Genomic DNA, 57671 nt, shown 5'->3' with positions numbered 1-57671 from the left:
CCCTTCAGCAATATCTACAATTCACCCGTAGCCAGCATTTGGATGATCCGAGGCGTACCTGGGTCGAAGCCTGCCAAATCCCAAGACAACGAATCTTGAGGATCTACCAAAGTAATTTGGTAAGGTGTCAAGGTGACATACACCGCCTTGACATTAGGATTTACCTTTTTCCGGTACTCCTTCAGCGCTTGACTTGGATGCTTATACCCGGCCCAGCTTTCCGAGTCAGTCCAGAAGCAGACTACATCTGCTTTGAACTTATTCTTAATCATCCAGTCGTAAGCTACAGACGCATCTGTTCCACCGAAGTTTTGATTGCTAGCTTTGCGAACCGCAGAACTAAAACTATCTTTGGCAGTGATACCTAATTCACGGAATTCTGTAGAAAAGCCGCGAATCATATAGTTTTTCTCTGCTTTTGCTGTCACTAGTGCCATTGTGGTGGCAATTTCACAGCAAGTCAGTCCCATATCTGCAACCAAGCTACCCATAGAACCAGAAATGTCCACGGCGTGCATGAACACTTTACCAGTGGGTTGCACAACATCAAAAGATAGTTCAACTGCCTTTTCTAAAATGTCCACAATCCGAGGAACTGGATTCCAAGTTTTCTTACTGCGTCCTAATGTTCCACCAGATTTATAAGTCTTGAGTGCTTTCAAAACATCAATCGGATGGATGCGACCTTTACGCAGATGTTCTCTGCGATTAAGAACTGCTTCCACTCGTAGCAAATTAGCGTTTTCATCAGCTCGTAACACACCCAGTTCAGTTAAAGAACCCAGGTTACGTAACATTGCACTTATTGGCATTTCCTGAAATAGCAACTGCCAAGCTTGCTTATCCATTTTGCCCACAGGTGCAGCCATTTCGTGGGTTAAGCGTCCTTGAGAAATAGCTTCATGGGTTTGGGTGGGATTCCGTTTAAGCCACTCGTACCACCAAATCTGCGCTAACGCCTCTGAGGGAATGTCTGTTGGCAATTCTTCCCAGCCTCTAACTACCCACTCAAATAGTTGACGGTGATTTTCTGTAGGCGGTTTGACATGGAACAACCGCAAGGCATCTCGGTGGGAGAAGCCTTGACGCTGTTGATATTTCAACAGTTGATAAGCTAAACCTTTGACATCTTCCCTGGAGAGCCAAGTTTTACCAGCTTCCCGCACTACTTTGCCAAACCCCCGCAGAGATTTTGTGTAGTTGAGCCATTCGTAGAAGTGGCTACCAGTGCGGACAACTCGCGAGAAGATTTCACCAAATGCCTGTTTTGCTTCTGGTGTTTCACCCATCGACAGCAGCACCAAAGCTAAGATAGGCGCACTGTTATTGATGGCGCGTCCATCGCTAGCATACAAAATTTCTTCCGCTACACGACCGGGATTTTCGGCAACAGCAAGTCTTACAACTGTCACAAAATCCTCAGTTAATTCCTGTTTACCAGCGTAGTAAGTGCTTTTTGCTGTGCCAACCAAAAGACAGCGACGCAGCATTTTCCAAATGCCAGCATCAAACATCCAGCCGCCGGAGCGTCCCTGAACCATTTCTGCTTCTCGTCCGGGGATAGGCTGATTTTGGGGTGTTTTAGTCTTATTTTTAGTGAAAAAATTGTAATTCATCGCTTCATCTCCCGGCCCTCGCGGGCAAAAATGAAAGGTGGCGAAGCGGGAATCGAACCCGCGACCTCTCGAACCCTATTCGATAACCCTAATTCGTCGGCCTTTGCAGGCAAGGGGTGAAAAAGGATGTTTAGCGCTCTACCTCTGAGCTACCCGCCACATGGCAATTTTGGATTTGGGATTTTAGATTTTGAATTCAGTCCAAAATCTAAAATTAATTGGTGTAGTGGAGCGGGAATTGAACCCGCGACCTCCCGCTTGGCAGGCGATAACCCTCGATTCGTCGGCCTTTTCAGGCAAGGGGTGAATAAGGATATTTAGGCGCTCTATCCACTGAGCTACCCACCACATATAAAGTTATTAATTAAACATTTAAAATTCGTGACTCAGTAATGAATTTGGTGTAGCGAAGTAGGATTTTTACCTACACCTCCAGAAGTTTGATCGAGGGGTTTAAGTTATATACGATAACCCTTGATACTTCGGCCCTTCCGGGCAAGGTGGGCACTCTGTCATTTGAGCTATCCGCTACTGGCGCAAGTTAACTATCTGGTGAAAGTTGACTTGTATTATTAATGTAGTATGCGTATTATCTGTTGTCAAGGGACTGACGATTTAAATTTATAGAGTTATTGGTTGAGTTAGAAACCTTCTTTTTTCTCTGGGTAAAAACTTTGCGCGTAGTTTACCGCCGTAGGCATCGCAGACCAATAAGAGAAGTTCCAGTTTCAATAGGCTATAACACCTACACGGTAAAGGTTTTGCCGGCAACTTTGCCGTAACTTTGCCAAAAGATACAAAAAAGTGTCACAATTTTTGCCAATATATATAATATTATTTCCACAAATTCACTTGGCAAAAATCGGCATGAGTGAAAAACCCATAGAAGACAACGGCAAGGCTTTTCTCGTTCTACTTTTGCCCATCTCGTTTTTGATTATTTTCCTGGTTGCTACCTGGAGAATTTTGCTAGCGCTAATTGTGCTGGCAATTGGCTTCAAGATTTGGCAGGAATATCAATGGCAACAGTGGACTATACGAGTTAACCCAATTTTTCATCAGTTGGTTCGAGAAAATCAGGGCAGACTTACCCCTATGGATTTGGCAATCAAGGGCAATTTTCCCGGAACAACGGCAAAACGCTACTTGGATGGTAAAGCCTCGGAATTTGGTGCCAGTATAGTGAATTCCGAAGAAGCGGGCCAGTCTTATTACTTTATAACTGCCAGCATTCTCGGCAATATTCTTGACAGTAGTGAGCCTGTCAAAGAACTTCCGGCTCAACCAGTTACTAAAACTGCGCGATCGCTCCTAGCACCACCACCAACAACACTTGAGGAGGAAGAAACAGAAACTGAATCAATCCCACAGCCAACCCTAACCCATGAGGAAGCTAAACGATCGCTGGAAAAACAGTTAATTTTTGGCTCTCTGATCCAATCTGAACTCGCCAAACGGCTAAATGTCTATTCCAGCACGGTTTATAAACGACGAAATGATCCAGAGTTTCCTGAATGGAGTCGCAGTAAAGACCCTGATGGTATTGCCTGGTCATACTCAGAAAAAACTAAAGAGTTTTTCCCAGTAGAAGAAGAAGGCTAAAACAATTCGTAATTCCTAATTCGTAATTCGTAATTAGAATTTTTGAATTTTTGTTTGTAAACCTACAGCTTCGTTGATGGAATTGAATCCGTTTTGTTCTAGCTTGGAAAGTAAACCTTCTAGAATCCGGCGTACCATCAGTGGGCCTTCGTAAATCCAGCCGGTATAAACCTGGATTAAACTAGCACCAGCAGTAATTTTTTCCCAAGCATCCTCTGGGGAAAAAATGCCACCAACGCCAATAATTGGAATTTCTCCTTGGGTTTGCTGCCAAATAAAACGAATTACCTCAGTGGAGCGATCGCGCAATGGTTCACCGCTAATTCCGCCAGCTTCTTCTTGAGGTGATTTGCCAGTTTGGTTAATCACTTGGGTTTTCAGTCCATCACGGCGGATGGTGGTGTTAGTTGCAATAATTCCAGCCAAATTGTAGGTTTTAGCCAAAGAAATAATGTCAGCGATCGCTTCCCATTCTAAATCTGGGGCTATCTTGACAAAAATGGGTTTATGTGTATTATTTTCTTGTTGTAATAAATCTAAGATGGTACTGAGCATAGAAGCATCTTGGAGCGATCGCAACCCCGGCGTATTAGGGGAAGAGACATTAACAACAAAATAATCTCCCAAATCCTTGAGTAAGCGAAAACTATCGAGATAATCTTGTGCGGCTTCTTCTAGGGGAGTTACCTTAGATTTACCCAAATTTATCCCTATGGGTATTAAGTTGGTAGACTGCTGTTTTTCCTGTGCCAAACGGGCCGCCATTGCTGCTGCACCAAGATTATTAAAGCCCATCCGATTGAGAGCAGCTTTATCCAACGGCAAGCGAAACAAACGGGGACGCGGATTTCCTGGTTGTGCGTGAAAAGTTACAGTTCCTAGTTCTGCAAAACCAAAACCCAGATTAGACCAAATACCAGCAGCGACTCCATCCTTGTCAAACCCAGCTGCTAATCCTACGGGGTTTGGGAAGTTTAGCCCAAATAAATTTTGTTCTAGGCGTGAATCGTACAGACATAAAGATTTTTGTAAGCGTTGGTTTGCCCAACTAGTAGGAGTTTTCGATAGCCAGCTAAAACTGCGAATCGTCTGCTGGTGTAACCATTCCGGGTCTGTTTTTATCCCATTGAACAAAAGCGGACTAATTGCAAATTTATAAATATCCATTAGCTTTTATAAAGAAAAACTCAGAAGTCATAAGTCAGAACTCACTCTGTAATTCTGTACAAGTGGGTAATAAGTATTGGTCAAAACCTTACCCAGAAGTAAAATTAGGATGATTACAGTTCAGGTAGAACAGGAAGTAACTCAGCAGGATCGGATGACCGTCATCCAAATGATTCGCCAGTTCAATCAACATTTTTTTCCGTCGTCTGAGTGGCAACCTGTAGCAGTTTTTGCACGAGATGAATCAGGCTTGATTGTTGGTGGGGTTCTGGGTGAAATCGGTTGCAATTGGCTTTATATAAGAGTCCTAGTTGTTCAAGAAGACTTACGCGGCAAAGGTATTGGAAGCAATATCCTTAAAATTGCTGAAAAAGAAGGTCAAAAGCAAAACTGTGTAGGGGTTCATCTTGAGACATTAGAGTTTCAAGCTAAGGAATTTTATGAATCTCAAGGCTACACTGTATTTGCTTTTCAAGAAAACTACCCGATTGGGCATAAAAGATACTTCATGCAAAAGTTATTTAATCTGAGTTAAACATTCAGGAAGCAGGAAGCAGCTATTTTAAGTTCTATATTTCAAACTGCTAGAGAGAGGCAAAGATGCAAAGACACGGAAATGAAATTTGAATGACAATTAGCTTAACCGCCTATTAAGCAGTTCATGTTCAATATTAAACACTTATGGCGATATTACTCAGGGTGGTTTTCTGGGCATCTTATATATTACAAGTTATGTTAACCAATAAATCAGATGGGGCAGCCGCAAAAACCTATAGCCGCCGAACAGCAGATCCTCTCTTTGGGGCGCGTCCTCCAGAGCCTCAGAGAAGAAGAAGATGTTGACGTTCTGATTGAAACTACTATTTCTTATCTTAAAGAACAGTTTGACTACAAACTGATTTGGATTGCCCTTTACGATCGCCTAAATCACATATTATTCGGCAAAGGCGGTATTTCACCGGATCGTGACACGAGCTTTTTATACCAAAAGGTTGTTCTCAGTCCTGGGGATTTATTAGAGCAAGTGGTGATTGAACAGCATCCCTTGGGCATAGCTGATTTACAAACTGAAATCCGCGCCGCCGAATGGCGCAAAATCGCTGAGAAATTGCAGATTCAAGGAACGATTCTTTTACCAATTCGCTATAAAGACCGTTGCTTAGGTTTGCTGTTACTGGGTTCAGAACGCTGGGGCTATTTACTGACAGGGGAAGCAAAAGCACGTTTGATGATGGTTTTAGGTGAATTGGGGGCATTGCTTTATCAACAAGAAATACATAAGCAGCAAAAGCAAACTAAGCGAACCGATGAGCCGCTATTAGAATTGCTTGAAAATTTACGCACCCTGAATAACCTTAATCAAAGACTGGAAGCAGGGGTACAAGCAACTCATAAATTTATTTCACCTAGCCGGACAAATGTTTACTGGTTTGAGCGGGAAGGGCGCTACTTTTGGTGTCGGATGAGCAATCAGCTTGTCAAAATCGATCGCAATTCCAGTACTCAGCAAGCGGCGGGAATGACTGTACAAGACTTGAGTGACTTTTATTATGCTTTAGCAGTTAACCAAATTGTTTCAATTGGTGATGCCCGCAGTTCTTTGAAAAGCCATTTTACGGCAAAATTACTGCAAAAGCTGAAAGTGCGATCGCTACTGGCCGCTCCAATAATCTGGCAAAAGAACTTACTCGGTTTTCTGGCGGTGGAAAGTAATGAACCTCGAATCTGGACGGAGGCAGACAAAAATTTTGTTCAGGGTGTGGCTGGTTTAATCTCCCTGATTGCACCTAACGAAAGTATGGAAAGCACTATTAAACAGATTCAAGAAGATACCCAACTGACTAGTCAAGTTGCCCAAGGTATCTATAGCGAACATGACCTTCAAGAAACTTTACACAGCTGTGCTAAAAAAGTTTTAGCTCGACTAACAGCCACCCGTTTTTTGCTGTTGCAGTACGATCCTGAACAGAATAATTATCAATTTATTTACCAAAGTCAGCCTCAAAATCGCCGACCGTTGACATTTAGCCTGAATACTCTCAAAGAATTAGATGGACAGCTTTTGCAACGTTCAACTGAAGCGGTGGAGATTGAGAATTTAGATGAAGATTTACGCTTTTTTAACTGGCGGCCCTCTTTACTAGAAAGTGGAGTGCGATCGCTACTTATTTGTAAATGTACTAACGGTCATATCCCAGCAGCACTTTTGGTCATCACTCACGAAACCTATCGTTCTTGGACAACTCTCGAAAAAGAGTTACTGTGGGCTGTTAGTCAACAGATAGGTGTGATTGTTCGTCAGTGGCAATTACACAACCGCACTACCCAGCAGCAAAAAACTTCCCAGGCGTTTGAGCAATGCTTAAACATCCTGACACAAACCCAGAACAGCAAAGTTGAGGTCAATAAAAAGCATTTAGAACATACAGCACTCGAACAAATAGCATCAATTCTGGGTTGTCCTCTGGCGTTACTGCTATCCTGGTCGCCTGGTGAAAATTTGGCAGAAATTATTCCTGGAGTAATTGAAAATAGTCAATTTGGGATTTTTTCCGATGCCTCTATTCCTATCCAGTCTGAAGCCTTAATTCAGTGGGCACTGGTTACGGAGAATTACCTGACTTTGAAGGTAGATAATTTACCCTCGGAAACTCGAAAATGGTTGAATACTCCAGATAAAGGTCAAATTTTGGTGATGGCATTACGTACCAATGCTGATTATGAAATCACAGGTGTAGTGTTGTTAGCAGACTATCAAGAGCGTCGCTGGTCACAACAAAACCTGAATGCGATCGCAACTCTGATTTCTCAATTAGCTTGGTGGCGTCGTCAAAAGCAAATTAACCGACTTTTAGAATCCACAACAGAGGAATTACGACAACTCAACTGGTACAAACATCGTCGCCTAGAGGAAATCCAAAGAATAACGGCGCTATCCCTGAAACAAATACATGATTTGGGTATTCCTGCTAATGAACTGACTCAGATGCGCTACCAGCTATTGCTAAGACAATTAGACCACACAGCCACTTCCATGAGTGGAATGCTAAAACTTGAGAACTGGCAGCTACATATCAGTTGGGAAACTATGCCCATAGCCAGTTTACTCAAGCGATCGCTCGAACGCATCGACAATTTACTCAAACAACAAAAGCTGTGGATTGGTGTACATGGCTTGGGACAAACAATTGATGAGCAAGAATCAGCAAAGAATTCTCCATTAGCCAGAGGCGTTCCTACTTCCAGCCCTCAATCTGCAATGGCGATCGCTGGTGATATTGTCAAAATTGAATTAGTTATCCATGAATTATTGGTTACTGCCTGTAACCGTTCTCCAATTGGCGGCAGAATTGACATTTGGTGTCGTCGTTTAGATGCGTCAAAACCCTCAGAGGCAAAGTATTCTTCTACAAGTGGAGGGGGTGAACAGACATCGCTGGAACTGTCGATTACATACAACGGTGCGATCGAACCACAGCTACTAACAGAACTACATGAGAATACACCCAAAGATGTGCTTGCTCCCTCCAACCTCGACCAACCCCCAGCTTTACATCTGCTAATCTGCCAAAACCTCATGCAGGAGTTGGGAGGAGAGTTGAATTTTTATCAATTACCAGATAATCGGGTAGTTAGCCGTTTGCTGTTGCCTTTAGTTGGTCATGATTCTTAGTACGATTTTTCAAAATTCTCTCTTGACTTAAAAAAGTTACTTGGGAGCCAAAATAAATTTCCTACAGTAGCATATACCCAAAAAATAATTCTCAGGAGAGATTGACATAACATTTGTTCTCCTAAACTATTCTCCCTTCATAGCAAACTGGTTATAATTATCTTCCATCTCTCTCAATACAGTTCGGTTAAGATCCCCCCGCCTACGGCGACCCCCTTAAAAAGGGGGTAAATAGGAGGAAAAGCCCCCCTTTTTAAGGGGGGTTGGGGGGATCTCCGAGAGCCAAACAATACTAACCGAACCGTATTGCCATCTCTCTCAGAAATCAAATTCTCATATACACAGTATTTATATGGGGCGTGTTCGTTCTAAATCTGACCTACCTACAAAAATTTGTCCGGTATGTCAACGTCCTTTTACATGGCGTAAAAAGTGGCAAGATTGCTGGGACGATGTGAAATACTGCTCAGAACGTTGTCGTCGTCGCCGTTCTGAAGCTCAAAATGAAACTAATCGCAACACAGACGCAAATAGCGCAGGGGATTAATGGAGTTACAGGTGCAACCTAAATTAATTATTCATGGGGGAGCTGGTAGTTCTCTCCACGGTAAAGGCGGATTAGAGGCCGTGCGCCGATCGCTCCATACAGTAATAGAAGAAGTCTATTCTCTGCTATTGTCAGGAGCAACTGCTTCTGAGGCGGTGGTGCAGGGTTGCCAAATGCTCGAAGATAACCCCCGCTTTAATGCTGGTACTGGTTCAGTATTGCAATCTGATGGTCAAATCCGTATGAGTGCTTCCCTAATGGATGGGGCGTTAGGGCGGTTTAGTGGTGTAATTAATATTTCGCGGGTGAAAAATCCCATTGAGTTAGCACAATTTTTACAAAACTCGCCAGACCGAGTGCTATCAGATTTCGGATCGGCTGAGTTGGCGCGAGAAATGCAACTTCCCAGCTATAACGCTTTAACTGATTTGCGGTTACAAGAGTGGATGCAAGAGCGCCAGGATAATTTTAAAAGCACAATGGCTGGCGTGGTAGCAGAACCCGAACTGCTAGAAACCAGCAATGCTGGACGCGGAACCATCGGCGTAGTAGCTTTAGATGTCTGTGGTAAGCTAGCTGCTGGCACTTCTACTGGTGGTAAGGGATTTGAGCGGATTGGAAGAGTAAGTGATTCTGCGATGCCAGCAGGTAATTATGCTACTAGTAATGCTGGTGTTAGCTGTACTGGTATTGGGGAAGATATCATCGATGAGTGTTTAGCTCCCCGGATTGTAGTACGCGTCACTGATGGGATGTCCCTGAAGGAGGCTATGCAGCGTTCCTTTGGAGAAGCACACCAGAACAAACGAGATTTAGGAGCGATCGCTTTAGATGGCAATGGAGCGATCGCTTGGGGAAAAACTAGCGAAATCTTACTCGCCGCCTACCATGACGGCGAAAAAATTGGCGATACTTTGGAATGGAATGATAGTGAATTGATTGGCTATTGTTGAATAAATTCTAGCGCCTGAGTTAAGATTTCTTCCTGGTTAACCATTGCAGCCAATTCTTGGGCTTCGTAACGCCCCTCAAAAGCTTCTAGCGCCGCTCTTTTCAGTGCCACTTGATATCCTTGTTGCAGAATATCGATTAATTCTGCCTGATTCAAGTAATAACCACCAGATTTGCGGCGCTTGTTTATTTTGTTGATTTCCCGCACTGTATTTTCTATCGAAACATCCCAAGAGCGAGTAGAACGTTTTTCGGCCTTTTGTTTAATTAAATGGATGAGCAGAATTACTCCATAACTATCAATTTTATTGATTTTGTCACTGAGGCTCATTTCTTCTAACTCATCCACCAACAGCAACGCCTCATGGATTTTGCCTTGTTCTAGAAATTGCCTAAGTTCTAGCAGTTCTTCCATGTTATTTTTTGAGATTTTGGCTTCACTACTAATCTAGCTAGATTAGACAACTTGCAAAAATCCTGGTTTATGCTCTCAAAACAGAGATCAAGCGCGATTAACACCGATGAATTATTTATGTTGATCTTTGGTTTCATTTTCAACACTTTTCCTTTGCCAAGCTGGTTTCACCACCTGACGACTACGGGCAATCACCAGAGAATCATTAGGCACATCTTCGGTTACGGTAGAACCAGCTGCAATGTAAACATCATCTCCCAAGGTAATTGGAGCAACTAAAACGCTATTGGCTCCAGTTTTCGTGCGATCGCCTATTTTTGTACGGTGTTTCTTTACGCCGTCATAATTGGCAGTAATGGTACCGGCACCAATATTCACCTGATTGCCGACGACGGTATCACCTATATATGACAAATGTGCTGCATTCGTGCGATCGCCTAACTGCGTATTTTTCAATTCCACAAAATTCCCCACACGGCAACCAGCACCGACTTGTACGTGACCGCGCAAATGAGTATAAGGGCCAATTCGGCTTCCCGCCTGCACAGTGCTATCTATTACTACTGAATACTGCACCGTGACGTTTTCAGCCAACTGGCTATTTTCAATTGAACTTCCCGGCCCAATATGACTTCCTGTTTTAATCACCGTATTTCCCCGCAGATGAGTTTGGGGTTCAATAATTACATCGGGCTGTAATTCCACTGTTTCATCAATGGTGATGCTTGCGGGATCAATGAGGGTGACACCTGCTAGCATCCATTTTTCCTTGACTCGTTTTTGCAAAATCTCGTAGGCTGTTGCTAGTTGCAGGCGATCGTTGATGCCGAGAATTTCTTGGTTATCTTCCACATTCACCGCCATCACTTGTCCCACCTGAGTGACGGCATCAGTGAGATAGTATTCTTTTTGGGCATTGTTTGCCTGAAGGTGGGGAAGCACCTTTGCCAAATCTGGCCAACGGAAGCAGTAAACTCCAGCGTTAATCCGCTGATTTTGTCTTTGAGCAGCAGTACAATCTTTGTGTTCGACCATTTGCTGCACAATATTTTCATCGTTACAAAAAACTCGCCCGTAGCCCGTGGGGTCTGGTAAGTGCGAGGTAAGAATGGTGGCAGCATTCTGATTTTGGGCGTGAGTTTGTAACATCTGCTGGAGAGTTTCGCTGCGTATCAACGGTAAATCGCCGTTAAGTATCAGCAAATCCCCTGTGTAATCTTCCAAGTGTGGAAGTAATTGCTGGATGGCATGACCGGTTCCCAGTTGTACAGTCTGTTCAACAAACTCCAAGTTGGGAATTGAATGCATGGCGGTTTGCACTTCTTCGGACTGATACCCGACAATTACGATTCGTCGTGAGGGCAAAAGTGGTTCTACACTTTCGATAACTCTCTCGACTAGCGATCGCCCACCCAAAGAATGTAAAACCTTGGGTAAGCGTGATTTCATCCGTGTGCCGCGTCCCGCCGCTAGAATTGCTACAACTACCATAATTAGCTATCAGCTATCAGTGAAATTATGATTAATGCTGTTGGTACTTTAAGATGTAGGCTCAAATCATACCAAGCTAATCATAGAAGACTGAAATATACAATGAGTCAGGATTATACCAATTTTTGCTCATTAGGGTAGCTACAAATACCCCTATTCCTGACAGCATCGAATAAACTGTGCAAATTGCTGCATTAGTTTGGGATTACGCCAACCAGAATTAGCTTCTTCTAGCATCACTGAAAGTGCTTCTTCTGTGGTATAAGCTATTTTGTAAGGTCGTTCACTACTTAAAGCATCATAAATATCAATTAATTGAAATACTTGTGCCAGATAGGGAATATCATCCCCCTTGAGTGCATCAGGGTAGCCTGAACCATCCCAGCGTTCGTGGTGATGACGAATAATAGGAATTACACCCCGCATACTGCGTAGTGGCTGGCAGATTTTTTCCCCAATCAAAACGTGCTGCTTCATGATCTCCCAATCTTTGGCGGTGAGTTGTTCTTTTTTCAGCAGCACAGCATCGGGAATACCCACCTTACCGATATCGTGGAGATAACCACCCCACATCAAATCTCGAATTTGGTAGCGTGAGAGGTTGAGGTATTCACCAAAAAGTTGTCCTAGTTTTACCAGGCGTTCACAATGGTTGCCTGTATTAGGATCGCGGCTTTCAATCGACATGGCAATGGAAAATAGTACTTGTTCGGCATGGTCTAAATCTTCGTTCAGTCGCTTCTGCCGTACCAATGACTTCACACGTGCCGCCAACTCTACACGATCAAAAGGTTTGGTGAGAAAATCATCTGCCCCAACTTCAATTCCCCGAATGCGCGATCGCCTGTCATTTAACGCTGTAATAAAAATCACTGGGATTAGCCTAGTCTGCTCATCCTGTTTCAGCAATTGGCAAACTTCAAATCCATCCATTCCTGGCATCATCACATCCAGCAAAATCAAATCTGGTTGTTTTTGAGTTACCAATCCTACAACAGTAGAACCTCTGTCTGCCTCAATGACTTCGTATCCTTCCATTCCCAAGAGGGCAACAGCAGTCATCCGACTGGCAGCATGATCGTCAACTACTAAAACCTTCGGCGGATCTAAATCAAACCCATTCACTTTAGAACCTTTGACTTGTAGTGTTCTAGAGACCAATGAATCATCACCACAATTAATATCAGATTTTATCCAAGAAGATACTGCTTGGCTATTTTCAAGCATAAGGTCTTCCTGAGATAAGCCTAAAGAATAAGCCTCCACATTATTCTGCGATCCTACAACATGATTTGAACCAATACTCTTTACTGTGCTAATGGGGTTTGACTCACTAACAATTTGCTCTGTAAAGCCTGTATGGTTGGATTTCCATTGAATCACAAAGGCACTCCAAGTTTTTGCACAAGTTAACAGTGTCAGATTTGAAAAATAAATTTAATATCTGAATGTATCTGAGCTAGAGTTTTCATAGGGATTATGCATTATTTCAAGCTGCCTATCTGACTTTTTCGCAGCATGTATATTTTATCTTATGAACAATGAATGTCTTATTGTCAAATTTTTTGCTTCTAATTCCAGTATGATAAATTTTCACAATTGTTAAATCAGGCTTTTCACGGATATTTTTTAAATAAAAATAGCGCCAAAAAGTACTGTGTTTGGTTACTTTATATCAAATTTGAGGGTTTTTAGTTAGAAGTCTTATAGTAATGATTAAGTATACATATTTTTACTTACTCAGTTATTGCAATACCCAAAGACTGCTGAAAAAAGTGTAAAATTATATACTATCATAAATTAAATTTATTTGGCTCTAAGCTCGACTTTATCCATTTTTTTCGCAATGCGATACTTCTGCGGAGTAGTTGCACGAACGCTATCGTTGAAACCTCTGTCAGACTGTCGTTTTACTTTTTTAAGTTAATCGATAATTTGTGATGCGGAAAAAGTATTTGCCAAAAAGCCAAGGTTTTTGTTGGATAAAGAAAACCGAATTCTTAATTTTGGATAAAGTCGAGCTTAGAGGATGTTTTAAAAATTAAGGGTTGAAGAAATAGTTGGTAATTGCGTAGGCGTAACTATCGTAAATATCGCAACTACAAATTACTTCCCATAAAATCCCTGCCTTGTGTTCCCAATAGCCACCTTTTTTGCCAACGGGAGGTAGGTTCGAGTGAAGAGGCTTGTTGCTCTTGTTGTCGCCGCATCATTATGACTTCGGTTGAATCGCTCAATCCAGGATCGCGATAGGGAATAGCAGCACGGGTTAGTAAGTGTTCTTTTTCGACTTGCGAGAGGGGAGTAAATATTGAGCGGTTTTGAGACTCACCACTTGCAGAATGGGCTGCTACAGTACCAGGCGATCGCCTGCCCACTGGTGGGGTAGAAGCGATCGCTAAACCAGCAGACAAAAGTGCTGTGCGTACAGCAGCAGAACAAGAATAGGTGGCCAATAAACCATCTTGATGTAGACACAATGAGAGTTGTTTTATAAACTCAACAGTCCATAATTGGGGACACTGTGGTGGTGAAAAGGGATCGAGGAAAATTGCATCTGCCGAGAAATCCGACTGATGTACTAGCGCAATCGTAGTTCTAGCATCACCAATTAGTAGTTTTGCTTTCAGGCGATCTGTTTGCACTTGATGCTCAAAAGCTAGCTGGGACAAGATTTCAATATAGCTACAGTTCCAATTGTCGAACAGGTGATGAGCGATCGCAGCTTGTGGCACTGCCGGATTCAGTTCTAAACCGATTACTTCAACATAACAACTGGGATTCACTGCCCAAATTGTCTGCAAAGCAGCAGCTGTGTTGTATCCTAGACCATAACAAATATCTAATAGTCGCAAAACTGGTTTTTGAGCAACTGTAGCCAGTTGAGTAGGTTCCACAAACTTGAAAAAACTCTCCTGCTTCGCTCCATAATGGCTATGAAAGGATTCACCAAAATCGTCAGAGACAAAGGTGAAAGAACCATCTGCTGTGAGCTTAGGTGTAAAATTTTCTAAGTCTGACATCTTACAAAAAAACTGAATACTGACCAATGCCCAATAACCAATTTGTTATTTCACCAGCTTGGCTATTTGAACATCTAGAAGATCCGCAAGTTGTTATTGTCGATTGTCGCTTTTCTTTAGCCGATCCACAACTAGGACAACAACAGTACCAAACAAGCCATATTGAAGGGTCATATTACCTAGATTTAAATCAGGATCTTTCCAGTCCAGTGGGTAAGCATGGCGGAAGACATCCTTTACCTGAACCCAATGATATCGCTAACAAATTTGCAGCAATTGGGGTAAATTACCAAAAAACTCTGGTGGTAGCTTATGATGATTCGCGTTTTGCTTTTGCATCTCGTTTATGGTGGCTGTTGCGCTATCTCGGACATGAGCAAGTTGCGGTACTAGATGGAGGCTTTACCGGATGGCAAAAAGCTGGTTATCCAGTTACGGATGTCGTTCCTCAACCTCAGATCGGTAAGTTTGTAGCTCAAGTGCAATCAGAAAAAGTGGTGGATATTAATGTGGTGAAAACCCGGAAAGATAGCCACGAGGTAGTATTGGTAGATTCTAGAGAAAGCGATCGCTATCGAGGTGAACGAGAGCCAATTGATAAAATTGCCGGACATATTCCTGGTGCAGTCAACTATCCTTGGCAAGAAGTTACAGACTCTTCCGGCTACCTACTCCCTCAAGAGGAACAACGCCGTCGGTGGCAACAGCTAGAAAAAGCCGAAGAAATCTTGGTTTATTGCGGTTCTGGTGTTACTGCTTGCGTAAATTTACTTTCTTTAGAATTAGCTGGCATTAACAAAGGTAAACTTTATGCTGGTAGCTGGAGTGATTGGATTTCTTATTTATAGTCATTGGTCATTTGTCATTTGTCATTGGTCATTTGTCATTGTTTTTTGACAAAGGACAAAGGACAAAGGACAAATGACAAATTTCAAAACTGACCTAATTGCAAATTGTAATTAATGGTGAAGAACCAGCCATCAAAATCAATGTTTTCGGCGGTTGAACTACCTAAACTCATTCCAGCCTGTACATTCATATAAGTGGTATCGGATATTCGGTAATTTAAGTGCCCAAATATCCGATGGAATTGGTCTTCTCGATCGCGCTGTGTAAAGTCTGAGAAGTTCACCTGGTAGTCAATACCAACCTGGAGAGGTTGTTGCAAGTAGTAGTTCAGAGACACCCAAAAGGAATTGATTATCCGATCGCGACTTTGGGGGTCGGCAAAATTTACACTTAATTCGTACAAGGTGTCTAGCGTTAATTTTGGAGTTAATGGATCTCGCCGTCCCAAAGATAGTTGTAGAGAATTCTCATTTAAAAAGCGATCGCCTGCTTTGAAGCTATCCAGGCGATCGCTGCTATTAGCATAAAATAGCTGTTGATTGCTCCAACTGAGTTCTCCATACATTCGCTGGGATAGCTGCTGGTAAAGACTGAGATTGAATCTCAGCTGGTTGTAATGGTATTGTGACTGATTTATATAACGAATGAGATTGCCATCTATTGAGCCGTTTAAAAAAGTCTTAGATCCCAAAGGTAAATATGCAGAGGTTAGTGTCAGTCCAGAAATAATTAACCCATCTTCTATGGGACTATCATCTGAGGAGAAAATATTAGTCGTCTGGAAGTAACCGACACGGCCCTGTAGATAACCTATGGGTTTAAACTTAGGTACAGGTTGTTCTATCGGTGGAAGAGGAGGCAATTCTAGGGGTCGTAATCGTATCCGTAACCCCAATTCGCGATCGCTATCAGACTCAGGAGATGATTTTGGCGATCGTAAAAGCTCTATTAGCCTCTCTAGCCTTTGGGAATAATTTATATCAGGTGTATTTAATAGTTCCTCTTTTGAATCTGAAGGAGATGTAGGCAAAACACTTGGCTGCGATTCTAGCGGTGGCGGGTCATTTTGCTTTTGAGTATCCCCAAATTCTTCGGTTGGGTCTTGATCTGTTTGTGTAGTTTCGGGTGTTTGCTGTACCACATTTAACGGTATCTGGGAGTCTAAAGTTTGTGACTCACTCGACTGCTGGCACAAAGAGTTAATTACTCCCTGCTGCAACTTCTGACATAGCTGATCAGTTACCTGTGTACTTGCTAAATTTTTAGAACGCCAAATCTCTGTATTTGTAGATTCTGCTGCATCTACTCTAATGCAATACCAGCTTCCACCACTGGACGCTAACAAGATACAAAAAAACAAATTCTTCCAGTTTTTGAGTCGCATCTGTTAGATTGCGCTGATCGCATTTGGCCAATGTAGACCCACAAGCTGTATCAGAAGTTCCGACTCAGAAGATACAATTGAGTGCATTTATCTTAACCTTGTAAGTATATACTGAAACTACAAACTGATATTGCTGATTTTCGGATCATCTCAGATTTGCAAAAAAAATTAACATTATCCGGTACAATTAATTCTGCTCAACTTTAGTGAAATATCGTCTTAGAGTTACTTCACAACACATCCCTAACAACTTCTTGTCCCTGTAATTGATCTGATTAGAATCAATAATATGTAAAGTATTTTTCATTTAACTATTGATATCAAGTACTAACTTTGAAATTTGCAGCAGGCTTTATTGTATATAATGTCGACTTAAGGATAAAAACTTAAATAAACTAAACAAATGGTTCATTTTTGTCTATTAAATTTAAACTTAGACTAAAAATAAAGATAATTTTAATAAATAAATCGTTACAACAATTATCAGCAGTTTTAATTTTTAAGTTTTTTGGTATTAGTTGAAGTTCACACATTATCAAACTATGTTTTATAAATCATTTCCACTATTGGTGATTGGTTTATGGGGAGTTATAGTACTGCCTTTGCCAAATAGGGTAAGTGCCATAACTCCTCTAACGCGAGCAGAAATTCAGGATCTCCGCAACATAGTACAACTGATACCCAAGGATAAACAAAAGAAACGTCCTGCACGTAAATTAGATGCAATGACTCCTGGGGACGGGGTGGCAACTGGTCGAGCTTCACTAGCAGATTTGCGTTTCAATGATGGCTCCTTGGCACGAGTTGGAGAACAGGCGTTATTTCAATTTTTGCCGAAGACACGTGACTTTAAACTTTCAAATGGGACTGTGTTGTTACTCATCCCACCAGGACAAGGGCAAACACGTATACAAACACCAAATGCAGCAGCAGCAATTCGTGGTTCAGCATTATTTGTACGCTACAACCAACAAACAGACACCACGATTGTGGGTGCGCTAACAAATAGTGGCATTGAAGTTTCTAACAAAGAAGCTTCTGAAACTAAGGTGTTAGAAGCAGGGCAAATGGTGATTATAGTTAAAGGGAAATTTGAAAGATTGTATGATTTTGATCTGAGAAATTTTTATGAAACGAGCCAACTAGTTCGGGAACTTGATTTGAACAGGCAAAGCCCTGTACCTACACCTGATCCTGCAATCACTAGTGTTCAAGCCGAAACTGCTGCGGCTTTAAAAGCACAGCCACCGATAACAGGTGAGGGAGTAATTGAAAATCCCTCTTTTGTACAGCTAACTCCTACACCCGTAACCTCAACTACAACAAAACCTGACACCTCAACTACAACAAAACCTGACACCTCAACTACAACAAAACCTGACACCTCAACTACAACAAAACCTGACACCTCAACTACAACAAAACCTGACACCTCAACTACAACAAAACCCGACACCTCAACTACAACAAAACCTGACACCTCAACTACAACAAAACCTGACACCTCAACTACAACAAAACCTGACACCTCAACTACAACAAAACCTGTAACCCCAACGGAGATAACACCTGTAACCCCAACGGAGATAACACCTGTAACCCCAACAGAGATAACACCTGTAACACCAATAGAGACAACGCCTGATACCCCAACTCCAACAGAGACAACACCTGATACCTCAACTCCAACAGAGACAACACCTGATACCTCAACTCCAACAGAGACAACACCTGATACTTCAACTCCAACAGAGACAACACCTGATACCTCAACTCCAACAGAGACAACACCTGATACTTCAACTCCAACAGAGACAACACCTGATACCTCAACTCCAACAGAGACAACACCTGATACCTCAACTCCAACAGAGACAACACCTGATACTTCAACTCCAACAGAGACAACGCCTGATACCCCAACTGGCTCTCCAAGCACATAAAACAAAACTACTAATGGGTGTACAAGACTCTCTGCAAACGCTGTTCTTTTTATCATAATTTTGTGTAAGTCCTGTACGACTTAGCACGACTTAGCTGCTCCAATGCAGTAGCACAGACTTATGACTGATACCTGAGAAAGAACTATGACAAACAATTTTAGTAACAGACTCTACAGCAACCAAAGCAAAAAGTGATATTCCCTACGACCAGAGAACATCTGCTAACGCTAGATTAAATCTAGGACAGGAATGACATAGGGTTCACCGGATATCCTTATATAGTCCAATAACATTCTGTTGCGTGAGTTCCCAAGAACTAACTTTTTGCTAGAGAGAACATAAATTTATGACTTTTGATTACGACCTATTTGTAATTGGTGCGGGTTCTGGAGGTTTAGCAGCTTCCAAACGGGCAGCTAGCTATGGGGCAAAAGTGGCGATCGCTGAATATGATTTAGTTGGTGGCACTTGTGTGATTCGCGGTTGCGTTCCCAAAAAACTTATGGTCTATGCCTCTCACTTTCCTGCACTATTCAGTGAAGCTTCAGGCTATGGCTGGAAAGTCGGTAATGCTGAGTTGGACTGGGAATATTTCATTACATCTATAGATAAGGAAGTTCGGCGACTATCGCAACTACACATAAACTTCTTAGAAAAAGCTGGTGTAGAACTATTTTCCGGTCGCGCCACATTGCTAGATTCCCACACCGTAGAAGTTGATGGACGCAAAGTTACAGCAGACAAAATTTTAATTGCTGTTGGCGGTCGTCCTATCAAACCAGATTTACCAGGGATGGAATATGGCATTACCTCTAACGAAATCTTTCATCTAAAAGAACAACCAAAACACATCGTCATTCTTGGCGCTGGTTATATCGGCACAGAATTTGCCTGTATTATGCGCGGTTTGGGTTCTGAGGTGACACAAATTACCAGAGGTGACAAGATTTTGAATGGGTTTGATGAAGATGTCCGCACAGAAATTGAAGAGGGGATGACAAATCACGGAATTCGGCTGATTAAAAACAATGTCGTGAAAGCAGTTGAACATGTGACGGAAGGGTTTAAACTTACTTTATCAGGGGAAGACCAAGAACCAATAATCGCAGACGTATTTTTAGTGGCGACTGGTCGAACTCCCAATGTAGATGGACTGGGTTTAGAAAACGCTGGAGTTGATGTTGTTGCTACTTCTATGGAAGGGCCAGGTTACAACACCACAAATGCGATCGCAGTCAATGAATATAGTCAAACTAATCAACCGAATATCTTTGCCGTTGGCGATGTCACTGACCGAATCAATTTAACTCCTGTCGCCATTGGCGAAGGAAGAGCTTTTGCTGATAGTGAATTCGGCAATAATCGCCGCGAATTCAGTCACGAAACTGTTCCCACAGCCATATTTTCTACCCCAGAAGCCGCAACAGTAGGCTTGACAGAAGCTGAAGCACGGGAAAAACTCGGTGATGCGGTAACAATTTTTCGCACTCGCTTTCGTCCGATGTACTATAGTTTGACTGGGAAGCAAGAGAAGACAATGATGAAGTTGGTAGTTGATAGCAACACTGACAAAGTGCTAGGCGCTCACATGGTAGGTGAAAATGCCGCCGAGATCATCCAAGGTGTAGCGATCGCTGTGAAGATGGGCGCAACTAAAAAAGACTTTGATGCCACTGTTGGTATTCATCCCTCCTCAGCCGAAGAATTTGTCACAATGCGGTAATAAGAAAGAGTTAGGAGTTAAGAGTTATGAGTTATAAGTTGAATAAAAAAACTCATAACTTAAAATTCTTAACTTATTAGCCCTAACTCCTAACTATTTACAGCTTTGCAATATATATATCTTCACGGTTTCGCTTCCAGTCCTAATTCTGCCAAAGCGCGGGATATAGGCGATCGCTTTGCCAAAATTCAAACAAAGCTCAAAATCCCCGATCTCAATGCTGGCGATTTTTCGCAGTTGACAATCACTCGTCAGATCGCTCAAGTTGCCGCAGAATTTAGTAATGATTCTACACCAATAACCCTGATTGGCTCAAGTTTAGGTGGTTTGACCGCTGCACACTTGGGACAGCAATATTTACAAGTAGAACGCCTTGTGCTGTTAGCACCAGCTTTTGGATTTTTATCCCATTGGTTGCCCAAGCTAGGCGATGAAGAAGTACAGCGTTGGCAGCAAGAAAAATATATCATGGTCTACCACTATGGAGAGGAGCGATCAATTCCTTTAAGTTACGATTTCGTTATAGATGCTGCCCAATACCAAGAAAAATTTTTGCAACGTTCTATACCCACCCTAATTTTGCATGGAAAAAAGGATGAAGTTATTCCCATCGAAGCTAGTCGTGACTTTTCCCGTTGCCGTTCTGGGGTCGAGTTAGTCGAACTCGACAGTGACCATGCCTTGGGTGATGTTATGGAAAATATTTGGCAGGCAATTCGCCTCTTTTGCCAATTACCTTGAAGTTGTAAAATATTAAACTCTCACATAACTAATGTCCTTAGTCATTTCTCCTTTGTTTAGTTACTAATGACTAATGACTAAGTGACCAATGATTAATGACTAAAATTATGCTTCCCTTCATCCGGTCAGATTTAGCCCAATTTACCGCGTATAAACCCCATCCCAGCAGTGATACAGCCGATTCTGTCCCCACACAGTTTGATCGCCTGGATACAAATGAAAGCCCCTACGATTTACCACCTGAGTTAAAAGAGAAGCTAGCCTGGACATATCAGCAAGTAATTGAAACAAATCGTTATCCTGATGGTGGACATGAAACCCTCAAGGATGCAATCGCAGAATACGTCAATGAATCAGCCGCCCTCCCGCTATCCAATACTGCTGCCAATATTTCTGTTGGAAATGGTTCTGATGAACTAATCCGTTCTTTATTAATCGCCACTTGTTTAGGAAAAGAAGGTTCAATTCTCGTTGCCAATCCTACTTTCTCTATGTACGGAATTTTGGCACAAACTTTGGGAATTCCTGTCGTAACGGTGGGTAGAAATGAAACAAATTTTGAAATTGACTTAAAAGCCGCACAGTCTGCGATCGAACAAACTCAAAATCCCCCCATTCGCGTAGTTTTCGTAGTACATCCCAATTCGCCGACTGCCAATAGCTTAACGACGGCAGAGTTGGCATGGTTAAGAAGTCTGAACGAACATATTTTGGTAGTAATTGATGAAGCTTACTTTGAATTCAGTCAAACTACCCTAGTAGGTGAATTAGCGCAGCGCCCCAACTGGATAGTATTACGTACTTTTTCTAAAGCTTTCCGATTGGCATCTCTCCGTGTTGGTTATTGCGTCGCTCATCCCGAAGCGATCGCCATTTTAGAAAAAGTTCGCTTACCTTACAATCTTCCCAGCTTTTCCATAGCAGCAGCATTCGTTGCTTTACAAAACCGTACCCTCTTGCTGGAGTCAATTCCCCAAACCTTGAGTGAACGCTCCAAACTCATCGAAATTTTATCCCAGCAACCAGAACTACAAATTACCGCAAGCGCTGCTAATTTTGTTTACCTACGCTTTAAACCCAATGGCTTAAATTCACAAGATGCTGTGCTAAAAACTTTCCACCAGAAACTTAGAAAACTCGGCACTCTTGTACGACACATTAGCGGAGGATTGCGAATTACTGTTGGGACAATAGAGGAAAACGCACGCACGGTTACTAGAGTCCAAGCTGCTTTAGGAGATTTGGAATTTTAGCAATTCACTCAATAATTAAATCGGCTATCCATCTCACTGCCCAAACGACGTACTAATCCTACCGTTTGTGGCAGCACACCTACCAAAAGAGCAAAAGCAACATCCGGCAAAAGAGCTACTATTTCTGGTGGAAAGTATTGTTCAAATTGATCGAGAATTTTCTGAACTCGCTGCCCAGGTATTGGGTTTTCTGTAATTTGTTTGATCAATCGAATCCACTGTCGCCTAATCAAGTAAGCCTTCTGGCGTTCTTCATTAGAATCGGGAGTTAATAAAGACAGATTACCTATGGGCAGCGCCCTTTGGCAATCACAGTCGTAATCTCCACCCACAGCAGCCCCAGGCCCAGCAAACTCTGCATGGTAGCGTTTAAAAAGGATTAATCCATTCCGTCTACGACTATTGACGATGAAAACTTCTCCACTGTGTAAACGTGTAAGGATATCCGAGCCTTGCGATTGCTCAGTTCCATCTGGCATGACAACAGAGTCAAGGAAACTAGTTTTAGGGTAATAAGTTGATACCATAGAGATTTGATAGCGTCGATGCTGTTCGCTATCCATGTTTTTTAAACTTTCAACGAATTTAGTAGTAGTATGCACTTCAAAAAAGAATTAGCTTTTATGTCAAATCAGATCATTGAATTCTTTTATTATCAAGAGTCTTTTGGTCAATTTCACTAAGATAGTAATAAAGACGCATTGTTTAGTAATTGAGTGATCATATTTTATGGGATATAACCAGATTTGTCGCCAAATTCAGAGAATGTTTTATTAAAGTTTTTATAAAGATGAATATCTTAATTACAAAGTTATTATGAGGGATCGCTAGTTTAACAAAGTAATTGTATTGTAATTCATTTATTATATCTATGTAAAATACTTATTGTTTAATGACAAGTTAAAAAAGATCAAATGTAACACCTTAATTATTTTGGTGAAGTTTTTTATTGATGTTTTTTTTAATAATAAAAATCTCAATGAAATCTACTTAAAAAATTATCTAAAGCTTTATATGTCAAGCTATTTAGCTAACATTAGCTAGTTTTTTAATTATGTTAATTTCTGCTTTGGTTGCCGATATTGATGATAGATTTTCTCCAAACTAATTACAAAATAAAAATTTACCAAAATGTCAGATACTAAAATTAGCATTCAAATGCTTATGCAATAACATCTGGCTTGAGCGTCCTAATAAAAATGTATTCCAATTTGATTCGACTTTATGTACCCGATATCCCACCTTGAAATAAAGTTGCCTTGCCTGATGATTATTTTCCAAAACGTGAAGATATAAGTCTTGAAATCCCCATTCGCGGGAAACTTTTTCACAGCTAGTCAGTAACCCTGAAGCCACTCCATGTCTACGGTATTTTGGGTGAACCGCTAAATTAGATAAGTAAGGAAAACCTATGCCAGCCTGGCCCCAGGAATCACTGTAACGTACACCCAGTTCCACACTTCCTACTAAGTTATTAGCCTCACCATTGTTAGCTTCCAAGGCGACTAAACAAACATGACGGGGTGGAGGTAATGTCATCCGATGCCTTAAGTCTTCGTAAATACCCAGACGTAACAATGGAAAAGCCCATCCCCACATACCTTTTTGGGAGTGAAAGCTTTCAGCAATAATTTGGGAAACACCGATCAAATCAGTAGGTGTAGCTGTACGAATTTGAAATTCGCAGCAAGCTGGATCGATTGGCTGTTGCTGGTATGGATGAAAAGACCGATATTTCAAGGCTAGTTTAGTATTGATTTTATTCAACGAAAATTTTCTCAAATATCCTCAAACACCCTTTTAACCGCATAAAAACTTTATATATTCCCAGTAGATTGAACTGACCTAAGACTGCTCATTTGCTTTTGCTTATAAGCATACAAAGTTTTACACTTTAGTTTGGGGCTTTATAGTCCGTCTTTTTGAAAGAGTCTTAGAAGTTACAGCTTCATAAAGCTACAATCTTAAGTTCAGTAAGAATTAGATGCATCCCTTGCTTGAGATAGGGAGTATACCAGTCTGTTTACCACAAAAACATCTGTAAATCGTACAGGTTTAGGTTAATGGGTAGACATATAGCATAACTTACCTGTAGGCATTACCTATAAAATTGTTAAGTAAGTACACTAACAACAAACTTTGGTTGTAAACCATCTTTAGGTGTAATACTGAACTTATTTATGCAATTGACGCTACACTAACAAGACTTTGCTGCTAAGTAATAGAAACAGGCTGTAGAGATGCTAGGCAGGAATATTGCAGATTCCTATCCCTAACTTCTTTACCAATACCACTTGTCTTAATGATAGTTCTGATTGCTAAATTAGAAAGAGGTATTTGTCTAATAGTATACTTTGCTTTTAAATCTTATTGTTTTAATTTTGCTGACTCTACCATGACTACCATAAATAAAATTTACGTGCAAGTGTTAGTACAACTGCTGCGGAGGGAAAACTTAATATGCAGCTTCATCTGGATTTTTCAGCTAGCTATGAGTGCTGTATGTAGTATTAGACATTGCTCGCAGGAGGTGAAAGAAGATTTGACTAGCAAGGATCGACTCTATAACCCTATAACTGACTATGAAAGCAATTACACTGCACTAAAGCAAACGGTAATAGGTATAAGCAATTGAAACGAATTACCGTGAGTAAACGCTCCTACACTCAGCAGTCATGTAGCCAAAGAGCCTTATTGGTGGAAATGCTCTGCTCTTACCTGACTCAGAAAAATCCTTCCCTGATCAGATTATTCTTTATCCGACTGCCGTTGCAGCAGGAAAGCGGTGCATGAAATCCCAAGCAAACAGTAAGCCTAAAATTTTGGTTGTCGATGATGAGCCAGACAACCTTGACTTGCTTTACCGCACCTTTTATCGCGACTATAAGGTGCTAAGGGCAACCTCTGGCCCTGCGGCCCTCGATCTGCTGGCTCAAGAGGGAGAGGTCGCGGTGATCATCTCCGATCAGCGAATGCCAATGATGAGCGGTACAGAATTTTTGAGCCTGACAGCAACTCAATATCCAGATATTATCCGAATTATTTTAACTGGCTACACCGATGTCGAAGACTTGGTGGAAGCAATCAACGCTGGTAAGGTCTTTAAATATGTCACCAAACCGTGGGAAGCTGAGGAACTTAAAGCTGTGGTACGCCAAGCTTTGGATACTCACAATGTCCTCAAAGCCCGCACCCGCGAACTTACACGCACACTCCGACAAGAGTCGCTGCTGAATACTGTCACAAATACGATTCGTAGTGCTTTAGACTACAGACAAATTTTGCAGGCAATTGTAGATACAGTGGGTCACATGTTGGAGGTGGATGTCTGTCTGTTACGTCCTTTCCAAGATGAGCAGTTGACGGATAAAGGATTTATTTATCAGAAAGCTCTTTCAGAAGAAGCAGGGGAACATACACCAGCAGGGGTGCAGGCAAATAATTCTTCTGCTGTGTCCCTCTCCCCCTCTACTCCTCTGACTGTTTTGGCTCAGACAGTGTGGGAAACCCGTGAAGTCCAGGTGATTCACGATGTAATCGATGATGAACGCATTCACGGTAATACTCCCGAACTGCGCGAACGTGGGGAAGCTTTTGCTGTCGCTAATATTTGTTCTAGTTTAGTTGTGCCATTGATCTGCCAACAAGAACTGATGGCAGTGCTGGCGCTGCACCAGTGTTCTGTGCCCCGCTTTTGGGGAGAGGATGAGGTGCAGCTAGTGTTGATGGTAGCAGATCAGGCAGCCTTAGCTTTGTCTCAAGCTTATGCTTACGAACAAGTACGTGCCCTTGCCAAGCGAGAGAGTTTAATTAATACGATTACTAGCGCGATTCGCTCTAGTCTAGACCCCCAAGATATCTTTGCAGCTATTACTCAACAACTTGGACAAGCCTTACAAGTCGATGGTTGCGTCTTGTCTTTGTGGACAGAAGAAGATGAGTTTGTCGAGTGTGTTGCCTTGTATGACAGTTTTCAACATTTGGAAAGTTTACGTAGGCACAGCTCGCCACAGGCATCGCCAGCCCCAGACAATAACCATCTATCAGCCCAGAGATTACCCTATTCTCAATCATCTATACAAGAGAATCCCATCCTCCAACAAATGCTACAGACACATGAACCTGTGGTAATTGGGAATGTGAGCCATTCTCCCTCAGATATACAGGGTTTTAATTTGCCGTTAAAAATGCCAGCGCGATCGCTAATGTTTGTACCATTATTGGCTGATGGTAAATGTATCGGTAGTATTACCTTGCATGAAGGTAAAAAAGTACGTCAATGGCTGCCATCTGATATCGATTTGGCGAAAGCAGTAGCAGCTCAAGCAGCGATCGCTGTGCAGCAGTCACACTTGTATCAAAAAACTCGCCAACAAGCTGAACGTTTACTGGAGCTAGATAAACAAAAAACCGAATTTTTCCAAAATATCTCCCATGAGTTTCGCACACCGATCACCTTGATTCAAGGGCCTTTAGAGTCGGCCGTGGCGGCTGGTGAAGGATTATCTTACTCCCAAAGTGCGATCGCCCTGCGTAACTCCCGCCGTTTGCTACGCCTGGTAAATCAACTTCTGGATTTACAACGCCTAGATGCGGGGAGAATGCAGCCTAGTTTCCATCCCTGCGATTTAGTCGAATTTGTCAGCCAAATTGTGGAATCTTTTCGTCCCTACTGTGAGAAAAAGCGACTGCATCTCGCCACCCAGTTAGATGAATGTTCTCCGGTGTACTTGGACATGGAAAAATTCGACAAGGTGGTTTATAACCTTCTGTCAAATGCCATGAAGTTTACCCCCGAAGGTGGCACGATCAGCGTCAGACTAAAATCTGAACAAGATCGTTGCATATTACAAGTACAAGACACGGGAATTGGCATTGTTAAAGAACAAATTCCCCACCTATTTGAGCGCTTCCGTCAAGCTGAAGGTTCAGCAAACCGTTCCTATGAAGGCAGTGGTTTGGGTTTAGCCTTAGTTAAAGAATTGGTAGAATTGCATGGTGGCCATGTCACTGTGGAATCAGTTTATGGCCAAGGTACTACCTTTAGTTTATGGCTTGTGACTGGAAATGGTCATTTACCTGTACAGCAAGTACTAGAAACCCCTGCCGAAGTGAACACAAGCCGCGCTAACGTAGAATTGGCTGATTTAGAACTGGTAGAGTCAACAACAGACAATATTGAAGATATTACAATAAATTTCTCTCCTAAGATTGATACGCAAGACTCAGCACTTAAGACTCAGCACTCAATTTTAGTTGTAGATGACAACCCAGATTTGCGAACCTATGTATCTGAAATTTTCCGCCGTAACGGTTATCATGTACGCACAGCTCGTAACGGTTATGAAGGGCACAGTTTAGCGAAGGAAATTATACCCAGCTTGATTGTGACTGACTTAATGATGCCCTTGGTAAGCGGACTTGAGATGATTCAGATGATCCGCAATGAGGAAAAGCTGAAAGGAACGCCCATCATTCTACTGACAGCGAAAGTTGACGAAGAAACCCGCATCGAAGGTACAGAACATGGGGCGGATGCTTATTTAGCAAAACCATTCAACGATAGGGAACTTTTGGCGGAAGTTCGGAATCTTTTAGCATTAAAAGAAAATGAACGACGAATTGTGGAGTTAAATACTTATCTTACAGAATCAGTATTAAAGCGCTTTTTACCGGCTGTATTGGTGCAAAAAGCCGCAACCGGAGATTTAACATTAGATTTACGCCCAGAACCACGCTTAATTACAGTTTTGTTTAGTGACATCGTGGGTTTTACACAGCTATCAAATACTCTCAGATCCCGGCGAGTCGCAGAATTGCTCAATGAATATTTAGAAGCTATGACCAAGGTTGTATTTGGTAATGGCGGTACTGTAGATAAATTTATGGGAGATGCTATTTTAGCTTTATATGGAGCGCCGGAAGAACTAACCCCCAATGAACAGGTACGTCGTGCCATCAATACAGCAAGAGCAATGCACCGCTCACTGGCTGACTTGAACCAGCGCTGGCGAGAGCAAGGTGTATTCGATGGTGACAGACTTACTAGCGTACAGTTTCGGTGCGGTATTCATCAAGGTACGGCTGTTGTAGGGATGTTTGGTAGTGCTGAACGTGCCGACTATACTGCTATTGGTCCAAGTGTGAATATTGCTGCCAGGTTGCAAGCTGCCGCTCTTCCCGGTACTATTTTGGTTTCTGCTGCCGTGGCAGATTATTTGCAGGAAGAAGAAATTACTAAAGGTAGTCCACTAGAACTTAAAGGAGTAGATGAAACAGTTTTGACCTTTGCTGTTACACCAGAGGTAATGGTTAATCGCTAAAATTTAGACTGGTATTTTAAAGCATTAGCAATGAGTAAAAGTGCCTAATCATATCCAGTTTATATAATATGACACCATCGGTTGCAGACAAAACCCCAATTCCAACCAAAGTCTGGAGGCGACACACCGATCCACCAGCTTTGTGGATTTCTGTCGTTATAGGTTCAGTCTCTCTGCACTTGCTGGCGTTCTGGCTGATGCGCTCATCTAATGCTTTCAGTCTGTGGTTTCCTCAGCAAAGTCAATCTGCTGTTCCCATTGAATTGATAGATATTGCTCCTCAATCAAAATCAACAGCCAAAAGAGTTTCGCCAAAGCCAGCATCCATAACTCAAAAGTCTGTACCAGCGCGTTCAGCAAAAACAGCAAGAAATACGCCCAGAAATCAAGATTTTGTTGGCGCAATAAATTCTGCTGATAATCTCCAGCAAAAGAGTCGAATTTACCCCTCTCAACCTAATAGACAACAGAGAGTTCCTACATCTACACTGAAACCGACAGCCACTCCAAAACCGACAGTTACACCGAAAGCGATAGCTACGCCAAAACCAACATTTACACCGAAAGCGATAGCCACGCCAAAACCGACAGCCACACCGACACCTACAGTTCCAATCGGTAATATACCTTGGAACCGCCGTCAAGAAATCAAACTGGGAAAGGGAACGGCACTACCAACAGGTATTCCATCAACTCCACCAGTTTCGGAAGCTGAAAACATAAAAACTCCAACCACTCCTATTAGGGAAACTCCAACCACTCCTACTAGGGAAACTCCAACCACTCCTACTAGAGAAACTCCACCAAATCCTACTGGGGAAACTCCAACCACTCCTACTAGGGAAACTCCAACCACTCCTACTGGGGAAACTCCACCAACTCCTACTGGGGGAGCATCGGTAGCAATAGTAGCCCCTTTGCTTAGGGATGAAATGATTAAGTTCATACAAACAAAAGGATTTCGACAAGATGCTCTACCCGAGGTTATCGCTTCATACACGGGAAGCAACACAAAACAACTAGACTCAAGTTTTCTACCTGGCGATTCCGAAGTTAAGCCAGCACAGATGCTTGTTAGTTTAATAATTGATCGCAATGGCAACTTTCAACAGGCTGTAGTTCTCGAAATAGAACCTGCAACACTACAAAGTGAAAAAAGCACATACGAACGAGTTCTCAATGATGTTTTCAAGACAGAAAACTTTCTTGCCGCTCACAACAACGACGGCACAAAACCAGATTTGAGCAATTTGTTTGTACGAATCAAAATCCAGCCTGCTAATTCCAATTAGATGCTTGAATTTTTCCAAAAACGTGTGTTATATTTATAAAGTTGGAAATTTGCGGGCGTAGTTTAGTGGTAAAACTATAGCCTTCCAAGCTATTAATGCGGGTTCGATTCCCGCCGCCCGCTTAGAAAAAACTCAAAAATCGACTAGTGCAGCACGGTGTAAACACACCTACTATTTTCAATAAAAATTTTTGGAGTGGGTGTCGTACCCAACCCAATTAATGCAAATCTTGTATAAACAGGTTAATTGTTGCTTTTCTTGATCGAGAAACAGCCACAATATATCAAGCGATGCCTGCGGCGGGCTGTGCCTACGCTAACCTTGGCAAATAAATAAAAAAAAACTAGAGGAATCTCGCACAGCTCTGATTTCCGAGTATCCCTCATTGCTCTAATATCAACAATGTGCAGTCATTTATCCAAATCTACCGCTAACGTAATCTCTGGTATCTTGCTGTTGAGGATTGTTGAAAATTAGTTCTGTTGCGTCGTACTCTACCATGTAGCCATTACGACTTCCAGACTCCGTAGTTTTGACATTAAAAAAGGCTGTCTTATCAGAAACCCGCGCTGCTTGCTGCATATTATGGGTGACAATAACGATGGTATATTGTTCTTTCAGCTGGTGAATTAATTCTTCAACCCGCAAGGTGGAAATAGGGTCGAGAGCCGAGCAAGGTTCATCCATTAATATAATTTCAGGCTGGACTGCGATCGCACGAGCAATACATAACCTTTGTTGTTGTCCACCCGATAAAGACGAGCCGCTTTGCCGCAGTTTATCTTTAACTTCGTCCCACAAAGCCGCTTGTCGCAAACTCCGTTCTACTAATTCATCCATGTTACCTTTGTAGCCGTTAATTTTGGCTCCAAAAGCAATATTCTCATAAATTGATTTGGGAAATGGGTTTGGTCTTTGAAACACCATCCCAATTCTCCGACGTACTTCTACAGGATCAATGTCGGATGCATACAAGTTTTTATCGTAAAAAAGTATTTTACCTTCTGCCCGAAATGACTCAATCAAATCATTGAGGCGGTTATAGCATCGCAACAATGTGCTTTTACCACAACCAGAAGGGCCGATAAAAGCTGTAACCTGATTTTTTGGTATATCTAGCCAAATATTCTGCAAGGCTAAAAACTTGCCGTAGTAAACGTTGAGGTTTTCGGTGCGTAAAACAGTTTCAGTACCGTTGACTGTGCTAATATTAGTAGCCATAAATTAAGTGCAGTATTAGTTTTAGCGATACAAATCCGCTATGTGTAAGCCGTTTCCCTAAGCTTTTTTGCGAGTAGCCCAGCGAGCAATGATACTTGTGATTAGAACCATCAATACCAAAATCAAAGATGCCGCCCAAGCTAGTGATTGCCAATTTTTAAACGGAGAAATAGCGTATTTGTAAACCAAAACAGCAAGGGAAGCTGTTGGTTGGAATAAGCCATCGGGCCAAAAATTGGAAAATAGCGCAGTAAATAGTAAAGGTGCGGTTTCTCCAGATGCTCTGGCGATCGCTAGCGTTGCCCCAGTTACAATCGCAGGTAGAGCTGCTGGCAAAACTACTTGTGTTACTGTTTGAAAGTTAGTTGCCCCTAACCCTACAGATGCTTGTCGCAAATCTTGCGATACTAACTGCAAGGCTTCATCAGTGGTTCGGACAATAATTGGCAACATCAAAATTGCCAGTGCAAACCCTCCACCTAAAGCAGAGTATGATCCTAAGTTTAACTTTACTAGTGTCAAAACTACAATCCCGTATGCAAATACCCCAGCAATAATTGACGGTACTCCACTCAAGACGTTAGCTGCAAAACGTACCCATCTCGCTACTTGCGCTGAACTAAATTCTGTGATATATATTGCTGCTAAAACACCAAATGGGATACTAATCAGGGCAGCAATTCCTACCATTAATAGTGTTCCCAAGATGGCATTACCAAAGCCTCCTCCCTGTTGTAAAGCTTTGGGTGGCAGTTCAAAAAAGAGGCTGGGACTCAAACTGCTAAAGCCTTGAATAATGACGTAAGAAAGTACTGCTAACAAAGGCACAAGTGCCAATATCCCACAGATAAATGCAACTACAGTCATTACTGTATTAAACAGTGTCCTTTGAGACATAGGAGCGCGAGTTAGACTGCGCTCTGGAAAACTAGAAGTCATAATTCAACCCAAAACTAAGCTACAGTCGCTTGACTCTCAGAACGATAAACTCGGCCATAATATTAACTACCAAGGTCAAGAAGAATAGAACTAAAGCAGCGTACATTAAAGCCGAAACTTGTAAACCACTAGCTTCGGAAAATTGATTCGCCAGTAGAGAAGAAATTGTATTACCTGGTGCTAACAGGGAGATACTAATGTTGTTGGAATTACCAATTAACATTGTTACAGCCATTGTTTCACCCATTGCCCGACCGAGTGCCAACATCACAGCGCTAACTATCCCCGAAAAGGCTGCTGGAATAAGTATTTGTAATATAGTTTCCCATCGGGTTGCTCCTAGTCCTACGGCGGCTTGGCGCAAACTGGGTGGTATAGAAATTAAGGCATCACGCGATAAGGCTGTGATAATGGGCAAAGTCATAATTGCTAATATGACTCCTGCCGGTAACATTCCTGGTCCTGTAGGGGGGGTGCTAAAAAATGGTATCCAGCCAAAGTAACTATTGAGCCATTTTCCCAAGTTAGTTAAAATAGGCACTAAAACAAAAATACCCCAAACGCCGTAAACAACGCTGGGAATAGCTGCGAGCAGTTCTACTGCAAAAACTAGTACCAACTTCACTTTTGCGGGTAAAAAATCCTCGCTTAGTACAATAGCAGTACCAACTCCAATCGGTACAGCTATCAGTAAACCAATAAAAGAACTCAAGAGAGTTCCATAAATTTGAGGTAGCACCCCGTAGCTATCATTAACTGGGTTCCAAGTGGTATTAGCTAAAAAGCTAGCACCAAACTTTTGGATGGCAGGCCCAGAAGCAATTGCAACTTGGAAGCCGATCCATAATAAAGTGGCAGCAACCCCAAAGGCGAAAATTTTAGTAAGCCAGATAAAACCGCGATCTAGAGATTTTTCTACATCAGAGCGATTTTTTGTCGCTGATGAAAGATTTTGAGAATTTGTAGTCATGACTACCGACTTTCACAATTAAATCAGAGGAAGATATGGGAGGCAACCATCTAAGCAAAATTGTTGCCTCATCGTCTTTTCAAACTAGTTTAATAACCAGCTTAAAAATTATTGTCTAGCAATGCCTCATGTCTATGACTGTAGCTACTTGCTAGCGCTAGTACCACTACCAACAGCGATTTTATAGTCTGGACTAATTTGATCCGCAGCCGCAGCAACCTTTGCGATGACATTTTGGGGTAGAGGAACATATCCTAATGTCGTAGCCTGTTTTTGTCCCTCAGTTAAAGCGTATTCGATCGCAGCTTCAACTGCCTTAGCTTTTGCCGCGTTGGGATATTTCTTGTAAGCCAAAATCCAGGTGTAAGTGACGATGGGATAGGAATCGGCCCCTTCTGGATCGGAAATGAAGACGCGGAGATCGGGCGGTAGAGTTACTGATGCCAAAGTTTTAGAGGCTGACTTCTCACTAGGCACAACAAACTTACTACTTTTGTTTTCCAAAGCAGCAGACTTAAGACTATTTTGTTTGGCATAGCCGTACTCGACATAACCAATAGAACCTTGTGTTTGTTGGATTTGGGCGGTAACACCCTCATTCCCCTTAGCACCAACTCCGCTAGGCCAGTTGACAGTTTTGCCTTCACCAACTTTAGTCTTCCACTCCGGGCTAATAGCGCTGAGGTGTTTTGTAAACACACCTGTTGTTCCGCTACCATCTGAACGATAAACTACTGTGATTTTCTCTTTAGGAAGCTTTGCACCTGGGTTAGCTTTGGCAATTTGGGGATCATCCCAAGAAGTTATTTTGCCCAGTAGAATATCAGCGTAAACTGCTCGTGGTAGTTTAAGTTCTGCAACATCTGGCAAGTTGTAAGCTAGCACGATGCTACCAGCAGTGACAGGCAGTAAAATAACGCCCCTATCCGCTGGTACCTTCTGGATTTCTTCATCCTTCATAGCAACATCGCTGGCACCAAAGTCTACAGTCCCTTTGATAAATTGCTCAACTCCGGCACCGCTACCAACTGAGGCATAGTCAACTTGTAGATTTGGATACTTTTTGTTTAGATCAGTAAACCATGTATCATATAGTGGTGCTGGAAAAGACGCACCAGCTCCGCTTAACTTGAGATTTCCACCTAAATCTAATTTGGTTGTACTGGAGGCAGTCGTATCTGTAGCAGTGCCAGAAGGAGTATCCTTTGTGGCTGTATTATCTGGATTTTGCTGTCCGCCACATGCAGCTAGGCTGATTGTCAGTGCTAACACTGAAACTGAAGCTGTGAGGCGATGAATTTTTGTTACACGAAAAGGTGATGGCATCGCTATCAATGTTTGGGTAACTTTTCAGGTGAGCGCCTCTAAGAATACCCCTAAAGGATTAAGGTAAAGGTAAAGGATAGGTTAACAAAGCAAAAAAAGCTCGTTTTTTGATGAAGAACAAACACTCGTTTTTACTTTTGCTTGATAAAATTTATACTGCCGCTTTAGTTACAGATTACAAATAGTACCACAGTGATTTGGTTACATAAATATTGGCAAAATTTGATTGATAAGGTCACTTTTTTGGTCAAATGATAAAAAATAACAAATTGTGTTATTATTGAAAACTTAATAAATTTTGAAATTTTATGAAAGTTATTGCTGCTTATAGGTCTAAGCAGACTTAAAGACTTAAAGTCATAACTAAACAATCTAAGTTTAGACAGTGAACTAATTTAGATAAAGCAGAAGGAAAACTATAAATTGCCTATTTTATGGAGAGTATGCGGGGCGATCGCTAAAAAAAGTGAATTAAAGAACTATCTTTAACAATTTGTAGCATAAATTGGCACTGAATCTAAAAACTTAGTTTAAATACTAAATTTTGCTAGCTTTACCACGTATTAGGTCAAATACCAGAATCAGACTACGCTTCAGTCAATCAACTTACAGCTATAGACACCTAAGTAATAATTCGTAGAACTGAAAAGTTACACACCAAAAAGGCAAAAAAAAATATGCTAATTCTTAGAGGTGTAAGCACAAATTTCATTTCAATACTAATGAACATCCTAGTTGCTGTTGGTTTTCCCTTTTGCCTTTTCCTGGTTGCCTGATAAATGTTTGCTGCTTCCAATCAATTACTATGGTCTATGATTGGCTTACTCCTGACAATGGGTGGTACCTTCTTAGAAGCTTATGGCATCACCTTTCCTTGGAATTGGAGTAAGCACGGAATTCAGACTTTTTCTTTAGGTGTCACTTTTCAAATTGGCGCAGTACTGTTAGTGGGCTGTTTAGGGGGCAAAAATGCCGGTGCGCTCTCGCAAATTGCCTATTTAGTGATGGGGTTAACCTTATTACCTGTATTTGCCGATGGAGGTGGTATTGGTTATGTTAAGCTGTCTCAATTTGGCTATCTACTAGGCTTTATTCCTGGAGCTTGGATTTGTGGCTTAGTTGCCTTTAAAGCTAGACCTCGACTAGAAACTCTCGCCTTTAGTTGCATCTGTGGCTTGTTAACTCTGCATCTATGCGGTATTAGTTATTTGATTATTAGCTATATTTTTCAGTGGAAAGGCACAGAAAATCTACCTTTGATGCAAGCAATCCTCAGATACTCTTGGTTTGCACTACCAGGGCAATTAAGTGTGGTCTGTGCCGTTACTGTAATAGCATATATATTGCGTCACTTAATGTTTTATTAGTCATCAAGGGGCTAGAGGCTAGGGGCAAGAAATTTACAATTTTCTCATCCCCTAGTCCTTAGTCCTTAGTCCTTAGTCTCTAGCCCCTAGTTTCATGCGTTTAAAAAACCGCCTTTTCTGGATTGCTGCCTTTATAGCTTTTTTCCTAGACCAAATAACAAAATACTGGGTGGTACAAACCTTCAGTTTGGGGCAAACACTACCACTCTTAACTGGAATATTTCACTTTACCTATGTTACTAACACTGGTGCCGCCTTTAGTCTGTTAAGTGGGAAAGTAGAGTGGTTGCGCTGGCTATCTTTAGGAGTGAGTTTGGTATTGATAGCGTTGGCCTTGTTTGGCCCAACATTAAATTTATGGGATCAGTTGGGCTATGGCTTAATTTTAGGTGGAGCTATGGGCAACGGTATTGATCGCTTTGTTTTAGGACATGTCGTTGATTTTCTTGATTTTCGCCTGATTAGCTTTCCTGTATTTAATGTGGCAGATTCTTTTATTAGTATTGGTATTGTTTTTTTGTTAATTGCTTCCTTCCAAAAAACACCAACTTCAACCGGTAGGCTGGATTAAACTATTAAGCCTGGGATGATTAATCCCAGGCTATTAATTACTGAAACCATTTCTCAGTCCTATATGCGAAGACTTGATTTATGGGTTCCAGAGATTTGAATTTATATCCTACACCAGTCATCATAACTGGTGCAGAAAGTCAAGATGCACAGGCGATCGCTGATGGTAAATTAGTATGTCAAACGTATCCAGCTTTTAATTTATTTACCTGTGGCAGGAGCAGTAGATGGAGTACTGGGAGAGTTGGCACCTGGTTCTGTAGGAGCGCCAGGTTCAGATGGAGTAACACTTCCTGGTGCTGGAGTTAAGTTGCTAGGAGTGCCAGGCTCAGTTGGAGTAACACTTCCTGGTGCTGGAGTTAAGTTGCTAGGAGCGCCAGGTTCAGGTGGGGTAACGGTTCCTGGTGCTGGAGTTAAGTTACTAGGAGCGCCAGGTTCAGGTGGGGTAACACTTCCTGGTGCTGGAGTGCTTTCAGGAGTTCCACTGTCAGGTGGGGTAACACTTCCTGGTGCCGGAGTGCTTTCGGGAGGAGTGATGTTACTCGGTGTGGTTTCTGCTGGTACTGTAGTGCTACCAGGAGCAGTGCTAGGTGTGGTTTCTGCTGGTGCTGTAGTGCTACCAGGAGCCGCACCAGGGGTAAGGGCTGTGCCGCCGGGACAGCGAGAGTTGAGCGGAAAATACTCGCACAGAATTTTCATACCTTCTGGCGACATCTTGATTTCCGTTGGTGCGCTAGTAGATTCGCTACTGGATTGAGCTATGGGGGATTTACTGGATTCGGCTACGGCAATATTAGTGGTGAGAGCCAAAGATAGAGCTGTACCAATCAGGGTCAGAGATTTTCCCATCATTCTGAAATTTACCTCAACGGAACACTCGGCCCATTAAAACAGATAATAAGATTTAGAAAATCTTCCTAAATGAATATATTTAAGTTTGTTGCAGAATATGTGGATATGTAAAATTGGTAAAAATTAAATCTGTTGTTTGTTAATAACTAGTGTTTATAAATACAAGCTTCAAATCTATGCTTGTAGTCATTGAAGTAAAATTAGTATATAGAATAAGACTTTAGGAAGGAGACAAAATTTTATTTCTCTGTAACAAAGTGATAAAAATAACGATTTAACTCGGATGAAAAAGTAATATTCAGTATAAATTAGAGCAAAAAGTTCCGTATAGCTAATTTATGCTTTGGCTTATGAGTAAAATGATGAAAGACTAACATCTAAAATTGTAATTCGCCCCATTCTTCACTAAAAAGTGTGATGTGAATAGCCGATGAGTTCTCCCCAACCCCCTCACAAGCCACAAACGTTAATTGGTCAACTGACTCAAGCAGTCCATACTATCCAAGCTAGGGTTGATTTTTCCAAACTGGCGCTCAAGCCTAATGCCAAAGTACCGGAACTCTGGGTACAGGATGCGGGGGCGGATAAAGCAGAGGTATATCCACTGTTGGGCGATCGCTATATTCTCGGTCGTAGCTCCAAATCCAGCGATATCGTCGTCCGTAACCCTGTTGTCAGCCAAATTCACCTATCGCTATCGCGGAATTCTACTCAGCGCACACCAGTTTTCGTCATCAAAGATGAAAACTCCACCAATGGCATTTATCGTGGCAAGCGTCGTGTTAATTCCTTAGAACTACGTCACGGCGATATTCTGACTCTGGGGCCCCCAGAACTAGCCGCTTCTGTGCGCCTGCAATACGTCGATCCACCAGCCTGGTATGTCAAAGCTGCAAGTTGGACAGCTTATGGTGTTGGTGGTGTCAGCGCCTTGTTCGCCTTAGTAATTGGCGTAGAATGGCTGAAATTTTCAGTTAGACCCCTACCTACAGCTACACGCGCTCCAGTAGTTGTTTACGCTCGTGATGGAGCCACCCCATTGAGAGAGCCTCGAACGATCTCTCATGTAGATATGAAGCGTTTAGAGGAATTTGGCCCTTATTTGTCATCTGCCGTAGTAGCTTCAGAAGATAGTCGTTATTACTGGCACTTTGGGGTTGACCCTCTGGGGATTTTACGAGCCGTGTTGATCAATAGCCGTAGCGGAGATGTGCAGCAAGGAGCCAGCACTGTTACGCAGCAAGTTGCTCGCAGCTTGTTCCGTGAGTATGTAGGTAGACAGGATACCCTTGGACGCAAATTACGGGAAGCAGTTGTCGCCTTAAAGTTAGAAACCTTTTACAGCAAAGACGAAATTTTGCTGATGTACTTAAATCGGGTTTTCTTAGGGGGAGATACCTCTGGCTTTGAGGATGCAGCCCGGTATTACTTTGAGAAGTCGGCTAAAGAATTAACTTTGGCAGAAGCAGCTACTTTGGTAGGAATTTTACCTGCTCCCAACGCATTCGATTTTTGTGGGGATGGGCCAAATAAGCTAGAAGCAGCTGAATACCGGAATCGTGTGATTAAGCGGTTGCTGGAAATGGGCAAAATTAAGCTTGAAGATGCGAACCGAGCTAGACGTTCCACTGTTCAAGTTAGTCCTAAAGTTTGTGAACAGCAGGCTAAGACGATCGCTCCTTATTTTTACAGTTACGTCTTCTCTGAACTTGAATCAATCTTGGGCGAGGGAGCTGCAAACGAAGGGAATTATATCATTGAAACCCAGCTTGATCCTGCTATCCAGAGCCAAGCTGAATCGGCGTTGCGGAATTCAGTCAATAATAGTGGTGGAAGTTTTAACTTTTCTCAAGGGGCTGTGGTAACTCTTGACTCCAGTACAGGTGGCATTCTGGCAATGGTAGGCGGAACTGATTACAAAAAAAGTCAGTTCAATCGCGCTGTTCAAGCCAAAAGACAACCAGGTTCCACCTTTAAAATCTTTGCTTACACCGCCGCTATTCAACAGGGAATTTCACCATCTAAGAATTATTCCTGCGCTCCTTTAACTTGGCAAGGCTTCACTTACAAACCCTGTCGTTCAGGTGCTGGCAGTTTAGATATTGCCACCGGGCTGGCTCTTTCAGAAAATCCCATCGCCTTGGGAGTTGCTAGAGAAATCGGGCTGAATAAAGTAGTGGCGATGGCTCAGAATTTGGGAATTAAGTCAAACCTCGATCCGGTTCCTGGCTTAGTACTGGGTCAAAGTGTGGTCAATGTTTTGGAAATGACTGGTGCTTTTGGCTCTATTGGTAATCGTGGAGTGTGGAATCCTCCTCATGCGATTAACCGAATTTTAGACAGTGGTGATTGCAGCGATCGCAATGATATCAAAACCTGTCGGGTAATCTACTCCTTCGACCAAGATCCAGATGCGAACAAACGAGTTCTGCCAAGTGGTGTAGCCGACGAGATGACTAGCTTAATGCGTGGTGTCATCACCAGAGGCACTGGTCGTAGTGCTGCCATTGGACTGGGAGAAGCCGGTAAAACAGGCACGACTGATAAAAACGTTGACTTATGGTTTATAGGTTTTATCCCAAGTCGGCGGCTTGTAACTGGTGTTTGGCTGGGAAACGACAACAATTCCCCAACATCTGGTAGCAGCGCTCAAGCCGCTCAGTTGTGGGGAAATTATATGCGGCGCATTACAAGGTAAATGGGAATTGGGAATTGGGAATTGGGAATTGGGAATTGGGAATTGGGAATTGGGAACTATTGATCAATAAATGATCAATGGACTTTTGTGGGAAGACCTGATTTTGAGGACTTAGAAGTTTATCAACTTGCTGAAAAGCTGGCTAATGAAATTTGGCACATTGTTAAAGAATGGGACAATTTCACTAAAGATACACTGGGTAAGCAAATTGTTCGGTCTGCTGATAGTGTTTGTGCGAACATCGCAGAAGGTAAAGGTAGGTACAACTATCAAGACAATCGACGTTTTGTCAAGATTGCCAGAGGGTCTTTGTATGAAACTATCAGTTGGCTGAGGTTAGCCTATGCTAGACAATTATTGACAAACGGACAGGTAAGTAAATTTAAACCAATTCTTGATGAACTCTTACCCAAGCTTAATGCTTATCTAAAATCCATAGGAAATAGAGAATAGAAATTAATTCTTTTCCCCATTCCCCATTCCCCATTCCCCATTCCCCATTCCCCATTCCCCATTCCCAATTACTGATATCCCTTCCAAGGCGTAACTTCCAGCGTGCCACTAGGTTTAAATATCACTTGGAAATGGGCGAGAGGTTGTTTATCGTTGGGAGCTGCTACATTGGAACCGTAGATAGCATTGAACATCTTTGGAAGAGGTGTTTCCCGAAAATAGTCAAATGCAACTTGGTTGAGTGGTTCATAGTCAGCAATTACACCATCTTTGTTGACTGCTACCCGATATTTCAAATCTCGCGTAAAGGTGGGTTTGCCACTCCAAGTTTGCCGAACTGTAGTATAAAGCTTTTGGTTTAAATTTTTGACTATATTAGAGTCAGCAATTTTTGCACCCACTACCTCTGGTGTTCTAGCATATCCCCGCCAAGGGCTAACTTGCAGCACCCCTTGGGTAGTAAATACTACTCGAAATTGAGCGATCGGTTCATTGGAAATGGGAGGGCGGGTAGCTGGATTGTAAAGTACGTTCGGCAGAGGAGTTTGACCTACTCCTAAATTTGCCTCTTTATTTACTGCTTTATAACCGACGATCGCTCCATCCGCAGCTACACCCAGACGATAGATCAAATCTTGTTGCAATCCTGAGCGATTAGTCCAAGCTGGATGAACTTGGTTGTAAACTTGACGATTCAATGCACGTAACTGTGATGGATCAGTAATTTCTGGAACTGTATTTAAAAGTACTTCTAAATCTTTAACTGCCGGCTTTCCATTAGCTGTAGGCGTTACTCTGGGCGTTGCAGGCGCGATGGGTGTTGCAGCTGCTGATGCTGGAGGAGTGATATTGTTTATTGTAGAGCTACTTTGCTCATCTGTTGTTGGCTGTGGTGGACGCAGTTGGGGAGGTGGAATCAAGTTAAAGGCGATCGCAGCTACTGCTAAACTTGACACACCCACGGCAGCAGGTACAGCCTGCCTAACCAAAGCTTGACTAGCACCGCCATAGCGTCTGGTAACTGGTTGTAGTTCTAGAGAAAGTTCAGGTAAAGTTTGGGTATCAGCAAAAAACTGATCCACTGCTTCTACTAAATCGAACAACTGCACCGTATTCAAATCTATTTCAATTGGCGGACGTTTGGAATTGTTAGAGTGATCGAATCCCTCTGGAGTTCCTTCGGAATGTATGATTAATCTATGTCGGTTGCTGTCAACTTTCCGAAACTCTACTAGCTCCGATTCCTGATTGTGTGCTTGGGGATTAGGTACACTACTTAAAAATTCTTGGGCATACCCACTAACAGCCCTCACCAAACTTTCAAAAAATTCCCGCCCTCCCGTTAGGGGCTGATTATAACCAGATAAATAGCATTCTGCATTTACCAATATTGATAATTCCGGGCGCATTTCCTGGAAGTGTGCAGCCCTAGTGACATCACTTAACCCTTCTAAAAGCAGTGTACAATTAGGTAGACTGTACTTACGTTGAATATTCATTCCACTTCACCGTCAAAAAGACTAATCCAGAATCGCTGCATTCCAGCTGTACCAGTACAAAATAGTAATTGTCCTAACAAATTTATAGCTAGCTCATCTAATTTTTCATCAGAAGTTAATGCTAGTACACCAGAACGTCGGGCATTCATCCGGCTTTTAAAATGCGCTCTAAACCGCTCTAGGTAATTAGATAGACGCAAATTCTGTTCCAATGGAATCTGCTTTTCTTCCATTTGTTGACATATCATTAATAACTGGCGAATGACAACAGTTAAACGCCGCGCTATGTAGCAAGCAATGACTACCAGAGCTTTTGCTTCCATGATACTTAAGGGACGGCGGATATGCGCTCTCCGTAGCGGGTTAGAGCTACGCATCCGCCATAAATTCACCCTGTCTTTAACAATTCCTTTGAGATCCAACTCTTGAGCAAAACTCAAGATTGCTTCCGAACCACCAAGCTCTAAAGCTTCAATTGCCAATAAAATCAGGTCAATTTGCAACCGCGTTCTCCGAGGACAAGTCTTGGAAGCGATCGCAGGATCTGGCAAAGTGTCCAGAATCGTCGGCAATGAATCTTGAGTTGGACTGTTGAACGGCGTTAAACTTGCTGAGACATTCATTCTATAAATACCTTGTGCGGTTCCAACAGACTAGATAAAACAAATTTAAGATCAGTAGCCAAGACTTGAGCATTAGACTTATAGCAGTAGCATGACTACCTGATATATACATTACTTAACTCTTTCTACTCAAAGTTTTCCCTATATTGAAATCAAAGTTTTAAAACATAAGTTAATTCACCTCATTTCTGAATGTAATACCTTTTCTAGCTTGGTTTAGATTCTAATTATCGTCAACAAAGGACGAAGCTTCAGCCTTGATTCCCACTTGACCCCCAGCGTATGACATTATAGTGTACGATTTTTCAGGTATCTGAAAATTGGACATTAGGAATTAGGGAATTGGGAATTGGGCATTGGGAATTGATCAATAATCAATACTTCTTTTTTCAATAACTTACCCCGCTTCTCTTCTCACCCATTCCCCATTCCCCATTCCCCATTCCCCATTCCCCATTCCCCATTCCCCATTCCCCTTTTTATGGATTTGAAGTCTCTCGTTCGTGACATTCCAGATTTTCCCAAACCCGGAATTTTATTTCGGGATATTACTACATTACTGCGCGATCCAGAGGGATTACGCTATACTATTGACTTTTTAACACAAAAATGCAACGAAGCTGAAATAAAACCAGATTATGTAATTGGTATAGAGTCAAGAGGATTTATTTTTGGCTCACCTCTGGCTTATCAATTAGGGGCTGGTTTTATTCCCATCCGCAAAAGAGGTAAGTTACCAGCCGCAGTTCACTCAATTGAATATGACCTAGAGTATGGTACTGACTGTCTGGAACTGCATCAAGATGCTTTACATGAAAGTAGTCGAGTTTTGATTGTGGACGATTTGATTGCCACGGGTGGAACTGCGAGTGCAACAGCAAAGTTAGTGCAGAAGATTGGCTGCGAATTAGTAGGATTTGGGTTTATTATCGAGCTACGGGATTTAGAAGGGCGTAAATATTTGCCGGACGTGCCGATTATCTCTCTAATTGAATATTAGTTATTTGTCATTGGTCATTAGTCATTGGTCATTAGCAAAGGGCAAATAACAAATAACAAAGGACAAAGGACAAATGACATCTACGAGAATTTCCTTGGAGACAGGTAGGGATTGGCTAGTCAGGCTAATCACGAGCGAAACTTTTATTTATGTAGCAAAGCGGGTATTGCAGGCACTACTAACTCTGTTTTTGGCATCAGCATTGTCGTTTTTCATTATTCAACTCGCTCCAGGGGATTATGTAGATACGCTGCGGCAAAACCCGAAGATATCTCCAGAAAGAATTGAGGAAATTAAGCGGCAGTTTGGTCTTGATAAGTCTTGGCCAGAGCAATTTTGGCTATGGCTATGGCGAATCTTGACAAAAGGAGATTTTGGCACGAGTTTTATTTATCAACGTTCAGTGGCATCGCTGTTGTGGGAAAGAGTACCAGCTACTTTGCTATTAGCGATCGCATCTCTAATTGTCACATGGGCGATCGCCATCCCTCTAGGGATTTTTGCTGCTGTTAACCAAAATAAGCTATCAGATAGACTTTTACAGGTGATTAGCTATGCCGGACAAGGCTTTCCCAGTTTCATCACGGCCTTGGCACTGCTGGTTTTAGCCCAAATCACCTCGCCCTTATTCCCAGTGGGTAGTATGACTAGCATCAATCACTCAGAATTAACGTGGTTTGGCAAAATCTTAGATGTCGGTTGGCACATGATTTTACCTACGATTGCCCTCTCAATTACTAGTTTTGCTGGTTTACAACGCATCACTCGCGGCGAATTATTGGATGTGCTGCGTCAAGATTATATCCAAACGGCTCGTGCCAAAGGTCTGCCAGAAAACCGCGTTATCTACGTTCATGCACTTCGTAACGCTGTAAATCCTTTGATTACCTTATTGGGTTTTGAATTAGCTGGTTTATTAAATGGTGCTTTCATTGCCGAATTTTTCTTCAACTGGCCCGGTTTAGGGAGGTTGACTTTACAGGCTTTACAAGCTCAAGATTTATATTTATTAATGGCAAGCTTGGTAATGGGCGCAGTCTTGCTGATTGCTGGTAATTTAATCGCCGATTTGATGTTAAAAGCTGCCGATCCACGCATTCGCCTAGAAAATCTTAATTAGTCATTTGTCATTTGTCATTTTTCATTGGTCATTGGTTATTAATTCTTCTCCCCCTGCTCCCCCTGCCTCCCCTGCCCCCACCTCCCCTGCTATCCCACTCTCCCCATCCCCATCTCCATGCTGTCCGAAGTCTATTACTTGGTGCGCTCAAAAACTGACGGTAATTATCTCATAGCTCGTCCTGACACCGAAACATCAGGTTATTTGTTGCTGTTTCAGGAAAATTTTGATGCTCTTAGCTATCTCAACACCCATGCAGCAGAACTAGCCAATCGCTTCTCTGTGGAATCTATTCCGCGTACACAGTTGGGAAACTTGCTCAAACGCTGGGGTTTTAGCGGTGTGGGTATTGTGACTGACCCGTTATTGCCCAAAATTGAGTTTTTACAGCATATTTAAGCTCCACTACTGGATAAGGCAAAACTCAAGAGGGGATGTAAAAATATTACCTACCCAAACATCTTCTATTCTCATACTCTCAAGTGTTAAGTAGTGGTTTCTTGGATGCTTCCGCATTGGCATGAAAGAGATAATTCCATCTCCCCAACTAGCTTGCTCCCAGGCAGGATAAGGATTTTCATATATGACATTAATCGAGTATGTACCAGATTCAAAATTGCCATACCACCAATAGGTAGCATCTTTTCTCATAAATACAAACTTCAGTTCATTTTTAAACCATTCAAAATATCCTTCCACTAAGAAAGTCACGCTTTCTCCAGGCATCAGTAATTTAAAATCGGATAATTCTGGAGAGCCGGCTGTGTTAGCAATAGGGCCAAACTGTGGCACCTTTTGCTTGTTTGCTTGGAAAAATTCTGGTCGCGCTGTGAAAAGTAGGAAATTACGAGGATTTGCTGTATTGTTAGTAATCTTAATCCCAAACTGAACTTGAGTTTTAGCACTAGGCTGCTTTGGTGGAATTTGGATTACACGCTCAGGCATTACCGTTGCAAATTGAATTCCATCTACTTCAACGGTGTTGTTGCTGTTTGATTCAAAAGATGACATGTAGGCTATCTTCTTAGCTTCTACTTTTTATTGAAAATCATGAATAGTAAGAAATTACAATAATTATGCGAACTTATATTAAATAGATAAGGATGAGTAGGCGTAGCCCGTCGTAGACATCACTCTGCAATTAAAAGTAGTTTTGCCATATTGAAAAAAGTAACCTACTCAACGAGTAGTAAGAAATTACAGCAATTATGCAAACTTGTATTAGGTAAATAAGGATGCGATCGCACAACTAAAAGCAGGCAATATGGGTGAGTTCAACTCATCATCACTGAACAACGTAGCAACTAACTTTAAACTCGCTTGCTCACGTCGATAAACTTCCACCTGTTGATTGCGCCAATCCACAATCCAATATTCCCTAACACCTCTTGCTGAGTAAAGCTTTAGTTTAAATTCCCTATCTCGCTTTTCATTCTCAATACCAGCAGACAGCACCTATACTACTAGTTCTGGCGCACCTGTCAAATGCCCAGCCTCATCTAAAAGTAAGGGCAATCTCTCATTGCTAGCCCAGACAACATCAGGAATCACATTATCATTGTCGCCAAAGATTATGCCTGGAGCAGGTACGACTTGTCCCAAAGAAGTAGCTTGTGACCAGTTATCCAATGGAGCAATCATTCTGGCACAGACTTTTTGATGATTCCAGTGAGGCGCTCTGGTAACAAACAATTCTCCGTCAATAATTTCATAGCGGTTTCCGTTATCTGGAAACAACTCTAAATCGGCGGTAGTCCAGCGCACTCTTTCAGATATTGGCTGGTTCATAAACCATATTTGTTAGGGGATTTACCTATTTTATCTTGAGCGGGCATTGGGATTAGGGCAGAGGCGACAGGTGACAGGTGATAGGGAATAACCTGTACCCTGTAACCTGTACCCTATTCCCTTCTTCTATTCCTACACCACTACCTTTTCTAAACTCAACTTAGAACGCTTCACTTGCTCAGGAATCGCCACGGGATAATCTCCAGTAAAGCAGGCAGAGCAGAAACTATTGGTGTCTTCTCGTGTCGCTTCTAGCATTCCTTCCCAACTGAGATAGGCGAGGCTGTCTACTTCCAGTTGCTTGGCAATTTCCGCTACTGACTTGGTAGCAGCAATCAGTTGATCCTGAGAATCGGTATCAATGCCATAGAAGCAGGGGTGAGTTACTGGTGGGGAAGAGATTCGCATGTGTACTTCCACTGCACCCGCTTCACGCAAGGTTTTAACCAATTTACGGCTGGTAGTACCCCGCACAATCGAGTCATCAACAATAATTACTCGTTTACCCGCCAGCACATCTTTAAGCGGGTTAAGTTTCATCCGAATACCTGACTCCCGCATGGTTTGGGTTGGCTGAATAAAGGTTCGTCCAACATAGCGGTTTTTAATCAGTCCTTCGGCGTAGGCTACACCAGAAGCTTGAGAAAATCCGATCGCAGCAGGGATACCAGAATCAGGAACACCAAAGACAATATCGGCATCGACACAAGATTCTTTAGCTAGTTGATGTCCTAGGCGCATCCGATAGCTGTACAAACTCTCGTTGTGCATAATGCTATCAGGACGGGCAAAGTAAATCATCTCGAAGATACACAATTTCCTTTGGGGCTGTTGACTCCAATGATAGGAAGCCAAACCTTCTTCAGTAATCCAAACTAATTCGCCTGGTTCTACATCTCGCAGGTATTCGGCTCCAATAATGTCTAAACCACAAGTCTCCGAAGCCAAAACGTAACGAACTGGATTACCAGCTAAAGTCCCAATTACTAGGGGACGAATGCCATTGGTATCCCGGACACCCATAACACCGTTAGGAGTGCCAATAACTAAACTAAAGGCTCCTTCACAACGGTGAAATGCTTGAATTGAACCCTCTAGCCAATCTGCACCAGCATTGATCGCTTCTGCGATCGCAAAAGCAATCATTTCTGAGTCTGTTGTGGTGACTAAGTTGTATTTTTTCTCAAGCAACTCTTGACGTAGTTGCACTGTATTGACTAAATTACCATTGTGTGCGAGGGCTAATGAACCTAAGCGAGTTTCCAGGACTGCGGGTTGGGCATTAACTTTGCGGCTAGAACCTGTGGTGGAATAGCGAGTGTGACCAACAGCAAGGCTACCAGGCAATTGATCCAAGATGGTTTCATTAAAAACTTGAGATACCAAGCCCATATCTTTGTGGAGATGGACTTTTGTACCTTCAAAGGTGGCAATCCCAGCTGATTCTTGACCCCGATGCTGGAGGGCGTACAATCCAAAGTAGGTCAGTTTAGCAACGTTTTCTCCTGGTGCGTAGATGCCAAAAACACCACAAGCTTCTTCTGGCTTGTCAGGCTGATTTTCATGACTATTGATTGGGTTGTTGGTAGGGTCGGGGTATTCATCCGAAGTGACAGAATGAATAGAGATCATGCTAGCTTTGCTCCTGGTGGGGGGGTCAAGTCACTGGGATTATGTCTATAGATAGTTGTTGATTTCTTAATAAATCTTTAACCATCTATTAAAACAGTACCGTAATTATGCTCAGAGACGCTAATAGTTCTGAGTGATTAGTGCTGATTTCTGAGTGAAGTCTAAATACTCAGGACTCAGAAATAGTGGTTTGGTTGGCGATACGCCTAGCGATCGCATGGAAATAGCGATCATTCATATCTTCGATCGTAACTTTGATTAAGGTTTGGTTATCAGTGGTGAAAACCCCCAAACCTGTGTGGGAATTATCGACTATACCGAGTTTTTGCCATTCTTGACCCAGATGTTCCTGTAAGTATGATTCCCAAATTTCTTGTTGTTCTGATGCTACAGAAACTAAAATCCTGGCACCACCTTCGGCAAACAGTACTTCATCGACACGGTTTAACTGCGTTGTTGCTATTTCTAAATTGATTTGGGCACCAAGGTTTCCAGCAATACAACATTCGGCAAGTGCGATCGCCACTCCCCCTTCAGCAGAATCATGGGCTGAACGTATCCAACCATTACGAATTCCTTCCCGACAAACTTTTTGGACGCGGCGTTCCAAGTCAAAATCTACCTGTGGCGGTTTTCCGGCAACAGTATTGTGGATAGTAGCTAAATACTCGGATGCTCCCAAACTGATTTTGGATGCCAGAGGCAATCCGAGAAGATAAATCACATCACCTGATGCTTGCCAACCTTGTCCACAAATTTTGGTGATATCGGGAATCAACCCTACCATCCCCACTACAGGAGTGGGATAAATAGGTTGTGGGATGCCTTGAGAATCTAGGGTTTCATTGTATAAAGAGACATTTCCGCCTGTGACTGGTGTCGCCAATTCTCGACAACCTTCTGCCAAACCGCGACAAGCTTCTGCTAATTGCCAATAACCAATCGGTTTTTCTGGAGAGCCAAAATTTAGGTTATCCGTCACCGCCAGAGGTTCTGCACCCACACAGCTAAGATTGCGTGAAGCTTCTGCCACCACTGCCTTAGCTCCCTCGTAGGGGTCAAGATAAACATAACGAGGATTGCAATCTACTGTTGCAGCCACCCCTAATTTTAGATTTGGGATTTTAGATTTAAGATTGGGAATTTCTTCAAGAGGACGCAACCGGATAACAGCCGCATCAGCACCACCTGGGAGTATGACTGTATTATTCTGTACTTGATGGTCATATTGGCGGTATACCCAGTTTTTAGATGCGATCGTGGGTGTATCGAGCAAAGTTAACAGAATATCATTCCAACTTTGCACACCTCCTTGGAGTTCTATGCCAGCAGTTGTGCAAGCAGGTAAAGAATCAGGAGTCCATTTCCAAGCCTGACGAGCATATTCTGGCGGTTCTGCCAGCAATTCACGGTTATATAGTGGGGTATTTTCCGCCAAAGCCTCGGCGGGAATTTCTGCTGCTACTCCACCCTGAAAGAGAATCCGCACAATGGGTTCAGCGATGACAGTACCAGCGACAACGGCTTGAAGTCCCCAACGATGGAAAATGTCGATTAATTCTTGCTCACGCCCTTTATGGGCAACAAATAGCATTCTTTCTTGAGATTCCGAAAGCAAATATTCATAAGGAACCATCCCCGTTTCTCTTGCAGGAATTTTATCTAAATCTAGTTCAATTCCTACTCCACCTTTTGCCGCCATCTCCGAGGTAGAACAGGTGATTCCAGCTGCTCCCATATCTTGGGCGGCGACAACTGCACCCGTTTTAAACGCTTCTAGACAAGCTTCAATTAACGACTTTTCCAAAAATGGATCGCCTACTTGCACAGCAGGGCGATCGTCTATTGACTGATCGCTCAATTCTGCACTGGCAAAACTTGCGCCTCCCATACCATCGCGCCCAGTGGTAGAACCAACATACAGCACGGGGTTTCCTAAGCCAGATGCCCCAGATTTAACGATTTCCTGGGTTTCCATTAATCCTAGTGCCATAACATTCACTAGGGGATTACCAGAATAAGCTGGGTCAAAGTAAACTTCGCCGCCAACGGTGGGTACTCCTACACAATTACCATAGTGTGAAATCCCAGCCACTACACCTTGAAACAACCTTTGAGTTTTGGTATCTTCTAGAGAACCGAAACGCAGGGAATTTAATAGAGCAATAGGACGCGCACCCATTGTAAAAATATCTCTAAGAATACCGCCTACTCCCGTTGCTGCACCTTGAAATGGTTCTACAGCTGATGGGTGGTTGTGAGATTCAATCTTAAAAGCTAGTTGGAGTCCGTCACCCAAATCTACAACACCAGCATTTTCACCAGGCCCTACGAGGATGCGGGGCCCCTCAGTAGGAAATTGTTTGAGTAGAGGCCGAGAATTTTTGTAACAGCAATGCTCTGACCACATTACCCCGAACATTCCCAGTTCAGCTTTGTTGGGATGACGGCCTAACCGACGGACAATTTCTGCGTATTCTTCTGGTTTAAGACCTTCAGCAGCGATTTCTTGAGGGGAAAAAAAAGCAGGAGATGTGGCGGTCATGGAAATTATGCACCAATTGTACAGAGCATTATTCTATCGATTTACTTGCCCTGTAGGTGCATTTATTAGCATAGTTTATAACTATATGACGCTCAAGATAAAAAAAAATAAATAAATTTACTTAAAGATCCATATTTTTGTACACCTAAAGATAGATTGTATTTAACGCTAAATTACTGGTAAATATACTGATAAGAGTGAAGTAATAAAATTTATCCCCTTGTAATATACATAGGTCATTGCCAGGTTATAGAAATGGCTATCAGCCTGTTAGATGCGCCACTAGTTGAATGCAGAAAAAATAGGATGCGATGCGATCGCAAGTTTTAATGCCCTGTAATCTCAATTATCTCGTTGGCTGGCATTTCATTCGCTTGAAGTGACTCATACAACAGCGAACTCAATAACTGAACTAAGTGGCTTTTGAAGAAAGGATTCTGGGAATTTATTTTTTGAGAAACTACTCATTCCAATTAGTAAATTGACCGCACTAAAATTTAATAGCGAGGATTTTGATCATGCCTAGACTTACCGTTCCACCCAATTTCATCGGCACCCCCGGTTCTGACACTCTGATGGGAGAACAGTTAAATGCATCTCCAGCAATAGGTATTGATATTTTAACTGGAGGTTTCATTTGTACGCGCTCAGGGAATGACACCGTTCGGGGCACAGGTACTGGTCGCATCGGCGACATCGGCGGCTCCATTGAGGGTGGGAATGCCAATGGCATCGCTAACCGTGGCAGTCTGAATACAGGAAATGGAAAAGACGCGATCGCAGGCATCGGTAACGGTGGCAACGGCGGCAACGGCAACACCGATGGTAACGGTAACGGCAACGGCGGAACTGGGACTGGCATCAGCAATAGTAGCAAGATTAATGCAGGGAAAGGAAATGACACGATCAGCGGCACTGGAACTGGCGGCAACGGTGGTTTCGGCGGCTTCTCCGGTGGCAATGGCGGAACTGGGACTGGTATCAGCAACAGTAGCAATATTAATGCAGGAGATGGAAATGACACGATTATCGGCACTGGTACTGGCGGTAACGGCGCGAATGGAGTAGGTCGACCTGGGAGCGGTGGTCAAGGCGGATCGGGGATAGGTATCGCTAACAGTGGCAGTATTAATACAGGAAACGGAAAAGATACGATCGTCGGCACTGGTATTGGCAGCAATGGCGGCAGTGGCCGCAGCGCCGGCAGTAGCGGGGATGGAACTGGCATTAGCAACAGGGGCGAACTGCACACCGGGGACGGAGAAGACATGATCCTCGGTACAGGTACTGGCAGCAAGGGCAGCAATGGCTTAGGCGGCGCTAATGGCGGTACTGGTACCGGTATTGCTAACAGTGGCAGTCTAAATACAGGGAACGGAAACGACATGATCGTTGGTACAGGTGCTGGTGATATCGGCGGCACAGGCGGTCCCTCCTCTGGCGACGGCGGTATTGGAATCGGTATTGCTAACAGTGGTAGTCTGAATAGCGGAGACGGAGAAGACACGATCACTGGCACAGGTACTGGCGGCATCGGTGCCGAGGGCTTTCCTAATACTGGCGACGGCGGTGCTGGAACAGGAATCGTTAACAGTGGTAGTCTGAATGGAGGGAACGGAAAAGACAAGATCGCTGGTATCGGTACTGGCGGTAAGGGCGGCGACAAGTTTTTCTTCGGTGAGGGCGGTACTGGAACAGGCATCGCTAATAGTGGTAGTCTGAATGCAGGTAACGAAAACGACACCATCACTGGCACTGGTACTGGTGGTAATGGCGGGGCTAGCATAGATGGTCTTACTGAGAGCGTCGGTGGCAAAGGCGGTACTGGAATTGGGATCGCCAATACTGGCAAACTGGATACCGCAAACGGAGAAGACACAATTATAGGTACTGGCATTGGCGGCAAAGGCGGTATCGCTCCTGGTGGGATCGGCGATGTGGGTACTGGAACTGGCATTCAAAACACTAAATACGGCACCATCACTACAGAGTGGGGCAATGACAAGATTACTGGTGATGGTAAAAGTTCTGGAACAAACTCCACTGCATTTGGCATCGTCAACGATGGAATAATTGATACTGGCAATGGTTCTGATAAGCTTACTGGACAGGCGACAGCATCAATTGGTGGTACAGCTTATGGTATTTATGGAGAAGGAATCATCAAGACTGGCAACGGCAATGACCAAATTATCGCCACCAGCACCCTAGATGGAGTTCAACAGAAAGTCACCATCGGTGGCGGAATCAACATTGCTCTAGGCGCTGGGAATGACTACTTGAAAGGATTTGGTGCTGCAACTGTTAATGGCGGAGATGGTTTTGACACCCTCGATCTCAGCGCTTTCAATCGCTCTGAACTCTTTGTATCTGGGGTTATTTCGGGCAATACCCTTAATGCCACTATCACTTTCAACAGCAATGGAAACTCCATTATCTTGTCTACGACGGGCTTTGAGAAATTTATCTTTGCAGATAGCTCTTTCTGCTACAGCAGTTTAGCAAACGGGGCATAGGTTTGGGAATTCCTCCGTCTGGTGTTTTACCTTGTAAGTGTCTAATCGGTGTTATTTGCTTTTAAGCTGACAAATTATCTACTAGCGTATATATTCTTAGTTCCAAATTTGCATAGATTTACTAAGACTCAGAGATTATTCGGGTGTATGCAGTTTAGCTGTAACAATCAAGTGACGAGAATCACACATATCTATGATTATGATCGTCTCTCTGCGATCGCTAACTAGGCATAATTAATGACAACTGAACTCTAGCCGAGTCATTAATAGGGAACACACTTAATTGCCGACAGCCTTAACCAAGGACTGTCGGTTTTTTATGTCTGTATATCCTTCATCCTTTGAGAAATGCCCCATAACTATTACTTAAATAAATTTCCCCACAACTGGTTGGTAACTTGACAGATATTTTGCCACAGCCACTACCAATTGTGGGGAGGGTATGATCAAATTCGGTATCTTATCCCTATCGAGTGCTAATGTCTTGCACTCACTCTACTAGACCGGAAGTATACTCCTAGAACCAACACACACTTTGTATTAAGACATCGCTTGAATGATGTAATCAAAGTAGGGTGCTGCTTCAGCAGCGTCTTCCGCACTCAATAAGCCAAGAGAAGCTGTTTTGAGGGAATTGATCGCTTCTACCATTCCAGGCACGGGAACGCCCAATGAATTGTACATTTCCCGCACACCAATCAAACCGATTTTTTCAATCGGCTCTTTGTCGCCAGCAAGCACACCATAAGTAATTAGACGTAAGTACCAGCCAAAGTCACGGATACATAGAGAGCGTTGGCGTTCTCCGTAAGCATTACCTCCGGGGGAGATAAAGTCAGGACGCTTCTGCCAAAGTTGTTTGGTTGCTTCTTGAACTATCTTTTTTTCGTTTTCGGCTAAGGTAGCCGCAATCCGCGTCCGTTGTACGCCGGTTTGCAAAAAGTCTTTGATATTTTTAAGTTCGCCACTGCTGGGATAACGCAGTTCGTCGTCGGCTTTGAGAATAACTTGGCTAATTACAGTCATGATGATTGAAATCACCTGAAATATTATCTGTTAGTTTAGCGAGTCGGAGGTACACAAGTGAAGAGATAGGAGCTACTTATGTATTGAATTGAAACTTTTGGGGAATGGGGAGTGGGATGTGGGGAGTGAGGAAGCAGGGGAAGCAGGGGGAGAATTCGTAACTCCTAACTCTTCACGGGCTAAACGCCCCGCTACCGCTAACGGAACTGTTTGGCCCAATGCCCCATGCCCCATGCCCAATAACAAATGACAAATGACAAATGACTAATGACTAAAATAATTTGGCAACAGGGTGAATTAATTGAAGTAACGATCGCTAACCTGAGTGATACAGGTGATGGGGTGGGACGCGCTGATGAGCGTGTAGTGTTTGTCCCAGCTACTGTACCGGGCGATCGCGCCATTATCCGCTTGGTTCATGTTAAACCAAAATACGCCCACGGGAAGCTCCACGAGCTATTAGAGCCATCCTCCCACCGTATAAGACCCAATTGTATTGTGGCGGACAAATGCGGTGGTTGCCAGTGGCAGCATATTAATTATGACTACCAGCTAGTAGCCAAGCAAAATCAAGTTATCCAAGCAATAGAGCGCATTGGCGGTTTTGTCCAACCACCGGTAAATCCGGTACTCGCCGCCCCTTCTGCTTTGGGCTACCGTAATAAATCTACATATCCTTTGGGTACATCGGCAACAGGACAGGTACAAGCTGGTTACTACCAAAAAGGTAGTCACCAATTAATTAACTTAAATCAATGTCCAGTCCAAGATGCGCGATTAAATCCCTTACTTGCCGAAGTTAAGCAAGATATTCAACGACAAGGTTGGCAAATTTATGACGAACAGCGCCATCAGGGAAAAATTCGCCATCTGGGTTTACGCATTGGCCGACACACTGGAGAAATGTTGTTGACTTTGGTGGTGAAAGACTGGAATTTATCAGGAATTGAAACCCAAGCCCAGGAATGGTTAAAGCGTTATCCCCATTTAGTGGGAGTGTCACTTAATCGCAATGGCGATCGCACAAATGCTATATTTGGATTAGAAACTCGTTGCATCGCTGGAGTCCCCCACCTGCGTGAAAACTTTGCTGGACTGGAATTTCAAGTACGCCCAGATACATTTTTCCAAGTGTATACAGAAACAGCAGAGGCACTATTGCAGATAATTCAATCAGAACTCAATCTTCAAGGGCATGAGTTGCTAGTTGATGCCTACTGTGGTATTGGGACTTTAACTTTACCCCTCGCCAAAAAAGTACGGATTGCTACAGGATTAGAAGTGCAACCAGCAGCAGTAGAACAAGCTATTTTGAATGCCCACCGTAACGGAATTGATAATGTGACCTTCCAAGTTGGGGCAGTAGAGAAATTGCTTCCTAAAATGGGCACAATACCAGAAGTAGTAATACTCGATCCGCCACGTAAGGGGTGCGATCGCGCTGTCATCGACACTTTACGGCAACTGAAACCATCTCGCATAGTTTACGTCAGCTGTAAGGTATCTACCCTCGCCCGTGACCTGAAATTGCTTTGTGAAGATGGGCAATATACCCTCACACGGGTACAACCTGCTGATTTTTTTCCTCAAACTGCTCATGTTGAAGCTGCCGCATTTCTTGTGCTATCACATTTGCACAAGGATAGTAATTCCTTTACAAAAACTGAAATTTGAAAATTTTAGTCTAGTGCATACTAAAGATGCTAAAATTGAATTAAGCTGAAAATAAAAATTACTTTTCGTTTAAATAAATTCAAGTTGCATAGGTTCTTATAAATATGAATTGGATTGTGTAAATGACAAATCGGCAATTAACTAGAGTATCCCAATACTCGGTCAAATTACTAGCATCTTTTTAAGTTGCTAACATCATTATCAAAACTATTGCAGCCGTTATATATCCAAACAATCTCAACTCATACTATAGGGCTAATGCTCCCTAGCATTTTCAAAATTTAGTTTTAAAGACGCAAGTTTGAAGGCAGCATGACCACCTCAAGTTTTATCAGGGTGCCTGTAATAGCAAACTGATGTCTAGCTAACTGAAAGCTATGGGGTTTCTCTTGTGATTACAATTTCACTCCGTCCAGTTGCACGTTATTGGGGCACTATTAGTTTTGCCTCAACCCTCTACCTTTGTCCAATCTTAGATTTACTGTTGGCAGAAATTCCAGCAAAATTACAAGCAGAACTGCGGCTAGGACTTCAAGAAGCTCTAGTAAATGCAGCTAAACATGGCAATAATCTTGACCCAAGTAAAACAGTTGTAGTCCGTTTTTCCTTAATTGATAATCAATATTGGTGGATAATATCAGACCAGGGTAGTGGCTTTACTCCTTCATCTGTTATTGAAGAAGAGCCAACAGACTATTTACCACCAGATGAATCAGAAAGTGGTCGTGGTTTATGTCTTCTCCATCAAATTTTTGATCAGGTAGAGTGGAACCGCAAAGGCACAGAATTAAGGCTTTGTAAACAAATGGAAACTCGCCGGGGACTATCTCTGCGACTATAAAAGGGGAGTGGGGAAAGTTATTAATTGATTGTTTTTTACTAACTATTCCCTATTCTTTACTTCCCATGAGGGAGTAGGGAATGGGGAAAGTTATTAGTTGATTGATTTTTATTTCCCATTCCCTACTCCCTACTTGCCGTGAGTTGGACAGGGAGGGGCGGAGATGGAGCGATCTAACCAACCAATTGCCTGTTCTAATCTAGCTTGAGCTTCTTGTGGCTGATTCTTTAAAAGATACACAATTGCTGCTGCCACTTGTTCATTAGCGCGGGAATTGCGGTTAGACTTGAGGCGATGCCAATCGTTAGGGGAAATACTCAGTCTTTCCATGAGAGCTTGAGCTAGTTCCAGAGTACTAAGTTCATTCAGTTGACTGGTTTTCGGCAGCTGGGTAGATTGGGACATAACTATTGGCACATTTGCATTTACTTCTACTTTACTACTTGTAAATGAAGCCGCCAAAACAATCACAGTCGTCAGCAGAAAATCAAGAACCAGATTTTGAACAAGAACTAGAGGAAGTAGAGCGATCGCTCCTATCCTTAAAAGAGCGTTACGATCAAGTGCAACGCGATCGCCAACAACAGGCACAATGGCAACAGCGCCGCGATCAACTAAAGCACAATAAATCTCAGACACCAGAAATCAAAGCAGAGTTACGGCACATTCAACAGCAGTTGGAAAGGCTAGAAGTGAACTTAGAAAGCCAGTTATTTTCTTGGCGTAGCCTGAAAAAACCTTTCTGGCAAGTCGTCCGCTTTGGTGGAATGGGCGTTATCATAGGCTGGATATTAAAGTCTTATGCTGGGTAAATATGGTAAATCGACGGATTGCAGAAATATTGCGAAGTGGCCAACCTGATGAGTCCCTCCAAGTGCAAGGCTGGGTGCGGACGAAGCGCGAGTCCAAAGGGTTTGCTTTTATTGAAGTCAATGACGGCTCATCACTAGCTAATTTGCAAGTCGTCATTAATCAGGATTTGCTGGATTACGAAGCTATATTGAAAAAATTGAATACG

The 57671-nt window shown here is 42.7% G+C and carries 46 protein-coding genes, 3 tRNA genes and 1 pseudogene (1 of these 50 cut by a window edge); 26 read left to right on the top strand and 24 right to left on the bottom strand.

Annotated elements, in window-relative coordinates:
- Nucleotides 1-14: 14 nt before the first annotated feature.
- From IQ274_RS10140 to IQ274_RS10130, 3 genes are all read right to left on the bottom strand, one after another.
- On the bottom strand, nucleotides 15-1616 hold the full coding sequence (locus tag IQ274_RS10140; RefSeq protein WP_194142154.1) for a TROVE domain-containing protein: 1602 nt from the start codon (nucleotides 1614-1616) through the stop codon (nucleotides 15-17).
- 37 nt (nucleotides 1617-1653) lie between these two features.
- Nucleotides 1654-1775, bottom strand: a tRNA-OTHER gene (locus IQ274_RS10135).
- A gap of 60 nt (nucleotides 1776-1835) precedes the next feature.
- Nucleotides 1836-1965, bottom strand: a tRNA-OTHER gene (locus tag IQ274_RS10130).
- A 518-nt stretch (nucleotides 1966-2483) separates the two neighbouring features.
- Here IQ274_RS10130 and IQ274_RS10125 point away from each other — a divergent pair.
- Nucleotides 2484-3218, top strand: a complete 735-nt coding sequence (locus IQ274_RS10125) for a hypothetical protein (protein WP_194142153.1) — start codon at nucleotides 2484-2486, stop codon at nucleotides 3216-3218.
- A 33-nt stretch (nucleotides 3219-3251) separates the two neighbouring features.
- On the opposite strand, the gene IQ274_RS10120 is transcribed toward IQ274_RS10125, so the two are convergent.
- A complete protein-coding gene (locus tag IQ274_RS10120; RefSeq protein WP_194142152.1) occupies nucleotides 3252-4385 on the bottom strand; it encodes a quinone-dependent dihydroorotate dehydrogenase in 1134 nt (377 codons plus the stop codon).
- Between the two features lie 109 nt (nucleotides 4386-4494).
- On the opposite strand from IQ274_RS10120, the gene IQ274_RS10115 reads away from it, so the two are divergent.
- The 4 genes from IQ274_RS10115 (at nucleotide 4495) to IQ274_RS10100 (ending at nucleotide 9558) form a co-directional block, all read left to right on the top strand.
- Nucleotides 4495-4920: a GNAT family N-acetyltransferase gene (locus tag IQ274_RS10115; protein WP_163933471.1), complete on the top strand. Its 426-nt coding sequence runs from the start codon at nucleotides 4495-4497 to the stop codon at nucleotides 4918-4920.
- A gap of 216 nt (nucleotides 4921-5136) precedes the next feature.
- On the top strand, nucleotides 5137-8058 hold the full coding sequence (locus IQ274_RS10110) for a GAF domain-containing protein (protein WP_163933475.1): 2922 nt from the start codon (nucleotides 5137-5139) through the stop codon (nucleotides 8056-8058).
- Nucleotides 8059-8410: 352 nt separating this feature from the next.
- Entirely contained in the window at nucleotides 8411-8605 is a 195-nt protein-coding gene (locus tag IQ274_RS10105) for a DUF2256 domain-containing protein (protein WP_012407669.1), read from the top strand.
- Nucleotides 8605-9558 carry an isoaspartyl peptidase/L-asparaginase gene (locus IQ274_RS10100; protein ID WP_194142151.1) on the top strand — a complete coding sequence of 318 codons (954 nt, stop codon included), beginning with the start codon at nucleotides 8605-8607 and terminating at the stop codon, nucleotides 9556-9558. Before IQ274_RS10105 ends, IQ274_RS10100 begins: the two co-directional genes overlap by 1 nt.
- On the opposite strand, the gene IQ274_RS10095 is transcribed toward IQ274_RS10100, so the two are convergent.
- The 4 genes from IQ274_RS10095 to IQ274_RS10080 form a co-directional block, all read right to left on the bottom strand.
- On the bottom strand, nucleotides 9549-9971 hold the full coding sequence (locus tag IQ274_RS10095) for a DUF29 family protein (RefSeq protein WP_163933483.1): 423 nt from the start codon (nucleotides 9969-9971) through the stop codon (nucleotides 9549-9551). The genes IQ274_RS10100 and IQ274_RS10095 overlap by 10 nt on opposite strands.
- Before the next feature lie 111 nt (nucleotides 9972-10082).
- A complete protein-coding gene (glmU, locus tag IQ274_RS10090) occupies nucleotides 10083-11462 on the bottom strand; it encodes a bifunctional UDP-N-acetylglucosamine diphosphorylase/glucosamine-1-phosphate N-acetyltransferase GlmU (RefSeq protein ID WP_163933486.1) in 1380 nt (459 codons plus the stop codon).
- Between the two features lie 153 nt (nucleotides 11463-11615).
- On the bottom strand, nucleotides 11616-12845 hold the full coding sequence (locus IQ274_RS10085; protein WP_163933490.1) for an HD domain-containing phosphohydrolase: 1230 nt from the start codon (nucleotides 12843-12845) through the stop codon (nucleotides 11616-11618).
- 716 nt (nucleotides 12846-13561) lie between these two features.
- The gene (locus IQ274_RS10080; protein ID WP_163933494.1) at nucleotides 13562-14485 is read right to left on the bottom strand and encodes a tRNA (5-methylaminomethyl-2-thiouridine)(34)-methyltransferase MnmD; all 924 of its coding nucleotides are present in this window, start codon (nucleotides 14483-14485) and stop codon (nucleotides 13562-13564) included.
- A 26-nt stretch (nucleotides 14486-14511) separates the two neighbouring features.
- Between IQ274_RS10080 and IQ274_RS10075 the strand changes: the two genes are divergently transcribed.
- Nucleotides 14512-15333 carry a sulfurtransferase gene (locus IQ274_RS10075; protein ID WP_194142150.1) on the top strand — a complete coding sequence of 274 codons (822 nt, stop codon included), beginning with the start codon at nucleotides 14512-14514 and terminating at the stop codon, nucleotides 15331-15333.
- Between the two features lie 83 nt (nucleotides 15334-15416).
- Here IQ274_RS10075 and IQ274_RS10070 read toward each other — a convergent pair whose 3' ends face one another.
- Entirely contained in the window at nucleotides 15417-16718 is a 1302-nt protein-coding gene (locus IQ274_RS10070) for a hypothetical protein (RefSeq protein WP_194142149.1), read from the bottom strand.
- A 542-nt stretch (nucleotides 16719-17260) separates the two neighbouring features.
- On the opposite strand from IQ274_RS10070, the gene IQ274_RS10065 reads away from it, so the two are divergent.
- The 4 genes from IQ274_RS10065 to IQ274_RS10050 all read left to right on the top strand — a co-directional run bounded on the left by IQ274_RS10065 (nucleotide 17261) and on the right by IQ274_RS10050 (nucleotide 22378).
- On the top strand, nucleotides 17261-18661 hold the full coding sequence (locus IQ274_RS10065; RefSeq protein WP_194142148.1) for a FecR family protein: 1401 nt from the start codon (nucleotides 17261-17263) through the stop codon (nucleotides 18659-18661).
- 346 nt (nucleotides 18662-19007) lie between these two features.
- Nucleotides 19008-20384, top strand: coding sequence for a glutathione-disulfide reductase (gene gor, locus IQ274_RS10060; protein WP_163933506.1), 1377 nt, complete (start codon nucleotides 19008-19010; stop codon nucleotides 20382-20384).
- 105 nt (nucleotides 20385-20489) lie between these two features.
- The gene (locus IQ274_RS10055) at nucleotides 20490-21125 is read left to right on the top strand and encodes a YqiA/YcfP family alpha/beta fold hydrolase (RefSeq protein ID WP_194142147.1); all 636 of its coding nucleotides are present in this window, start codon (nucleotides 20490-20492) and stop codon (nucleotides 21123-21125) included.
- Nucleotides 21126-21232: 107 nt separating this feature from the next.
- Nucleotides 21233-22378, top strand: coding sequence for a histidinol-phosphate transaminase (locus IQ274_RS10050; protein ID WP_194142198.1), 1146 nt, complete (start codon nucleotides 21233-21235; stop codon nucleotides 22376-22378).
- A gap of 8 nt (nucleotides 22379-22386) precedes the next feature.
- Here the strand turns inward: IQ274_RS10050 and IQ274_RS10045 are convergent, their stop codons facing one another.
- Nucleotides 22387-22941: a hypothetical protein gene (locus tag IQ274_RS10045; protein WP_114084552.1), complete on the bottom strand. Its 555-nt coding sequence runs from the start codon at nucleotides 22939-22941 to the stop codon at nucleotides 22387-22389.
- A 571-nt stretch (nucleotides 22942-23512) separates the two neighbouring features.
- Entirely contained in the window at nucleotides 23513-24145 is a 633-nt protein-coding gene (locus tag IQ274_RS10040) for a GNAT family N-acetyltransferase (protein WP_228058127.1), read from the bottom strand.
- A gap of 879 nt (nucleotides 24146-25024) precedes the next feature.
- On the opposite strand from IQ274_RS10040, the gene IQ274_RS36440 reads away from it, so the two are divergent.
- From IQ274_RS36440 to IQ274_RS10025, 4 genes are all read left to right on the top strand, one after another.
- Nucleotides 25025-25171, top strand: coding sequence for a hypothetical protein (locus tag IQ274_RS36440; protein ID WP_167315574.1), 147 nt, complete (start codon nucleotides 25025-25027; stop codon nucleotides 25169-25171).
- Complete coding sequence (locus tag IQ274_RS10035) at nucleotides 25168-28701, top strand: response regulator (protein ID WP_194142145.1); 3534 nt, start codon at nucleotides 25168-25170, stop codon at nucleotides 28699-28701. Before IQ274_RS36440 ends, IQ274_RS10035 begins: the two co-directional genes overlap by 4 nt.
- 68 nt (nucleotides 28702-28769) lie before the next feature.
- Entirely contained in the window at nucleotides 28770-29993 is a 1224-nt protein-coding gene (locus tag IQ274_RS10030; protein WP_194142144.1) for a hypothetical protein, read from the top strand.
- 51 nt (nucleotides 29994-30044) lie between these two features.
- Nucleotides 30045-30115: transfer RNA gene (locus IQ274_RS10025), tRNA-Gly, on the top strand.
- Nucleotides 30116-30407: 292 nt separating this feature from the next.
- On the opposite strand, the gene pstB is transcribed toward IQ274_RS10025, so the two are convergent.
- The 4 genes from pstB to pstS form a co-directional block, all read right to left on the bottom strand.
- Nucleotides 30408-31214 carry a phosphate ABC transporter ATP-binding protein PstB gene (gene pstB, locus IQ274_RS10020; protein WP_163935580.1) on the bottom strand — a complete coding sequence of 269 codons (807 nt, stop codon included), beginning with the start codon at nucleotides 31212-31214 and terminating at the stop codon, nucleotides 30408-30410.
- Between the two features lie 57 nt (nucleotides 31215-31271).
- Nucleotides 31272-32153, bottom strand: coding sequence for a phosphate ABC transporter permease PstA (pstA, locus tag IQ274_RS10015; RefSeq protein WP_114084557.1), 882 nt, complete (start codon nucleotides 32151-32153; stop codon nucleotides 31272-31274).
- A 19-nt stretch (nucleotides 32154-32172) separates the two neighbouring features.
- A complete protein-coding gene (gene pstC, locus IQ274_RS10010; RefSeq protein WP_163935577.1) occupies nucleotides 32173-33123 on the bottom strand; it encodes a phosphate ABC transporter permease subunit PstC in 951 nt (316 codons plus the stop codon).
- A 144-nt stretch (nucleotides 33124-33267) separates the two neighbouring features.
- Complete coding sequence (gene pstS / locus IQ274_RS10005) at nucleotides 33268-34449, bottom strand: phosphate ABC transporter substrate-binding protein PstS (RefSeq protein WP_194142143.1); 1182 nt, start codon at nucleotides 34447-34449, stop codon at nucleotides 33268-33270.
- A gap of 779 nt (nucleotides 34450-35228) precedes the next feature.
- On the opposite strand from pstS, the gene IQ274_RS10000 reads away from it, so the two are divergent.
- Together IQ274_RS10000 and lspA are read left to right on the top strand one after the other, a co-directional pair.
- Nucleotides 35229-35816: a biotin transporter BioY gene (locus IQ274_RS10000; protein WP_012407649.1), complete on the top strand. Its 588-nt coding sequence runs from the start codon at nucleotides 35229-35231 to the stop codon at nucleotides 35814-35816.
- 94 nt (nucleotides 35817-35910) lie between these two features.
- A complete protein-coding gene (lspA, locus tag IQ274_RS09995) occupies nucleotides 35911-36387 on the top strand; it encodes a signal peptidase II (protein WP_012407648.1) in 477 nt (158 codons plus the stop codon).
- Between the two features lie 200 nt (nucleotides 36388-36587).
- On the opposite strand, the gene IQ274_RS09990 is transcribed toward lspA, so the two are convergent.
- Nucleotides 36588-37238 (bottom strand): hypothetical protein, encoded by a 651-nt coding sequence (locus IQ274_RS09990; RefSeq protein WP_194142142.1) that lies wholly within the window; start codon nucleotides 37236-37238, stop codon nucleotides 36588-36590.
- Nucleotides 37239-37668: 430 nt separating this feature from the next.
- On the opposite strand from IQ274_RS09990, the gene IQ274_RS09985 reads away from it, so the two are divergent.
- The gene (locus tag IQ274_RS09985) at nucleotides 37669-39936 is read left to right on the top strand and encodes a transglycosylase domain-containing protein (protein ID WP_194142141.1); all 2268 of its coding nucleotides are present in this window, start codon (nucleotides 37669-37671) and stop codon (nucleotides 39934-39936) included.
- Between the two features lie 87 nt (nucleotides 39937-40023).
- Nucleotides 40024-40389 (top strand): four helix bundle protein, encoded by a 366-nt coding sequence (locus IQ274_RS09980; protein WP_163939479.1) that lies wholly within the window; start codon nucleotides 40024-40026, stop codon nucleotides 40387-40389.
- 68 nt (nucleotides 40390-40457) lie between these two features.
- Here IQ274_RS09980 and IQ274_RS09975 read toward each other — a convergent pair whose 3' ends face one another.
- Both IQ274_RS09975 and IQ274_RS09970 read right to left on the bottom strand, forming a co-directional pair.
- Nucleotides 40458-41888 carry a DUF4335 domain-containing protein gene (locus IQ274_RS09975; RefSeq protein ID WP_194142140.1) on the bottom strand — a complete coding sequence of 477 codons (1431 nt, stop codon included), beginning with the start codon at nucleotides 41886-41888 and terminating at the stop codon, nucleotides 40458-40460.
- Nucleotides 41885-42511, bottom strand: a complete 627-nt coding sequence (locus tag IQ274_RS09970) for a DUF3038 domain-containing protein (RefSeq protein ID WP_163939475.1) — start codon at nucleotides 42509-42511, stop codon at nucleotides 41885-41887. Before IQ274_RS09970 ends, IQ274_RS09975 begins: the two co-directional genes overlap by 4 nt.
- A 481-nt stretch (nucleotides 42512-42992) precedes the next feature.
- Here IQ274_RS09970 and IQ274_RS09965 point away from each other — a divergent pair, with 481 nt between their 5' ends.
- The 3 genes from IQ274_RS09965 (at nucleotide 42993) to IQ274_RS09955 (ending at nucleotide 45030) form a co-directional block, all read left to right on the top strand.
- Nucleotides 42993-43511: an adenine phosphoribosyltransferase gene (locus tag IQ274_RS09965; RefSeq protein WP_179071558.1), complete on the top strand. Its 519-nt coding sequence runs from the start codon at nucleotides 42993-42995 to the stop codon at nucleotides 43509-43511.
- A gap of 73 nt (nucleotides 43512-43584) precedes the next feature.
- Nucleotides 43585-44631, top strand: a complete 1047-nt coding sequence (locus IQ274_RS09960; protein ID WP_163927716.1) for an ABC transporter permease — start codon at nucleotides 43585-43587, stop codon at nucleotides 44629-44631.
- Nucleotides 44632-44748: 117 nt separating this feature from the next.
- Complete coding sequence (locus tag IQ274_RS09955; RefSeq protein ID WP_194142139.1) at nucleotides 44749-45030, top strand: hypothetical protein; 282 nt, start codon at nucleotides 44749-44751, stop codon at nucleotides 45028-45030.
- Between the two features lie 6 nt (nucleotides 45031-45036).
- Here IQ274_RS09955 and IQ274_RS09950 read toward each other — a convergent pair whose 3' ends face one another.
- From IQ274_RS09950 to purL, 4 genes and pseudogenes are all read right to left on the bottom strand, one after another.
- Complete coding sequence (locus IQ274_RS09950) at nucleotides 45037-45642, bottom strand: hypothetical protein (protein WP_194142138.1); 606 nt, start codon at nucleotides 45640-45642, stop codon at nucleotides 45037-45039.
- Nucleotides 45643-45852: 210 nt separating this feature from the next.
- A pseudogene (locus tag IQ274_RS09945) lies at nucleotides 45853-46419 on the bottom strand (Uma2 family endonuclease).
- Nucleotides 46420-46551: 132 nt separating this feature from the next.
- Complete coding sequence (purF, locus tag IQ274_RS09940; RefSeq protein ID WP_163927719.1) at nucleotides 46552-48051, bottom strand: amidophosphoribosyltransferase; 1500 nt, start codon at nucleotides 48049-48051, stop codon at nucleotides 46552-46554.
- Between the two features lie 169 nt (nucleotides 48052-48220).
- Nucleotides 48221-50596, bottom strand: coding sequence for a phosphoribosylformylglycinamidine synthase subunit PurL (purL, locus tag IQ274_RS09935; protein ID WP_194142137.1), 2376 nt, complete (start codon nucleotides 50594-50596; stop codon nucleotides 48221-48223).
- 518 nt (nucleotides 50597-51114) lie between these two features.
- On the opposite strand from purL, the gene IQ274_RS09930 reads away from it, so the two are divergent.
- Nucleotides 51115-53112, top strand: a complete 1998-nt coding sequence (locus IQ274_RS09930; RefSeq protein ID WP_194142136.1) for a hypothetical protein — start codon at nucleotides 51115-51117, stop codon at nucleotides 53110-53112.
- A 540-nt stretch (nucleotides 53113-53652) separates the two neighbouring features.
- Here the strand turns inward: IQ274_RS09930 and IQ274_RS09925 are convergent.
- A complete protein-coding gene (locus IQ274_RS09925) occupies nucleotides 53653-54138 on the bottom strand; it encodes an allophycocyanin subunit alpha-B (RefSeq protein ID WP_012407637.1) in 486 nt (161 codons plus the stop codon).
- Nucleotides 54139-54405: 267 nt separating this feature from the next.
- Here IQ274_RS09925 and rlmD point away from each other — a divergent pair, with 267 nt between their 5' ends.
- Nucleotides 54406-55812 (top strand): 23S rRNA (uracil(1939)-C(5))-methyltransferase RlmD, encoded by a 1407-nt coding sequence (rlmD, locus tag IQ274_RS09920; protein WP_194142135.1) that lies wholly within the window; start codon nucleotides 54406-54408, stop codon nucleotides 55810-55812.
- Nucleotides 55813-56203: 391 nt separating this feature from the next.
- A complete protein-coding gene (locus IQ274_RS09915; RefSeq protein WP_194142134.1) occupies nucleotides 56204-56653 on the top strand; it encodes an ATP-binding protein in 450 nt (149 codons plus the stop codon).
- A gap of 129 nt (nucleotides 56654-56782) precedes the next feature.
- Here the strand turns inward: IQ274_RS09915 and IQ274_RS09910 are convergent, their stop codons facing one another.
- Nucleotides 56783-57058: a DUF6439 family protein gene (locus tag IQ274_RS09910; protein ID WP_041565907.1), complete on the bottom strand. Its 276-nt coding sequence runs from the start codon at nucleotides 57056-57058 to the stop codon at nucleotides 56783-56785.
- Between the two features lie 44 nt (nucleotides 57059-57102).
- Between IQ274_RS09910 and IQ274_RS09905 the strand changes: the two genes are divergently transcribed.
- On the top strand, nucleotides 57103-57465 hold the full coding sequence (locus tag IQ274_RS09905; protein ID WP_163927723.1) for a hypothetical protein: 363 nt from the start codon (nucleotides 57103-57105) through the stop codon (nucleotides 57463-57465).
- A 2-nt stretch (nucleotides 57466-57467) separates the two neighbouring features.
- Nucleotides 57468-57671, top strand: partial view of an asparagine--tRNA ligase gene (asnS, locus tag IQ274_RS09900; RefSeq protein WP_194142133.1) — the start only. Its footprint extends 1188 nt past the window's final position; the window shows 204 of its 1392 coding nt (coding positions 1-204); the start codon lies at nucleotides 57468-57470; the stop codon falls past the right edge of the window.

The sequence above is a fragment of the Nostoc sp. LEGE 12447 genome, assembly GCF_015206985.1.
GTDB lineage: Bacteria > Cyanobacteriota > Cyanobacteriia > Cyanobacteriales > Nostocaceae > Nostoc.
The sequence above is the reverse complement of the archived record's forward strand: the minus strand, read 5'-3'. Positions and strand labels throughout refer to the sequence as shown.

Coding starts and splice junctions, on each gene's coding strand:
- IQ274_RS10125 (WP_194142153.1), top strand. CDS start 2,484: ATGAGTGAAAAACCCATAGAAGACAACGGCAAGGCTTTTCTCGTTCTA.
- IQ274_RS09905 (WP_163927723.1), top strand. CDS start 57,103: ATGAAGCCGCCAAAACAATCACAGTCGTCAGCAGAAAATCAAGAACCA.
- IQ274_RS09965 (WP_179071558.1), top strand. CDS start 42,993: ATGGATTTGAAGTCTCTCGTTCGTGACATTCCAGATTTTCCCAAACCC.
- IQ274_RS10000 (WP_012407649.1), top strand. CDS start 35,229: ATGTTTGCTGCTTCCAATCAATTACTATGGTCTATGATTGGCTTACTC.
- IQ274_RS10070 (WP_194142149.1), bottom strand. CDS start 16,718: ATGCGACTCAAAAACTGGAAGAATTTGTTTTTTTGTATCTTGTTAGCG.
- IQ274_RS09990 (WP_194142142.1), bottom strand. CDS start 37,238: ATGATGGGAAAATCTCTGACCCTGATTGGTACAGCTCTATCTTTGGCT.
- rlmD (WP_194142135.1), top strand. CDS start 54,406: ATGACTAAAATAATTTGGCAACAGGGTGAATTAATTGAAGTAACGATC.
- IQ274_RS10120 (WP_194142152.1), bottom strand. CDS start 4,385: ATGGATATTTATAAATTTGCAATTAGTCCGCTTTTGTTCAATGGGATA.
- IQ274_RS09985 (WP_194142141.1), top strand. CDS start 37,669: ATGAGTTCTCCCCAACCCCCTCACAAGCCACAAACGTTAATTGGTCAA.
- IQ274_RS09970 (WP_163939475.1), bottom strand. CDS start 42,511: ATGAATGTCTCAGCAAGTTTAACGCCGTTCAACAGTCCAACTCAAGAT.
- pstC (WP_163935577.1), bottom strand. CDS start 33,123: ATGACTACAAATTCTCAAAATCTTTCATCAGCGACAAAAAATCGCTCT.
- IQ274_RS10030 (WP_194142144.1), top strand. CDS start 28,770: ATGACACCATCGGTTGCAGACAAAACCCCAATTCCAACCAAAGTCTGG.
- IQ274_RS09975 (WP_194142140.1), bottom strand. CDS start 41,888: ATGAATATTCAACGTAAGTACAGTCTACCTAATTGTACACTGCTTTTA.
- IQ274_RS10080 (WP_163933494.1), bottom strand. CDS start 14,485: ATGTCAGACTTAGAAAATTTTACACCTAAGCTCACAGCAGATGGTTCT.
- IQ274_RS09910 (WP_041565907.1), bottom strand. CDS start 57,058: ATGTCCCAATCTACCCAGCTGCCGAAAACCAGTCAACTGAATGAACTT.
- IQ274_RS10100 (WP_194142151.1), top strand. CDS start 8,605: ATGGAGTTACAGGTGCAACCTAAATTAATTATTCATGGGGGAGCTGGT.
- IQ274_RS10095 (WP_163933483.1), bottom strand. CDS start 9,971: ATGGAAGAACTGCTAGAACTTAGGCAATTTCTAGAACAAGGCAAAATC.
- IQ274_RS10035 (WP_194142145.1), top strand. CDS start 25,168: ATGAAATCCCAAGCAAACAGTAAGCCTAAAATTTTGGTTGTCGATGAT.
- IQ274_RS10050 (WP_194142198.1), top strand. CDS start 21,233: ATGCTTCCCTTCATCCGGTCAGATTTAGCCCAATTTACCGCGTATAAA.
- purL (WP_194142137.1), bottom strand. CDS start 50,596: ATGACCGCCACATCTCCTGCTTTTTTTTCCCCTCAAGAAATCGCTGCT.
- IQ274_RS09950 (WP_194142138.1), bottom strand. CDS start 45,642: ATGTCATCTTTTGAATCAAACAGCAACAACACCGTTGAAGTAGATGGA.
- IQ274_RS09955 (WP_194142139.1), top strand. CDS start 44,749: ATGCTGTCCGAAGTCTATTACTTGGTGCGCTCAAAAACTGACGGTAAT.
- gor (WP_163933506.1), top strand. CDS start 19,008: ATGACTTTTGATTACGACCTATTTGTAATTGGTGCGGGTTCTGGAGGT.
- IQ274_RS10075 (WP_194142150.1), top strand. CDS start 14,512: ATGCCCAATAACCAATTTGTTATTTCACCAGCTTGGCTATTTGAACAT.
- pstB (WP_163935580.1), bottom strand. CDS start 31,214: ATGGCTACTAATATTAGCACAGTCAACGGTACTGAAACTGTTTTACGC.
- IQ274_RS10110 (WP_163933475.1), top strand. CDS start 5,137: ATGGGGCAGCCGCAAAAACCTATAGCCGCCGAACAGCAGATCCTCTCT.
- IQ274_RS10045 (WP_114084552.1), bottom strand. CDS start 22,941: ATGGATAGCGAACAGCATCGACGCTATCAAATCTCTATGGTATCAACT.
- IQ274_RS10140 (WP_194142154.1), bottom strand. CDS start 1,616: ATGAATTACAATTTTTTCACTAAAAATAAGACTAAAACACCCCAAAAT.
- lspA (WP_012407648.1), top strand. CDS start 35,911: ATGCGTTTAAAAAACCGCCTTTTCTGGATTGCTGCCTTTATAGCTTTT.
- IQ274_RS09960 (WP_163927716.1), top strand. CDS start 43,585: ATGACATCTACGAGAATTTCCTTGGAGACAGGTAGGGATTGGCTAGTC.
- pstS (WP_194142143.1), bottom strand. CDS start 34,449: ATGCCATCACCTTTTCGTGTAACAAAAATTCATCGCCTCACAGCTTCA.
- pstA (WP_114084557.1), bottom strand. CDS start 32,153: ATGACTTCTAGTTTTCCAGAGCGCAGTCTAACTCGCGCTCCTATGTCT.
- purF (WP_163927719.1), bottom strand. CDS start 48,051: ATGATCTCTATTCATTCTGTCACTTCGGATGAATACCCCGACCCTACC.
- IQ274_RS10065 (WP_194142148.1), top strand. CDS start 17,261: ATGTTTTATAAATCATTTCCACTATTGGTGATTGGTTTATGGGGAGTT.
- IQ274_RS10105 (WP_012407669.1), top strand. CDS start 8,411: ATGGGGCGTGTTCGTTCTAAATCTGACCTACCTACAAAAATTTGTCCG.
- glmU (WP_163933486.1), bottom strand. CDS start 11,462: ATGGTAGTTGTAGCAATTCTAGCGGCGGGACGCGGCACACGGATGAAA.
- IQ274_RS10115 (WP_163933471.1), top strand. CDS start 4,495: ATGATTACAGTTCAGGTAGAACAGGAAGTAACTCAGCAGGATCGGATG.
- IQ274_RS09930 (WP_194142136.1), top strand. CDS start 51,115: ATGCCTAGACTTACCGTTCCACCCAATTTCATCGGCACCCCCGGTTCT.
- IQ274_RS09925 (WP_012407637.1), bottom strand. CDS start 54,138: ATGACTGTAATTAGCCAAGTTATTCTCAAAGCCGACGACGAACTGCGT.